Annotated in this window: 48 protein-coding genes, 8 tRNA genes and 1 other RNA gene (1 of these 57 running past the window's edge); 22 read left to right on the top strand and 35 right to left on the bottom strand. The window is 68.7% G+C overall.

All coding sequences use genetic code 11. From position 1 onward, the window contains the following. The 7 genes from IEY79_RS32075 to IEY79_RS37675 form a co-directional block, all read left to right on the top strand. Positions 1-409 carry the 3' end of a metallophosphoesterase family protein gene (locus IEY79_RS32075; RefSeq protein WP_189111164.1) on the top strand. Its footprint begins 1229 nt before the window's first position, so 409 of the gene's 1638 nt are visible here — the last part of the coding sequence; its start codon lies off the left edge, out of view; its stop codon occupies positions 407-409. Between the two features lie 80 nt (positions 410-489). Next, positions 490-562, top strand: a tRNA-Glu gene (locus IEY79_RS32070). A gap of 38 nt (positions 563-600) precedes the next feature. Continuing rightward, positions 601-675, top strand: a tRNA-Asp gene (locus IEY79_RS32065). A gap of 22 nt (positions 676-697) precedes the next feature. After that, positions 698-771, top strand: a tRNA-Phe gene (locus tag IEY79_RS32060). 115 nt (positions 772-886) lie between these two features. Further along, complete coding sequence (gene hrpA, locus IEY79_RS32055) at positions 887-4837, top strand: ATP-dependent RNA helicase HrpA (protein WP_189111163.1); 3951 nt, start codon at positions 887-889, stop codon at positions 4835-4837. 103 nt (positions 4838-4940) lie between these two features. Continuing rightward, positions 4941-5015 (top strand) — tRNA-Asp (locus tag IEY79_RS32050). A 226-nt stretch (positions 5016-5241) separates the two neighbouring features. Beyond that, the gene (locus IEY79_RS37675; protein WP_229701303.1) at positions 5242-5460 is read left to right on the top strand and encodes a DUF6274 family protein; all 219 of its coding nucleotides are present in this window, start codon (positions 5242-5244) and stop codon (positions 5458-5460) included. 392 nt (positions 5461-5852) lie between these two features. Here the strand turns inward: IEY79_RS37675 and bldC are convergent, their stop codons facing one another. Next, positions 5853-6059, bottom strand: coding sequence for a developmental transcriptional regulator BldC (gene bldC / locus IEY79_RS32045; protein ID WP_003949541.1), 207 nt, complete (start codon positions 6057-6059; stop codon positions 5853-5855). Between the two features lie 547 nt (positions 6060-6606). Then, positions 6607-7455 carry a DUF8083 family protein gene (locus IEY79_RS32040; RefSeq protein ID WP_189111162.1) on the bottom strand — a complete coding sequence of 283 codons (849 nt, stop codon included), beginning with the start codon at positions 7453-7455 and terminating at the stop codon, positions 6607-6609. A gap of 151 nt (positions 7456-7606) precedes the next feature. Here IEY79_RS32040 and IEY79_RS32035 point away from each other — a divergent pair, with 151 nt between their 5' ends. Both IEY79_RS32035 and IEY79_RS32030 read left to right on the top strand, forming a co-directional pair. After that, entirely contained in the window at positions 7607-8707 is a 1101-nt protein-coding gene (locus tag IEY79_RS32035; protein WP_189111205.1) for a Leu/Phe/Val dehydrogenase, read from the top strand. Between the two features lie 300 nt (positions 8708-9007). Further along, positions 9008-9256 carry a DUF3073 domain-containing protein gene (locus tag IEY79_RS32030; RefSeq protein WP_189111161.1) on the top strand — a complete coding sequence of 83 codons (249 nt, stop codon included), beginning with the start codon at positions 9008-9010 and terminating at the stop codon, positions 9254-9256. A gap of 101 nt (positions 9257-9357) precedes the next feature. On the opposite strand, the gene purM is transcribed toward IEY79_RS32030, so the two are convergent. From purM to purS, 9 genes are all read right to left on the bottom strand, one after another. After that, positions 9358-10431 (bottom strand): phosphoribosylformylglycinamidine cyclo-ligase, encoded by a 1074-nt coding sequence (purM, locus tag IEY79_RS32025; protein ID WP_189111160.1) that lies wholly within the window; start codon positions 10429-10431, stop codon positions 9358-9360. 229 nt (positions 10432-10660) lie between these two features. After that, entirely contained in the window at positions 10661-12178 is a 1518-nt protein-coding gene (gene purF, locus IEY79_RS32020; protein WP_189111159.1) for an amidophosphoribosyltransferase, read from the bottom strand. 144 nt (positions 12179-12322) lie between these two features. Further along, positions 12323-13150, bottom strand: a complete 828-nt coding sequence (locus IEY79_RS32015; protein WP_229701302.1) for an META domain-containing protein — start codon at positions 13148-13150, stop codon at positions 12323-12325. Positions 13151-13237: 87 nt separating this feature from the next. Further along, positions 13238-14032, bottom strand: a complete 795-nt coding sequence (locus IEY79_RS32010) for a maleylpyruvate isomerase family mycothiol-dependent enzyme (RefSeq protein WP_189111157.1) — start codon at positions 14030-14032, stop codon at positions 13238-13240. Between the two features lie 10 nt (positions 14033-14042). Further along, positions 14043-14903, bottom strand: a complete 861-nt coding sequence (locus IEY79_RS32005; protein ID WP_189111156.1) for a M23 family metallopeptidase — start codon at positions 14901-14903, stop codon at positions 14043-14045. A gap of 31 nt (positions 14904-14934) precedes the next feature. Next, positions 14935-15468, bottom strand: coding sequence for an ArsR/SmtB family transcription factor (locus IEY79_RS32000; protein WP_189111155.1), 534 nt, complete (start codon positions 15466-15468; stop codon positions 14935-14937). Between the two features lie 154 nt (positions 15469-15622). After that, positions 15623-17881 carry a phosphoribosylformylglycinamidine synthase subunit PurL gene (gene purL / locus IEY79_RS31995; protein ID WP_189111154.1) on the bottom strand — a complete coding sequence of 753 codons (2259 nt, stop codon included), beginning with the start codon at positions 17879-17881 and terminating at the stop codon, positions 15623-15625. Next, entirely contained in the window at positions 17881-18561 is a 681-nt protein-coding gene (purQ, locus tag IEY79_RS31990; RefSeq protein ID WP_189111153.1) for a phosphoribosylformylglycinamidine synthase subunit PurQ, read from the bottom strand. The genes purL and purQ overlap by 1 nt, the downstream gene beginning before the upstream one ends. Beyond that, positions 18558-18803 carry a phosphoribosylformylglycinamidine synthase subunit PurS gene (purS, locus tag IEY79_RS31985; RefSeq protein ID WP_078076409.1) on the bottom strand — a complete coding sequence of 82 codons (246 nt, stop codon included), beginning with the start codon at positions 18801-18803 and terminating at the stop codon, positions 18558-18560. Before purS ends, purQ begins: the two co-directional genes overlap by 4 nt. Positions 18804-19191: 388 nt before the next feature. Between purS and IEY79_RS31980 the strand changes: the two genes are divergently transcribed. The 8 genes from IEY79_RS31980 (at position 19192) to IEY79_RS31945 (ending at position 24029) form a co-directional block, all read left to right on the top strand. Further along, positions 19192-19518: a histone-like nucleoid-structuring protein Lsr2 gene (locus tag IEY79_RS31980; RefSeq protein ID WP_189111152.1), complete on the top strand. Its 327-nt coding sequence runs from the start codon at positions 19192-19194 to the stop codon at positions 19516-19518. Between the two features lie 126 nt (positions 19519-19644). Beyond that, positions 19645-19716, top strand: a tRNA-Gly gene (locus IEY79_RS31975). 41 nt (positions 19717-19757) lie between these two features. Further along, positions 19758-19830, top strand: a tRNA-Gly gene (locus tag IEY79_RS31970). A gap of 132 nt (positions 19831-19962) precedes the next feature. Beyond that, entirely contained in the window at positions 19963-20961 is a 999-nt protein-coding gene (locus IEY79_RS31965) for an ABC transporter ATP-binding protein (RefSeq protein WP_229701301.1), read from the top strand. Continuing rightward, complete coding sequence (locus tag IEY79_RS31960) at positions 20958-21770, top strand: ABC transporter permease (RefSeq protein ID WP_189111150.1); 813 nt, start codon at positions 20958-20960, stop codon at positions 21768-21770. Before IEY79_RS31965 ends, IEY79_RS31960 begins: the two co-directional genes overlap by 4 nt. A gap of 89 nt (positions 21771-21859) precedes the next feature. After that, entirely contained in the window at positions 21860-23293 is a 1434-nt protein-coding gene (locus tag IEY79_RS31955; protein WP_189111149.1) for a sensor histidine kinase, read from the top strand. Continuing rightward, positions 23290-23934 (top strand): response regulator transcription factor, encoded by a 645-nt coding sequence (locus tag IEY79_RS31950; protein ID WP_189111148.1) that lies wholly within the window; start codon positions 23290-23292, stop codon positions 23932-23934. Before IEY79_RS31955 ends, IEY79_RS31950 begins: the two co-directional genes overlap by 4 nt. 22 nt (positions 23935-23956) lie before the next feature. Further along, a tRNA-Gly gene (locus tag IEY79_RS31945) sits at positions 23957-24029 on the top strand. 66 nt (positions 24030-24095) lie between these two features. Here IEY79_RS31945 and IEY79_RS31940 read toward each other — a convergent pair. The 6 genes from IEY79_RS31940 to ffs form a co-directional block, all read right to left on the bottom strand. Beyond that, a complete protein-coding gene (locus IEY79_RS31940) occupies positions 24096-24995 on the bottom strand; it encodes a phosphoribosylaminoimidazolesuccinocarboxamide synthase (protein WP_189111147.1) in 900 nt (299 codons plus the stop codon). A gap of 109 nt (positions 24996-25104) precedes the next feature. Continuing rightward, entirely contained in the window at positions 25105-26562 is a 1458-nt protein-coding gene (locus IEY79_RS31935) for a N,N-dimethylformamidase beta subunit family domain-containing protein (RefSeq protein ID WP_189111146.1), read from the bottom strand. A 230-nt stretch (positions 26563-26792) separates the two neighbouring features. Continuing rightward, the gene (locus tag IEY79_RS31930; RefSeq protein WP_189111145.1) at positions 26793-28583 is read right to left on the bottom strand and encodes a hypothetical protein; all 1791 of its coding nucleotides are present in this window, start codon (positions 28581-28583) and stop codon (positions 26793-26795) included. Positions 28584-28908: 325 nt separating this feature from the next. Then, positions 28909-30165 (bottom strand): phosphoribosylamine--glycine ligase, encoded by a 1257-nt coding sequence (gene purD, locus IEY79_RS31925; RefSeq protein WP_189111144.1) that lies wholly within the window; start codon positions 30163-30165, stop codon positions 28909-28911. A 97-nt stretch (positions 30166-30262) separates the two neighbouring features. Then, a complete protein-coding gene (locus IEY79_RS31920; protein ID WP_189111143.1) occupies positions 30263-32530 on the bottom strand; it encodes a DNA polymerase III subunit gamma and tau in 2268 nt (755 codons plus the stop codon). A 42-nt stretch (positions 32531-32572) separates the two neighbouring features. Further along, positions 32573-32671, bottom strand: an RNA gene (gene ffs, locus IEY79_RS31915) — signal recognition particle sRNA small type. Between the two features lie 73 nt (positions 32672-32744). Here ffs and IEY79_RS31910 point away from each other — a divergent pair. Then, positions 32745-32832 (top strand) — tRNA-Ser (locus IEY79_RS31910). A gap of 64 nt (positions 32833-32896) precedes the next feature. Here IEY79_RS31910 and IEY79_RS31905 read toward each other — a convergent pair. From IEY79_RS31905 to IEY79_RS31880, 6 genes are all read right to left on the bottom strand, one after another. Then, a complete protein-coding gene (locus tag IEY79_RS31905; RefSeq protein ID WP_189111142.1) occupies positions 32897-34180 on the bottom strand; it encodes a tyrosine-type recombinase/integrase in 1284 nt (427 codons plus the stop codon). Positions 34181-34266: 86 nt separating this feature from the next. Continuing rightward, complete coding sequence (locus IEY79_RS31900; RefSeq protein WP_189111141.1) at positions 34267-34479, bottom strand: excisionase family DNA-binding protein; 213 nt, start codon at positions 34477-34479, stop codon at positions 34267-34269. 175 nt (positions 34480-34654) lie between these two features. Continuing rightward, positions 34655-35908, bottom strand: a complete 1254-nt coding sequence (locus IEY79_RS31895) for a DUF3631 domain-containing protein (protein ID WP_189111140.1) — start codon at positions 35906-35908, stop codon at positions 34655-34657. Next, a complete protein-coding gene (locus IEY79_RS31890) occupies positions 35905-36261 on the bottom strand; it encodes a hypothetical protein (RefSeq protein WP_189111210.1) in 357 nt (118 codons plus the stop codon). The genes IEY79_RS31895 and IEY79_RS31890 overlap by 4 nt, the downstream gene beginning before the upstream one ends. After that, positions 36258-37160, bottom strand: coding sequence for a bifunctional DNA primase/polymerase (locus IEY79_RS31885; RefSeq protein WP_189111139.1), 903 nt, complete (start codon positions 37158-37160; stop codon positions 36258-36260). Before IEY79_RS31885 ends, IEY79_RS31890 begins: the two co-directional genes overlap by 4 nt. Beyond that, the gene (locus tag IEY79_RS31880) at positions 37157-37858 is read right to left on the bottom strand and encodes a DNA cytosine methyltransferase (protein ID WP_189111138.1); all 702 of its coding nucleotides are present in this window, start codon (positions 37856-37858) and stop codon (positions 37157-37159) included. Before IEY79_RS31880 ends, IEY79_RS31885 begins: the two co-directional genes overlap by 4 nt. Before the next feature lie 210 nt (positions 37859-38068). Between IEY79_RS31880 and IEY79_RS31875 the strand changes: the two genes are divergently transcribed. Then, on the top strand, positions 38069-39043 hold the full coding sequence (locus IEY79_RS31875; protein ID WP_229701300.1) for an HNH endonuclease: 975 nt from the start codon (positions 38069-38071) through the stop codon (positions 39041-39043). Between the two features lie 75 nt (positions 39044-39118). On the opposite strand, the gene IEY79_RS31870 is transcribed toward IEY79_RS31875, so the two are convergent. The 8 genes from IEY79_RS31870 to IEY79_RS31835 form a co-directional block, all read right to left on the bottom strand. Continuing rightward, complete coding sequence (locus tag IEY79_RS31870) at positions 39119-39427, bottom strand: hypothetical protein (RefSeq protein ID WP_189111137.1); 309 nt, start codon at positions 39425-39427, stop codon at positions 39119-39121. A gap of 212 nt (positions 39428-39639) precedes the next feature. Beyond that, positions 39640-41760, bottom strand: a complete 2121-nt coding sequence (locus IEY79_RS31865) for a hypothetical protein (RefSeq protein ID WP_229701299.1) — start codon at positions 41758-41760, stop codon at positions 39640-39642. Continuing rightward, positions 41760-43199 (bottom strand): hypothetical protein, encoded by a 1440-nt coding sequence (locus IEY79_RS31860; protein WP_308426705.1) that lies wholly within the window; start codon positions 43197-43199, stop codon positions 41760-41762. The genes IEY79_RS31865 and IEY79_RS31860 overlap by 1 nt, the downstream gene beginning before the upstream one ends. Positions 43200-43434: 235 nt before the next feature. After that, positions 43435-43821, bottom strand: coding sequence for an RRQRL motif-containing zinc-binding protein (locus IEY79_RS31855; RefSeq protein WP_189111135.1), 387 nt, complete (start codon positions 43819-43821; stop codon positions 43435-43437). After that, on the bottom strand, positions 43821-44699 hold the full coding sequence (locus tag IEY79_RS31850; protein ID WP_189111134.1) for a hypothetical protein: 879 nt from the start codon (positions 44697-44699) through the stop codon (positions 43821-43823). The genes IEY79_RS31855 and IEY79_RS31850 overlap by 1 nt, the downstream gene beginning before the upstream one ends. Continuing rightward, entirely contained in the window at positions 44696-45037 is a 342-nt protein-coding gene (locus tag IEY79_RS31845) for a hypothetical protein (protein WP_189111133.1), read from the bottom strand. The genes IEY79_RS31850 and IEY79_RS31845 overlap by 4 nt, the downstream gene beginning before the upstream one ends. Then, the gene (locus tag IEY79_RS31840) at positions 45034-45324 is read right to left on the bottom strand and encodes a hypothetical protein (RefSeq protein WP_189111132.1); all 291 of its coding nucleotides are present in this window, start codon (positions 45322-45324) and stop codon (positions 45034-45036) included. Before IEY79_RS31840 ends, IEY79_RS31845 begins: the two co-directional genes overlap by 4 nt. A gap of 587 nt (positions 45325-45911) precedes the next feature. Continuing rightward, entirely contained in the window at positions 45912-46628 is a 717-nt protein-coding gene (locus tag IEY79_RS31835; protein ID WP_189111131.1) for a GntR family transcriptional regulator, read from the bottom strand. A 56-nt stretch (positions 46629-46684) separates the two neighbouring features. Between IEY79_RS31835 and IEY79_RS31830 the strand changes: the two genes are divergently transcribed. From IEY79_RS31830 to IEY79_RS31820, 3 genes are all read left to right on the top strand, one after another. After that, positions 46685-47506 carry a class I SAM-dependent methyltransferase gene (locus tag IEY79_RS31830; RefSeq protein WP_189111130.1) on the top strand — a complete coding sequence of 274 codons (822 nt, stop codon included), beginning with the start codon at positions 46685-46687 and terminating at the stop codon, positions 47504-47506. Positions 47507-47857: 351 nt separating this feature from the next. Continuing rightward, positions 47858-49351 carry a DUF8370 family protein gene (locus tag IEY79_RS31825; RefSeq protein ID WP_189111129.1) on the top strand — a complete coding sequence of 498 codons (1494 nt, stop codon included), beginning with the start codon at positions 47858-47860 and terminating at the stop codon, positions 49349-49351. A 347-nt stretch (positions 49352-49698) separates the two neighbouring features. Beyond that, the gene (locus IEY79_RS31820) at positions 49699-51636 is read left to right on the top strand and encodes a DNA/RNA helicase domain-containing protein (protein WP_189111128.1); all 1938 of its coding nucleotides are present in this window, start codon (positions 49699-49701) and stop codon (positions 51634-51636) included. Positions 51637-52173: 537 nt separating this feature from the next. On the opposite strand, the gene IEY79_RS31815 is transcribed toward IEY79_RS31820, so the two are convergent. The 4 genes from IEY79_RS31815 to IEY79_RS31800 all read right to left on the bottom strand — a co-directional run bounded on the left by IEY79_RS31815 (position 52174) and on the right by IEY79_RS31800 (position 56650). Next, positions 52174-52503, bottom strand: a complete 330-nt coding sequence (locus tag IEY79_RS31815) for a hypothetical protein (protein ID WP_189111127.1) — start codon at positions 52501-52503, stop codon at positions 52174-52176. 254 nt (positions 52504-52757) lie between these two features. Next, positions 52758-53612, bottom strand: a complete 855-nt coding sequence (locus IEY79_RS31810; RefSeq protein WP_229701298.1) for a DUF6551 family protein — start codon at positions 53610-53612, stop codon at positions 52758-52760. A 451-nt stretch (positions 53613-54063) separates the two neighbouring features. Next, positions 54064-56118 carry a hypothetical protein gene (locus IEY79_RS31805; protein WP_189111126.1) on the bottom strand — a complete coding sequence of 685 codons (2055 nt, stop codon included), beginning with the start codon at positions 56116-56118 and terminating at the stop codon, positions 54064-54066. 112 nt (positions 56119-56230) lie between these two features. Continuing rightward, entirely contained in the window at positions 56231-56650 is a 420-nt protein-coding gene (locus tag IEY79_RS31800; RefSeq protein ID WP_229701306.1) for a WhiB family transcriptional regulator, read from the bottom strand. Between the last annotated feature and the right edge of the window lie 1021 nt (positions 56651-57671).

Here is a 57671-nt window from a genome sequence, read left to right as displayed (position 1 = left end):
GGCCAGGGAGACCGACGGCACGGTGCCGCTCGTGCTGGCCGGCCATGTGCACCGCCGCGACACCGAGATCATGCCGCTCGGTACGCGGCTGAAGATCGAGGGCTCGGCGGGCGGCGGCGGACTGCGCGCGGTCCAGAACGACCAGCCGGAGAAGGTCCGGGCCTCGCTGCTCTATCTGGACAGCACGACGAAGCGGCTCCAGGCGTGGGACGAGATCACGCTGGGCGGACTGGGGCTGACGACGGCGGAGGTCAGCCGCCATCTGCCGAAGGAGGCCGGCGTACCGGGGACGGACCCGTCACCGTCGCCGTCCGCGTCACCGTCGGGAACACCGTCCGGATCGGCTTCCGCAGGGCCCTCCGGCGCCCGCTCCCCCGCCACCCCGACGGGCCCGCCCCCCGCCCGGTAAACCGTTTTGGCGATAGCTCCCCGCATCCCATATGCTTCTCACGTCCCCGACGCGCTACCAAGCGCCCAGGCGGGCCCTTAGCCCTCATCGTCTAGTGGCCCAGGACGCCGCCCTTTCAAGGCGGTAGCACGGGTTCGAATCCCGTTGGGGGCACGCAACACCGTGTGCGAGACTCGTCTCGCACATTGCTTGGTCCTGTGGAGCAGTTTGGAGTGCTCGCCACCCTGTCAAGGTGGAGGCCGCGGGTTCAAATCCCGTCAGGACCGCTGTGGCTCGCGAGAGCCGCGTGGCTGGGTAGCTCAGTTGGTACGAGCGATCGCCTGAAAAGCGATAGGTCGCCGGTTCGATCCCGGCCCCAGCCACTCCTCTTCTTCAGTGCAGATGCCCCTGCCGAGAGCTTCGGTAGGGGCTTCCGTGTACCCGCCCCGCGAAATGGGTTCGCCACTCGCCCGGCCCGGGTGAGATCCTGGGTTCGGTATGTCTACTTCCCTCGCCGACCTTCAGTCCCTGCTGGCCGAGGTGTCGCTGCGCGACTCGCAGCGCCTCGGCCGCCGTCTCGAAGGCGTCCGGCGCATTCGTAAGCCCGAAGCCCGGCAGGCCGTCCTCGACGAGATCGCGGCCGAGGCCGGCAGGTCCGCCGAGCGCGTGCGCGCCCGCGCGGCCCGGATGCCGGCGATCACGTACCCCGAGCAACTGCCCGTCAGCCAGAAGAAGGACGTGATCCTTGAGGCGATACGCGACCACCAGGTCGTGATCGTCGCCGGTGAGACCGGGTCGGGCAAGACCACCCAGATCCCCAAGATGTGCATGGAGCTCGGCCGGGGCGTCCGGGGCATGATCGGTCACACCCAGCCCCGCCGGATCGCCGCCCGCACCGTCGCCGAGCGCGTCGCCGACGAGCTGGGGACCCCGCTCGGCGAGGCCGTGGGATGGAAGGTCCGCTTCACCGACCAGGTGAACCAGGACTCGACGTTCGTCAAGATCATGACGGACGGCATCCTGCTCGCCGAGATCCAGTCGGACCGCGACCTGCGCGCGTACGACACGATCATCATCGACGAGGCCCACGAGCGCAGTCTCAACATCGACTTCCTGCTCGGCTATCTCGCCCAGCTCCTCCCCAGGCGCCCGGATCTCAAGCTGGTCATCACCTCGGCGACGATCGACCCCGAGCGGTTCTCCCGCCACTTCGGCGACGCGCCGATCGTGGAGGTCTCGGGCCGTACGTTCCCGGTCGAGGTCCGCTACCGGCCGCTCCTGGAAGAGAACGGCGAAGAGGGCGACCGCGACCAGATCACCGCGATCTGCGACGCCGTCGACGAGCTCCAGTCGGAGGGCCCCGGCGACGTCCTGGTCTTCCTCTCCGGCGAGCGGGAGATCCGCGACACCGCCGACGCGCTCGACAAGCGGAGGCTCCGGCACACCGAGGTGCTGCCCCTGTACGCGCGCCTCTCGCACGCCGAGCAGCACCGCGTCTTCCAGAGACCCGGGGGCGGCGCGACCCGCAGGATCGTCCTGGCGACGAACGTGGCGGAGACCTCGCTGACCGTGCCGGGCATCAAGTACGTGATCGACCCCGGCACCGCCCGTATCTCCCGCTACTCCCACCGCACCAAGGTCCAGCGCCTGCCGATCGAGCGGATCTCGCAGGCCAGTGCCAACCAGCGCAAGGGCCGCTGCGGCCGTACGTCCGACGGCATCTGCATCCGGCTCTTCTCCGAGGACGACTTCGACTCACGGCCCGAGTTCACGGACGCCGAGATCCTCCGTACGAATCTGGCGTCGGTCATCCTGCAGATGACGTCGGCCGGCCTGGGCGAGATCGAGAAGTTCCCCTTCATCGACCCGCCGGACCACCGCAACATCCGCGACGGTGTCCAACTCCTCCAAGAGCTGGGCGCCTTCGACGCCTCGCAGAGGGATCCGCGCAAGCAGCTCACCCAGCTCGGCCGCAAGCTCTCGCAGCTGCCCGTCGACCCCCGCCTCGCGCGCATGGTCATCGAGGCCGAGCGCAACGGCTGCGTACGCGAGGTCATGGTGATCGCCGCCGCGCTCTCCATCCAGGACCCGCGCGAGCGCCCGTCGGAGAAGCAGACCCAGGCCGACCAGCAGCACGCCCGCTTCCGGGACGAGACCTCCGACTTCCTGGCCTTCCTGAATCTGTGGCGCTACATCCGCGAGCAGCAGAAGGCCCGCGGCTCCTCGGCCTTCCGCCGGATGTGCAAGGCCGAGTATCTGAACTTCCTGCGGATCCGCGAGTGGCAGGACATCTACTCCCAACTGCGCACGGTCGCGAAGCAGATGGGCATCAAGTTCGACGAGGGCGACGACAGCGCCCCCGCGCCGGACCAGTCGGTGCACATCTCGCTGCTGGCCGGGCTGCTGTCGCACATCGGGCTCAAGGACGTGAAGGACGGCGCGAAGAACGAGTACGTGGGCGCGCGCAACGCGAAGTTCGCGGTCTTCCCCGGCTCGGCCCTCTTCAAGAAGCCGCCGCGCGTCATCATGTCCGCGGAGCTGGTGGAGACGTCACGGCTGTGGGCGCGAGTCAACGCGAAGATCGATCCCGACTGGATCGAGCCGCTGGCCCAGCATCTGATCAAACGCACGTACAGCGAGCCGCACTGGGAGAAGGACCAGGCGGCCGTGATGGCGTACGAGAAGGTGACGCTGTACGGCGTACCGATCGTCGAGCGGCGCAAGGTGAACTTCGGCCGGATCGACGCCGATGCCTCGCGCGACCTGTTCATCCGCAACGCGCTCGTCGAGGGCGACTGGCGGACGCACCATCAGTTTTTCCATGACAATCGCAAACTTCTGGGCGAGGTCGAGGAGTTGGAGCACCGCGCCCGGCGCCGCGACATCCTCGTGGACGACGAGACGCTCTTCGACTTCTACGACGAGCGGGTGCCCGACCATGTGGTCTCCGGCGCGCACTTCGACTCGTGGTGGAAGCACAAGCGCAAGGAGGAGCCCGAACTCCTCGACTTCGAGCGCTCGATGCTCATCAACGAGGCGGCGGGCGCCGTCACCAAGGACGACTATCCGGACTCTTGGCGGCAGGGCAGGCTCAAGTTCCGGGTGACGTACCAGTTCGAGCCGGGGGCCGACGCGGACGGTGTGACCGTCCACGTACCGCTCCAGGTGCTCAACCAGATCACCTCCGAGGGCTTCGACTGGCAGATCCCGGGGCTGCGCGAGGAGGTGGTGGTGGAGCTGATCCGCTCCCTGCCGAAGCCGATCCGCCGCCACTACGTCCCGGCGCCGAACTACGCGAAGAAGTTCCTGGAGCGGGCGGTGCCTCTTCAGGAAGCGCTTCCCGTGACGCTGGCGCGTGAGCTCCAGCGGATGGTCGGTGTGCCCGTCACGGCCGACGATTTCGATCCGGGCCGGGTGCCGGACCACCTCAAGATCACCTTCCGGATCGTCGACGAGCGGCGCCGCAAGATCGCCGAGGACAAGGACCTGGAGGCGCTGCGGATCGCCCTCAAGCCGAAGGCCCGCAAGGCGATCTCCCAGGCCGCCGCGGCGGTGGCGGGGCCCACGGGCGAGTCCGTCGAACGCTCGGGCCTCACCGACTGGACGATCGGCACGCTGTCGCGCACCTTCGAGACCCGGCGGGCGGGGCAGCCGGTCAAGGCGTATCCGGCACTGGTCGACCAGGGCGCGACCGTGGCCGTACGGCTCTACGACACCGAGGCCGAGCAGCAACAGGCCATGTGGCAGGGGACGCGCCGGCTGATCATGCTCAACATCCCGGTCAGCCCGGCCAAGTTCGCGTCCGACACGCTCACCAACAAGCAGAAGCTGGCCCTGTCCCGTAACCCGCACGGCTCGATCCAGGCACTCTTCGAGGACTGCGCCACCGCCGCGGCGGACCGGCTGATCGCCGAGCACGGAGGGCCCGCGTGGGACGAGGAGTCGTACCGGAAGCTGTACGACAGGGTCCGGGCCGACCTGGTCGACCTGACCGTACGCACGATCGGCCAGGCCGAGCAGATCCTGGCGGCCTGGCAGGCCTGTGAGCGGCGGCTGAAGACCACGAACAGCCTGGTCCTGATCAACAACGTCCAGGACGTGAAGGACCAGCTGGCGGAGCTGATGCCGGCGGGCTTCGTGACGCGTACGGGGCTGCGCAGACTGCCCGACCTGATGCGCTACCTGGTCGCGGCGGACCGCAGGCTCCAGCAGATGCCGACGAACGTCCAGCGCGACACCACGCGTATGGAGAAGGTCCACGAGATGCGGGACGAGTACGCCTGGCTGCTCGAACAGCTCCCGCGGGGACGGCCGGTGCCCCAGCAGGTCCTGGACATCCGCTGGATGATCGAGGAGCTGCGGGTGAGCTACTTCGCCCACGCCCTGGGCACGGCGCAGCCGGTGTCGGACAAGCGGATCGTGAAGGCGATCGACGCGGCGGTGCCGTAGCCGCCGGGGGCCGGCTGATCCGGTTCGACCGCACCCTCCGAGCTGCTGTACAGTCTCATTTCGCAGCCGCCGGTAGGAACAGCGCACCGGAGCTGCGAATTCTGGTCCTGTGGAGCAGTTTGGAGTGCTCGCCACCCTGTCAAGGTGGAGGCCGCGGGTTCAAATCCCGTCAGGACCGCGTTGCGGTACATATGGAGCCCGCACCCTTCTGGGTGCGGGCTCCACTGCTGCGTCCGGCCGCAGACGCGGCGGGCCCGAGGCCGCGCCCCGCAGCGGACCGCGTTGTACGACACGGAGCCCGCACCCTCCTCGGACGCGGGCTCCGCTGCCGCGTCGTGGGTTGACGCGTCCCCCTGGCGCCGGTAAGTCATCTGCAGGGGCCCTTTATCCGGGGGGTGGCGCGCATGGGGACATCGGCGGCCAGACACGAGACTCGCGCGCTCCTGCGTGCCCATCTGGCGGCCGCTACGGGCTATCGGCATGTCATGCGCCACTGCGCGGTCTGTCATCGCCTCCAGCGGCTCGCCATGGAGCCCGCCGCAGCCGCTCTCGCGGACGGCGAGGCCACAACCAACAGCTCCGCTCCGAACCGCACACCAGAAGCGGACAGCGACCCTCATTAGGTGCTATGAGCGGAGTTGGCAAGGGGCTTGTACTGTGACGGGTGTCACCGCTCATGTTTGCGGAACGGCTCCACTTACCCCCCACCTACAAACCGCGAATTTGATATGTGCAATTGCATGCTCCCGCAAGCGCTTCCCCTCAGCCCCTCCCCAGCCCCAACTCCCGCCCCCACCAAGCAAAAAGATCGCGCTGGACTCGGCGGAGTCCAGCGCGATCAAAGCGACTTGCCCCGTGATGCGGGGGCGTGGGCCCTGTTGGGGCAGGTGCCCGTCGTGTGGAGCGTTGCGAAGCTATGTGGATCAATGTGGAGCTATGGAGCGGGACGACCGGATTGGGGACCCGGGTGTCCGGTTGGGGTTGGTTGGTTGTCAGCTGTGCCCTGGCGAGACGTTCAGGCCTCGCTGCGCTGCTGCGGAATACCCGCGAGCAGTGCGCGGACCTCTGCCTCGCGGTACCGGCGATGCCCACCGAGCGTGCGGATGGACGTGAGCTTGCCGGCCTTTGCCCAGCGTGTGACCGTCTTCGGGTCCACACGGAACATCGTGGCAACCTCAGCCGGGGTCAGCAGCGGCTCGGCATCAGGGGTGCGAGCGGTCATGAGCGGCCTCCTCGGGAGAACCGAACCATCTCGGTTCTTTCCTCTAAATTCTGCACCTTGACCCACGTTGCCCGAAATGGCGGACGCGGGCCGAGTCGGTTATAGGACGAACGGCTTGTCCTCGGCACTACAACTACACCATCTGTCCAGCCTCGTCGGCCAAACCGATGGAATTGCCCTCTCAGGTGTTCATCAACGACGGAAGCCGATGGACCATGCCATAGCGGACAGTTACGTCGCAGTGACGATCAGTCACAGGAGCAATCAGGCGTCACGAGACCCCCGATAGAGCGCAATGCAGAGCAATCCGCCCTTACTTGGACGGAAGGAGCCCCCTCCGGACTCCTTGTCCTATTTTGACACGAGGGTGGGTGATGGGCGCAAGAGCCCAGTAAGTGCGCTCCGTCACGCTTGAGCGTAAAGAATCCGTATCGGGGCCTAAGTCCCATGGGGCCGGGACGCATGGCACCACGCCCGCCGGCCGACCGGCACCGCCCGTCGGCGCCCCCCGCCGTACGCGCTCCCGCCGGGCCCCCCGGATCCGCCCTCAGTTGGCGAACTGACGGTCCCTGACCGCCCGCCAGCGCTCCGCCAGCCGTTCGTACGCCTCGCCCGCCGCCTCGCCGTCCCCGGCCCGCAGCGCCGCGATCCCGGCCGCCACGTCCGCCGCCGACCGGTCGTCGGCGAGCTGCGGCCCGGTCAGGGCGTGCACCAGCCCGCCGTAGTCGAGCTCGACCAGCGAGCGGGGGTGGAACTCCTCCAGCCACCGTCCGACATCTATGAGGCCCTCGATGAGCGGCCCCTCGTCGACCGACTCCCGCAGGGCCTTCAGCGCGCGGGCCAGCCTCCGCCGCGCCTGCACCATCGGGGTCCGGTAGCGCAGGGCGGGCGCCGTGGGGCCCGACTCCTCGTACGCCCGGTACTCGCGCTCGTCGTCGGCGAAGAGCGTGAACCAGCGCACCGGCACCTGCCAGACCGCCGTCCTGATCCACGGCCGGGCGTCCGGATTGCGCCCGCGCCACTGCTCGAAGTCGGCGGCGGCCTGCTCACGCACCACCGACGGCAGCACCGCGTCCAGCAGCGGCTTCGGCAGGGACTCGCTCAGCGACTCCAGGGCCAGCCAGCCGCGCAGCCGGGTGCGCCACGGGCAGACGCACACCACGCCGTCCACCTCCGTCACGAACGCGTCGGCGCTCTCGTGCACCGGCACCGGGACGGGCGGCGTGGGCAGCAAGTCCGCCAGGGAGCGCCGGAGTTCGTCCTGCGCGGTCGGCGTGCGCTCCCGGGCGGCGTAACGCGCCCAGTGGCTTCTCTCCGGCTCCGGAAAGGCCGCCAGAGGCTCGTACACGCGCAGGTAGGAGGCGTAGGGGACGAGGAGTGAAGACACCGCTGGCATGGGGCGAATCGTCCCATGCCCCTACCCCCCGAGAGGGTGATCCTGGGCACTGCGTCGGATCTACGTCGCGGTAGGACTTACCCTCATGCCCAAACAGTCCCTCCCCACCCCCAGGAGGGCTCTCACCGCTTCGTACTTGGGAGTCACCACCGTGACCGATGTGACCGGAGCCCCTGTCGCAACCGTCGACGCACTGCACACCCTGTTCCACTCCGAGCAGGGTGGCCACGAACAGGTCGTGCTCTGTCAGGACCGCGCCAGCGGGCTCAAGGCAGTCATCGCTCTGCACTCCACCGCCCTGGGCCCCGCCCTGGGCGGCACTCGTTTCTACCCGTACGCCTCCGAGCAGGACGCCGTCGCCGACGCGCTGAACCTGTCGCGCGGGATGTCGTACAAGAACGCCATGGCCGGTCTCGACCACGGCGGCGGCAAGGCCGTGATCATCGGCGACCCCGAGCTGATCAAGACGGACGAGCTGCTGCTGGCGTACGGACGGTTCGTGGCCTCGCTCGGCGGCCGTTACGTCACCGCGTGCGACGTCGGTACGTATGTCGCCGACATGGACGTCGTGGCCCGCGAGTGCCGCTGGACGACCGGCCGCTCGCCCGAGAACGGCGGCGCCGGCGACTCCTCCGTACTGACGGCGTTCGGTGTCTTCCAGGGGATGCGCGCGAGCGCCCAGCATCTGTGGGGCGACCCGTCGCTGCGCGGCCGGAAGGTGGGCATCGCGGGCGTCGGCAAGGTCGGGCACCACCTGGTCGAGCATCTGCTCCAGGACGGCGCCTCCGTCGTGATCACGGACGTGCGGGACGAGTCGGTGCTCCGGATCACCGACCGGCACCCGGAGGTCACCGTCGCCGCCGACACCGACGCGCTGATCCGCGTGGAGGGTCTGGACGTCTACGCGCCGTGCGCGCTCGGCGGCGCGCTGAACGACGACTCCGTGCCCGTACTGACCGCGCAGGTGGTGTGCGGGGCGGCCAACAACCAGCTCTCACACCCCGGTGTCGAGAAGGATCTCGCCGACCGCGGCATCCTCTACGCGCCGGACTACGTGGTGAACGCCGGAGGCGTGATCCAGGTCGCCGACGAGTTGCACGGATTCGACTTCGAGCGGTGCAAGGCGAAGGCCGCGAAGATCTTCGACACCACGCTTTCAATATTCGCACGTGCGAAGGACGACGGGATTCCGCCGGCCGCCGCGGCCGACCGGATCGCCGAGCAGCGGATCTCGGAGGCCCGCCTCCGCTGACGTCCGCGGGGGGCGATCGGCCGGCGCCGGGCCGTCGCGCGGCTCCGGGGGAGACGAGACTCACCCCGGTCGGCGGGTCGCCCCTCAAGAAGAGGTTAAAATCGCAGCTGACCAGCGAGGACATCCGTTCTCGCCGGTCCCGCGCCGAGGCGCGTCATGCGGGCGGCGTACCGTATGGCCGCGGAAGCAGGTACCGTTGAAGTCCTAAGGACGGGTCTCTCTGCGGAGAGCTCGTTCTGAAACATGAACGCGTGTCAAGACTCTGGGGCCGTGGAGCCCCGTCACCGAGGGGGTCGAGCCATGGGGCGCGGCCGGGCCAAGGCCAAGCAGACAAAGGTCGCCCGCCAGCTGAAGTACAACAGCGGCGGGACAGACCTGTCGCGTCTGGCCAATGAGCTGGGCGCATCGCCTTCGAGTCAACCGCCGAACGCTGAGCCGTTCGAGGATGACGACGAGGAAGATGACCCGTACGCACAGTACGCGGAGCTGTACAACGACGACGAAGAGGACGAGGAGTCCGGTCCGTCGTCACAGCGACGCGGCGCTTGACGTACGTACACCTCAAAAAGAAATCACCCATGTGACCCGGTCCGGGCTCCCCGGACCGGGTTTCACCATGAGACCGGCGTCCCGTCGGCGCGCTCATCGGACTAGGCATAGTCCCCGGTCAGCGCCGCGCCCGTGGCCGCGCCGGTGCTCTGCCGGTCCACGATGCCGCCGGCCACCCAGGCGCCCACGCCCCGGTCCGCGAGCGTGGTGAGGGCCGTGTCCACGGACTCCTCGGGGACGACCGCGATCATGCCGACACCCATGTTGAGCGTCTTCTCCAGCTCCGTGCGCTCCACCTGACCCGCCGAGCCGATCAGGTCGAAGACCGGGCCGGGCGTCCAGGTCGAACGGTCCACCGTCGCGTGCAGATGGTCCGGGACGACGCGCGCCAGGTTGTTCGCGAGGCCGCCGCCGGTGATGTGGCTGAAAGCGTGCACCTCGGTGGTCCTGGTCAGGGCCAGGCAGTCCAGCGAGTAGATCCTGGTGGGCTCCAGCAGCTCGGCGCCGAGCGTGCGGCCGAACTCCTCGACCTCGCGCTCCAGCGACCAGCCGAGCCGGTCGAACACGACGTGCCGGACGAGTGAGTACCCGTTGGAGTGAAGCCCGGAGGACTCCATGGCGATCACGACGTCACCCGTACGGATACGATCCGCGCCCAGCAGCCGGTCCGCCTCGACCACGCCCGTACCGGCGCCGGCGACATCGAAGTCGTCCTCGCCGAGGAGTCCGGGGTGCTCGGCCGTCTCGCCGCCGACGAGCGCGCAGCCGGCCAGCACACAGCCCTCGGCGATGCCCTTGACGATGGCGGCGACCCGCTCGGGGAAGACCTTGCCGACGCAGATGTAGTCGGTCATGAACAGCGGTTCGGCGCCGCAGACCACCAGGTCGTCGACGACCATGCCCACGAGGTCGTGGCCGATCGTGTCGTAGACGCCCATCTTGCGCGCCAGGTCGACCTTCGTACCGACGCCGTCGGTGGCCGAGGCGAGCAGCGGGCGCTCGTAGCGCTTGAGCGCGGAGGCGTCGAAGAGTCCGGCGAAGCCGCCGAGGCCGCCGACGGTCTCGGGGCGCTGGGTCTTCTTCACCCACTCCTTCATCAGCTGGACGGCGCGGTCGCCGGCCTCGATGTCGACGCCCGCGGCGGCGTAGGAGGCACCGGAGGATTCAGCTGGCATGGCGGGGAGCTTTCGTGTCATTGCTGCGGAGATTCGGTTCGGGTCCGTGGGTTCGGGACGTGGCTGCGGGCCGCCGGGACCGGAAGGAGGATCGCGGCGGGCCGTAGGCGCACGTTCACGGGCGCTCACGGCCGGTGGCAGATCGTGTCTTCAAAGTAGTGCCGTCCGCCCGGAGGGCGGGGCCGTAGCGGCGGGCGTCGCGGGCCGGGCGGGACTTCGAAGACACGGCCTAGGGCCGCCTGAGGGCGTCGGCGGCATCGGCGCCGCCCGCCAGCTCGGTCTCCAGCAGCTGCTTGCCGAGGAGTTCGGGGTCGGGCAGGTCCATCGGGTACTCGCCGTCGAAGCAGGCGCGGCAGAGGTTCGGCTTGGCGATGGTGGTCGCCTCGATCATGCCGTCGATGGAGATGTACGAGAGGGAGTCGGCGCCCAGTGACGTGCCGATCTCCTCGATGGACATGCCGTTGGCGATCAGCTCCGCACGGGTGGCGAAGTCGATGCCGAAGAAGCACGGCCACTTGACCGGCGGGGACGAGATCCGGATGTGGACCTCGGCGGCGCCCGCCTCGCGGAGCATCTTGACGAGGGCCCGCTGGGTGTTGCCGCGGACGATCGAGTCGTCCACGACCACCAGGCGCTTGCCCCTGATGACCTCTTTAAGAGGATTGAGCTTGAGGCGGATGCCCAGCTGGCGGATGGTCTGTGAGGGCTGGATGAAGGTCCGGCCCACGTACGCGTTCTTCACCAGTCCCGAGCCGTACGGGATGCCGCTCGCTTCCGCGTAGCCGATCGCGGCGGGGGTGCCGGACTCCGGCGTCGCTATGACGAGGTCGGCGTCGGCCGGTGCCTCCTTGGCGAGTTTGCGCCCCATCTCCACCCGGGAGAGGTAGACGTTCCGGCCGGCGATGTCGGTGTCCGGGCGGGCCAGATACACGTACTCGAAGACACAGCCCTTGGGCTTCGCTTCAGCGAATCGGGAGCTGCGGAGGCCGTTCTCGTCGATGGCGATCAGCTCGCCGGGCTCGATCTCCCGGACGTAGGCGGCGCCGCAGATGTCGAGTGCGGCGCTCTCGGAGGCCACCACCCAGCCGCGTTCGAGCCGGCCGAGGACGAGCGGGCGGATGCCCTGGGGGTCACGGGCCGCGTAGAGGGTGTGCTCGTCCATGAAGACGAGCGAGAAGGCACCCTTCGCGCTACGCAGGACCTGCGGTGCGGCCTGTTCGACGGTGAGGGGCTTGCCGTCGTCGTCCGTCTGTCCGGCGAGGAGCGCCGTGATCAGGTCGGTGTCGTTGGTGGCCGCGACGCGGGTCGTGCGGCCGTTCTCCTTGGGCAGGTCGGCGACCAGTCCGGCGAGCTCCGCCGTATTGACCAGATTGCCGTTGTGCCCGAGAGCGATCGAACCGTGCGCGGTGGCCCGGAACGTCGGCTGCGCGTTCTCCCACACCGAGGCTCCGGTGGTGGAGTAGCGGGCGTGACCCACGGCGATATGTCCCAGAAGGGAGCCGAGGGAAGTTTCGTCGAAGACCTGTGAGACAAGGCCCATGTCCTTGAAGACAAGGATCTGGGAGCCGTTGCTCACTGCGATGCCCGCGGATTCCTGTCCGCGGTGTTGCAGTGCATACAGTCCGAAGTAGGTGAGCTTGGCGACCTCTTCCCCGGGGGCCCAGACTCCGAAGACGCCGCAAGCGTCCTGAGGGCCCTTCTCGCCGGGGAGCAGGTCGTGGCTGAGTCGTCCATCACCACGAGGCACGCCACCGAGTGTAGGCGAGATCGACCGCTGGTCCGAATGCGGTACGGAAGTGGGCCGGGAGACGGACCCCGCGGCGGGCCGGCGGCGTGTCGCCGCCGGCCCGGCCGGAGAGGTCCCCGTTCACCAGCGAGAACCGTGCCGGTACTACTTCACGGGGGTGCCGGCGGCGGCGCTGAATCCTTCGCCGTCGGCCGTCTTGAGGGTCAGCTCACGGTGGTGCACCTCATACGTCACCTTTCCGTCGAGCACCTTCATCAGCTCCCGCTCGACGGACATTCCCGGCTCCGGGCACATCTTCCTGGTGGCCTTGAGGGGCCCGAAGGTGATCGTGGATTCCGTGATCTTGGCGGAGGCCGAGAACCCGTTGCAGCCGAGGTTGCCGCTCACGGTCCCGTCCTTGGTGAAGGTGAGCGTCGCCTTCGGCGTCTCGCCCTTCTTGTCCTTGGGCAGCGAGCGGGCCGTCCCGTCGGAGACGAGGCCGTCGACGGCCCAGCCGGTGCCGACCAGCGGGGCCGGCTTCTCGGCGGACAGGGCGATGGAGTCGCCCCCGGCGGTGGTGAGGGTCAGTTTCCTGTCCTCGACCTTGGCCTTGATCTTGCCGTCGAAGGCGTCGCTGAGGGCGTTCTCGAAGTCCCCGAGCACCCCCGTGCAGCCCTTCAGCGTCCTCGGCAGCCTCTCACCGACAGTGATCGTGTCACCGTCGACGGTGACCATGGCTCCGACGCCGTTGCAGCCGGTCTCCGCGCTGGCCTCGCCCTTGGAGTCGATCTTCAGGCTGGCCCCGGCGGGCACCGCGATCTTCTTGCCGTCGACGCTGAGGCTCTCGACGTTCCAGCGCACATCGGTCAGGGGCAGATCGGTCCGCACCGCGCTGCCGGCCTTGGCAGCCCCGTCGGACTCTCTGGCGGACTCGGCGCCGCAGCCGGCGAGGGCGAGAAGGGCCAGGGTCGTGAGGGCTGTGACGGTGGTCACTGACTGTGTCTGCATACCGATGGGACGGGACAGGCCCGGGTCCGGTTCCGTGCGATTGCCCCGTGGACCCGGCCCGGCCGGGTCCGGTCAGCTCATGACCGGCAGCAGACCGCCGAGATCCGCCCGTTCCCCGCTGGCGCTGACCTGCGCCGCTGCCAGCGCCTCGGCCCATGCCGCACGCCCCGTCGCGAGCCGCAGCCAGGTCACGGGGTCCGTCTCGACGACGTTCGGCGGGGTCCCGCGGGTGTGCCGGGGGCCCTCCACGCACTGCACGACGGCGTACGGCGGGATCCGCACCTCCGTCGACGCCCCCGGCGCCTTCGCCGCGAGCGCGTCGGCGAGCAGCCGTGTGCAGGCGGCGAGCGCCTGCCGGTCGAGGGGGATGCCGAGCCCGACGGCACGGTTCAGGTCGTCGGAGTGGACGACGAGCTCGACGGTGCGGGTGACCAGGAAGTCGCCCAGCCTCATGGCGCCGACCCGGATGGCGATGAGCCTCTCGGGCGGAGCGTCCTTCAGGAGGTCGGTGATCCGGGCGGCCGTGCGTTCGAACAGCTCGGCGGGCTCGGCGGAGGCCGCGTACGCCTTGACGTCGTCCGAGATCGGGACGGCCACCGCGGCCGTCGCGAACGCCCACTCGGGCAGCCCCAGCTCCACGGCGGGCGGCGCGGGCTGTTCCAGCGCGCGGCTGACGCTCTCGACGCCCATGCACAGATGTGCGGTCAGCTCGCGTACGGTCCAGTCGCCGAGGCCGGCGGGGAGGGCGAGCTGGTCGGGGGTGAGGGCGGCGACCGCCTCGCGCACGTGCGCGAACTGGGTGAGGACCGCGGTACGGGTCTTCTCGGAGTCGTAACCGCGCTGCTTGCGCTTCTTGGCCGGGGGCATAGCCGGGAGGCTAATCGAGCCGGTCGGCGGGGGCCGCTTCTTTTCGCGGGGTGATCGATTCGGCCGGCGCCGTGAACGACGCGCCGTTGGCCGGGACCCCGATGCCGCGCCAGGTGAAGGGGATGCCGCGGGCCGTGTCCAGGTCGGGGCCGTCCATCAGCTGAAAGTGGAGGTGCGGCTCGGTGGAGTTGCCGGTGTTGCCGCAGTCGGCGATCCGCCGGCCCGCGCGCACCGTGTCCCCCACGGCGACGGTCACCGAGCCCTGTTTGAGGTGCCCGTACGCGGCGTACGTGCCCTCGCCCAGATCCAGGATCACATGGTTGCCGAAGATCCACGAAGGTCCCGTGGCCTCACGCACCGAGCCTTCGACCAGCATCATCCAGGCGAGCGCCGGGAACGAGGTGCGGGTCAGATGGTCGCGGCGCCGGTCCAGCACCCGTACGACCGTCGCGTCGGCCACGGCCAGCACGGGGGCGCCGAAGGCCGGGTAGTGGCCGTTCCCGCGCGCGAGCGGCCACAGCTTCGCGAATGGCGGGCGCGTGTCGGGCTCCGGCGCGACGAGGATGTCGACGGCGTACGTCTGGCCGTAGCCGTGAAGACCGTGGCTGGGCACCTTGTCCGCCGGACTGTTGTGCGCGGTCCAGCGGCCGGTAACCGGCGGCTCCGTCTCGACGGGCGCGCGGGCCGTCCGCTTGAGCGCGCTGGAGGTCAGCCGCCCCAGGACCACGAACGTCACGATCGGGAGCAGGGGCAGACCGAGGCTCACCCAGACCGGCGGACGGAGGTCGGCGAAGATCATGCACAGGACGAGTACGACGACGGCCAGGACGCAGCAGCGGGCCACGGCCATGGCCAGTTTCCGGACGGACATGGTGCGGGTCACCTCGGTTCTCCGGTGGATCTCAGTTCCTGGCGGCGGACAGCATCACGAGCAGCGGTACGACGCGGGCGCCCGGCACCTCGTAACGGCCGCGCCCCGTCGTCTGGAGCCAGCCCGCACCGGTCAGCTGGCGCAGGTGGTGGTAGATCTGCCCGGTGGTGCCTATGTCGTCGAGCGCGGCCAGTTCGGCCGCCGTGCGCAGGCCGCCGAGGATCTCGCGCAGCAGCCGCAGCCGTACGGCGTGCCCGAGCGCGGCGAAGCAGTCGGCGGTCACCGGCCAGTCCGCGTCGAGCAGTCCGTCGGTCAGCTCGGTGAACTGCCACCGGTAGTGCTCCTCGGTCGGCAGCCGTACCGAGCCGGTGTACGTCACACCGCCGCCGGGCGCGCCCAGCTCCGTGAGCTGCTCCTCCAGCTGCTGGAGCGGCCGGAAGGTGTCGTCCACCGTCGGCGGCCCCGGCCGCTCCCCTCTCGGCGGCCGGGACGGCGCCTCCGGCTCCGTACGCTCCAGCGCCGCGAGCCGGCGTTCCAGCTCGGCGACGCGTTCCTCCAGCTCCATGGAGAGAAGTTACGTAATTACGTAACCGAGCGCAAGCCCTTCGGCGCACCGGCACGACGAAGCCCCCGCCCGGTTCGGTGCGAACCGGGCGGGGGCCGGGTGTGATCCAGGGCCTGGGTCAGCGCGTGAGCCAGGCCCGAGTCAGGGTCGCGAGTCAGGCCAGCAGGGCCTCGATCGTCCCCTCGTGCGCGGTCCGCAGCTCGCCCAGCGGAATGCTGAACTCGCCCTGGACCTCGACCTCTTCGCCGTCCACGACACCGATCCGCGTCGCGGGAAGCCCACGCGCGCCGCACATGTCGGTGAAGCGCGTCTCCTCGCTGCGCGGCACGGCGACGACGGCGCGCCCGGCCGACTCGCTGAACAGGACCGTGAAGGCGTCAAGTCCGTCCGGCACGACCAGCCGTGCGCCCTTGCCGCCCCGCAGGCACGACTCGGTCACGGCCTGGATCAGACCGCCGTCGCTCAGGTCGTGCGCCGCGTCGATCATGCCGTCGCGTGACGCCGAGATCAGGATCTCGCCGAGCAGCTTCTCCCGGTCCAGGTCCACCTTCGGAGGCAGTCCGCCCAGATGGTCGTGGATCACCTGCGACCACGCCGACCCGCCGAACTCCTCGCGGGTCTCGCCCAGCAGATAGAGGAGCTGGCCCTCTTCCTTGAAGGCGATCGGCGTACGGCGCGTGACGTCGTCGATCACACCGAGCACGGCCACGACCGGGGTCGGGTGGATCGCCGTCTCGCCGGTCTGGTTGTAGAGCGAGACGTTGCCGCCGGTGACCGGGGTGCCCAACTGGAGGCAGCCGTCGGCGAGTCCGCGGGTGGCCTCGGCGAACTGCCACATGACCGCCGGATCCTCGGGCGAACCGAAGTTGAGGCAGTCCGAGATGGCGAGCGGCTTGGCGCCGGACGCGGCGACGTTGCGGTACGCCTCCGCCAGCGCCAGCTGCGCGCCCGCGTACGGGTCGAGCTTGGCGAACCGGCCGTTGCCGTCCGTCGCCATGGCCACACCCAGATTCGACTCCTCGTCGATCCGGACCATGCCCGCGTCCTCGGGCTGCGCGAGGACGGTGTTGCCCTGTACGAAACGGTCGTACTGGTCGGTGATCCACGCCTTCGACGCCTGGTTCGGCGACGAGACGAGCCGCAGCACCTGCTCACGCAGCTCGGCCGAATTCGCGGGCCGGGCGAGCTTGTTGGCGTCGTCGGCCTGGAGGGCGTCCTGCCAGTCGGGACGGGCGTACGGCCGGTGGTAGACCGGGCCGTCGTGCGCCACCGAGCGAGGCGGCACGTCCACGATCTGCTCGCCGTGCCAGAAGATCTCCAGCCGGGTGCCCTCGGTGACCTCACCGATGACGGTGGCGATGACGTCCCACTTCTCGCAGATCTCCATGAAGCGGTCGACCTTGTCGGGCTCGACGACCGCGCACATGCGCTCCTGCGACTCGCTCATGAGGATCTCCTCGGGCGAGAGGGACGAGTCACGCAGCGGAACGGTGTCCAGCTCGACCCGCATACCGCCGGATCCGGCCGACGCCAGCTCGCTCGTCGCGCAGGAGAGCCCCGCGCCGCCGAGGTCCTGGATACCGGCGACCAGCTTCTCCGCGAAGATCTCCAGGGTGCACTCGATGAGGAGTTTCTCCTGGAAGGGGTCGCCCACCTGGACCGCCGGGCGCTTGGCCGGTCCGGTCGACTCGAACGTCTCGGAGGCCAGCACCGAGACGCCGCCGATGCCGTCGCCGCCGGTACGGGCGCCGTACAGGATCACCTTGTTGCCGGTGCCCGACGCCTGCGCGAGGTGGATGTCCTCGTGCCTCATGACGCCGATGCAGCCCGCGTTGACCAGCGGATTTCCCTGGTAGCAGGGGTCGAAGACGACCTCGCCGCCGATGTTCGGCAGCCCCAGGCAGTTGCCGTAGCCGCCGATGCCGGCGACGACTCCGGGCAGCACCCGCCGGGTGTCGGGGTGGTCGGCCGCACCGAAGCGCAGCGGGTCCACGACGGCGACCGGGCGGGCGCCCATGGCCAGGATGTCGCGGACGATGCCGCCCACGCCGGTGGCCGCGCCCTGGTAGGGCTCGATGTACGAGGGGTGGTTGTGCGACTCGACCTTGAAGGTGACCGCGTACCCCTGGCCGACGTCCACGACGCCCGCGTTCTCGCCGATGCCCACCAGCATCGCGTCGCTGGCCGGGGCCTTGTCGCCGAACTGCTTGAGGTGGACCTTGCTGCTCTTGTACGAGCAGTGCTCGGACCACATCACCGAGTACATGGCCAGCTCGGCGCCGGTCGGCCGGCGCTGGAGGATCTCGCGGATCCGGCTGTACTCGTCCTCCTTGAGGCCGAGTTCCTTCCAGGGCTGGTCGACGTCGGGCGTCCCCGTCGCGTTCTTGACGGTGTCCAGGTTCTTGATCGTCATCAGGCGCTTACCAGCTTCTTCAGGATCGAGGTGAAGAACCCGAGCCCGTCGGTACGGCCCGTACCGATCAGCGGTTCCACGGCGTGCTCGGGGTGCGGCATCAGCCCGACGACGTTGCCCGCCGCGTTCGTGATGCCCGCGATGTCGCGGAGCGAGCCGTTCGGATTGCCGTCCAGATAACGGAAGGCGACCCGGCCCTCGGCCTCCAGCTCGTCCAGGACCGGCTCGGCGGCGACGTACCGGCCGTCGATGTTCTTCAGCGGTACGGAGATCTCCTCGCCCGCCGTGTAGTCGGCGGTCCAGGCGCTCTCCGCGTTCTCCACCCGCAGCTTCTGGTCGCGGCAGATGAAGTGCAGATGGTTGTTGCGCAGCATCGCGCCCGGCAGCAGATGCGTTTCGGTCAGGATCTGGAAGCCGTTGCAGATCCCCAGGACCGGCATGCCGCCCTTGGCCTGCTCGATGATCGTCTCCATCACCGGCGAGAAACGGGAAATGGCGCCGGCCCGCAGATAGTCGCCGTAGCTGAATCCACCGGCCAGGACAACCGCGTCGACCTGCTTGATGTCCTTGTCGCGGTGCCAGAGTGAGACGGGCTCCGCTCCGGCGATCCTGACGGCGCGAAGACTGTCGCGGTCGTCGAGTGTGCCGGGGAAAGTGACGACTCCGATACGAGTGGTCACGACTCCACCTTTACGACGAAGTCCTCGATGACGGTGTTGGCGAGGAACGTCTCGGCCATCTCATGGATGCGGGCGAGGGCGGCCTCGTCGACCGGGCCCTCCACCTCCAGCTCGAAACGCTTTCCCTGGCGGACGTCCGCGATCCCGTCGAAACCCAGCCGGGGCAGTGCGCGCTGCACTGCTTGTCCTTGCGGGTCGAGGATCTCCGGCTTGAGCATGACGTCGACTACGACGCGTGCCACTGGCACTCCCGGTGGTGTGGTGCGGCTGTGTGCGGCTGTGGTTCTGTCCGGGGAATCCCCCGACCCCCCGAGTCCCATCAGCCTACCCGTACACAAAATCTACGCGGGTAGATATCTACACAGTGCCGGACTCTCCACCGATCTCCGTCGATATCGCACCGAGAGACCACAGGGAAAAATCCAGGAAAAAACTCGCCCTCGCCATTGCCGTCGGACACGCTGATGCAATTGGCTGGGCTTCACAATGCGAGCCGGTTCGCTGTACAAAGGAATATAGCGACAGGTCGCATTGCCCCTAAACAGCCGGAAGGCCGGTATCACCGCACGTCAGCCAGCTTTCAGAAGCATGGGCCGACGGAGCGGGTGCCGCACGAAAGGACCGATATCCGTGGCGCAGCGCGTAGTGGTCACGCTCTCCGACGACATCGACGGCGGAGAAGCGGCGGAAACGGTCTCGTTCGGCCTCGACGGGAAGTCGTACGAGATCGACCTCAATCCCGCCAATGCAAAGAAACTGCGCAAGGCCCTGGCTCCCTACCTTGAGGCGGCCCGCCGGCAGACCCATGCCGGCAAGAACCGTAAGTCGTACCGGCACACGGCCCTGGCGCCCGACCCGGCGGCCGTACGCGCGTGGGCGCTCTCGCACCGGATGGAGGTGCCGGCCCGCGGCCGTATCCCCAAGCGGGTCTACGAGGCGTTCCGCGAGGCGAGTTGAGACACCGGCCGCGGACGCGGCCGGACGGGCACGCCGGGGAACGGAGTTGCACTGCACCCCCAGCGATCGGCTAGAGTCTGGAGCACGCCGAAGGGCAAGGCCGAAAAGCCGAACCCGACGCAGCGTGCGGGTGTAGTTCAGTAGTAGAACGCCCCCTTTCCAAGGGGGAGGCGCAGTGTGCGATTCCTGTCACCCGCTCTGCATCACATCGAAGCTTGTCGGTCGGTGGACGATGCACTGCGGACGTAGCTCAGTTGGTAGAGCGCAACCTTGCCAAGGTTGAGGTCGCCAGTTCGAACCTGGTCGTCCGCTCCGAATCGAAGGCCCCGGTCACCTGTGACCGGGGCCTTCGTCGTCCCCGAGCTCCCCTCGATGACATTTGTCATGAGCACTGATGACAGCGCGCACTGCTCCCGGACCCGATCCGCCGGAAACCTTGAGGGCATGACACGAACTCGGGGAAACCACAGCGCGAGCCCAGCGAATTGGGACGGGAACGTCATCGAGGTGGAGGAGCTCCGGCGCACGTATGCCGGAGGATTCCTGGCCGTGGACGGGATCTCCTTCTCCGTCGGGGAGGGCGAGCTGTTCGCGCTCCTCGGCACGAACGGCGCGGGCAAGACCTCCACCGTGGAGATGCTGGAGGGCCTCACCCGCCCCAGCGGCGGCACGGTACGCGTCTTCGGACGGGACCCGTACACGGACAGGGCGCAGGTACGGCCACGGACCGGGGTGATGCTCCAGGAGGGCGGCTTCCCGAGCGATCTGACGGTCAAGGAGACCGTACGGATGTGGGGCGGCTGCACGAGCGGCGCACGGCCCGCCGGCGAGGCGCTGGAGCTCGTGGGGATGAGCAGGCGCGCCGACGTGCGGGTCAAGCAGCTCTCCGGCGGCGAGAAGCGGCGCCTGGACCTGGCGCTCGCGCTGCTCGGGCGGCCCGAGGTGCTGTTCCTCGACGAGCCCACGACCGGTCTGGACGCCGAGGGGCGGCGGGACACCTGGGAGCTGGTGCGGGAGCTGCGTGACGGCGGCACCACCGTCCTGCTGACCACGCACTACCTGGAGGAGGCCGAGGGCCTCGCGGACCGGCTGGCGATCATGCACGGGGGCCGGATCGTGGTCTCGGGCACACCGGCGGAGGTGACGGCGACCAGGCCGGCCCGGATCCGGTTCAGGCTGCCCGTCGGGGTGGAGCCGGGGCATCTGCCGCTCACGTTGAAGGCAGCCGCGGAGGGCCGGCAGATCAGCATCCGTACCCAGGAACTCCAGCGGGACCTGCGTGAACTGCTCAGCTGGGCCGACGAGTTCGGCGTACAGCTGGAGGCGCTCGACGCCCGCTCGGCCTCGCTCGAAGAGGCGTTCCTGGACATCGCGGCACAGCGCACGGGGGCAGCGGCCGCCGGTGCGGGCACGGGCAAGACGGGAAAGGCGGTAGCAGCATGAGCACGGCAGTCGCACAGAACCGGGAGACGGCCGCCGAGGGCGGGACGACGACCAGGGCGGGTCGGCTGGGAGCACTCGCGCGGGCCGAGGTGACCATGCTCGTACGCAACAGGACGATGCTCTTCATGGCCCTGTTCATGCCGGTCTTCCTGATCCTCTCGACCAAGGCCTCGCTGAAGAACGTCGATCTGGGCGGAACCGGGCTGAGCATCACGGAGGTCGCGCTGACCGGCGGCATCGGCATGGTGCTGCTCATGGTCGTCTACATGAACCTCACCTCCTCCTACACCGCCCGGCGCGAGGAACTGGTGCTCAAGCGGCTCCGTACGGGCGAGGTGTCCGACCCGGAGATCCTGGCCGGGACCGCGCTGCCCGCCGCCCTGCTGGCGCTCGTGCAGTGTGTCCTGCTGGTCGTCGTCGGGGTCGCGGTCCTGGACGTGAGCACTCCGCAGCGGCCCGAGCTGCTGGCCCTGGGCGCGCTGGCCGGTCTCGGGCTGATGGCGGCGCTGGCCGCCGCCTCGGCGTCGTTCACCCGTACCGTGGAGAGCGCGCAGATCACCACGCTGCCGATGCTGCTGATCTCGGCGATGGGCTCGGGACTGTTCGTGCCGCTGGAGGCGTTGCCCGACAAGGTCGCCTCGGTCTGCGAGCTGCTGCCGATGACCGGGATCGTGACCCTGGTGCGGTCCGGCTGGCTGGGCGGTGCCTCTGGCGGCGACCTGCTCACGGCGGGACTGAATACCCTGGCCTGGACGGTGCTGGCGGTGTTCGCCGTCAAGCAGTGGTTCCGCTGGGAGCCGCGGCGCTGAGCACCACGAGGCCGGGGTACGCGGCGGCCGGGGTACGGACACGGACACGGGCGGGAGCCCGGGAGAAGCGACCTGGAGAGGGTGGGGACATGGCGAGGGTGAGGACGACGACGGGCTCGTGGACCGGGAAGAGCAAGCCCGCCAAGGTCGAGATCTACACCCGCTGGTCCTTCCACTCCTTCGCGGCGATCGAGGTCGGGCTCGTCGGACTGCCGGCGCTCTCGCGTACCGGATCCCCGGCGGGGGGCTGGTTCCTCCTGCTGGTGTCGGCCCACGCGATCGTGGCCGCCGCCACCAGTTCGTACGCCCTGTCCTGGGCGCTCGGCAGGCGGGCGCGGCCGATCCGGCTCATGGCCGCGACCGCGGTGCTCACCGCTGCCGGCTCGGTGGCCGCGATGAGCCAGTTCCCCAGGGACCCGAACGTCGGTGAGGCAGAGTCCGCCGCCTATCTGCTGGTCACCTTCGCAGGCTTCGGCATCGGAGCGCTGGTCATCGGCCTCCGCCGGGTGCGGAGCATGCTGCTGACCGTGCTGGCCGCCATGGTGGTGGTGGGGCTGGCGGGCCTGGGTTACCGACTGCCGATCGGCGCTCTCCTCGGCGGTTGGCTCGGAGTGCTGACGGCGGGACTGGCCCTCACCTTCACCTGCGGCTTCTCGGTCTGGCTGGTCAAGTCCGTGTGGGACCTGGACAGCGCCCGGGAACTCCAGACCCGGCTCGCCGTCGCCGAGGAGCGGCTGCGCTTCGGCCGTGACATGCACGACGTCATGGGCCGCAATCTGGCGGTGATCGCGCTCAAGAGCGAACTCGCCGTACAACTGGTGCGGCGCGGTGGCACGGAGCAGGCCGCCGAGCAGATGGCCGAGGTGCAGCGGATCGCGCGGGAGTCGCAGCGCGAGGTGCGGGATGTCGTACGGGGGTACCGGGAAGTGGATCTGCACACCGAACTGGAAGGCGCGCGGGGGGTGTTGGAGGCCGCGGGTATCGGTTTCCAGCTGGACCTGGAGGGGGCGGGGGCCCCTGCCGGGGCGACCGTCGAGGGAGCCGGTGGGCTGCCCGGGCTGACGCCCGAGGCGCGGTCGGCCCTCGGGTGGGTGGTGCGGGAGGCCGCGACGAACGTGCTGCGGCACGGGGACGCCCGGGACTGCACGGTACGGCTGGCGGTACGGGAAGGGCGTGACGCGGTGCTGGTCGTGGAGAACGACGGGCTGCCCGAACAGGGGGTCCTGGCCCGGGTGGGCTCGGGAGGCACCCCGACGACGGCGGGGGCCGGGCTCGCCGGGCTGCGCGAGCGGCTGGCCACGCTGGGCGGCACGCTCGACGCGGGTCCGGTCGCCGGCGGCCGCTTCCGGCTCACCGCGCGCGTGCCGCTGCCGGCGCCGGAGGCCGCGGAGTCCGCCGAGTCCGCTGAGGCCGCTGAGGCCGCTGAGGCCGCCGCCGGGTCTGCCGGGTCCACTCCTTCCGTACACACGGCCACGGCCCGGCCGGTGTCTTCCGAGCCCCTCTCCGACGAGGTGACCGCGTGAGCACCGGACAGGAACCGGACGCGGCGTCGGGCCCTCCCGTACGTGTCCTGCTCGCCGACGACGAGCATCTGATCCGCGGCGCGTTCGCCGCGCTCCTCGGCCTGGAGGACGATCTGACCGTCGTCGCCGAGGCCGCCTCCGGGCCCGAGGCGCTGGCGATGGCGCTGGCGCACCGCCCGGACGTCGCCGTACTGGATCTCCAGATGCCGGGCGCCGACGGTGTGAAGGTCGCCACATCGCTCCGTACCGAACTGCCCAGCTGCCGCACGATGATCGTCACCAGCCACGGCCGGCCCGGTCATCTCAAGCGGGCCCTGGCCGCGGGGGTGCGCGGCTTCGTACCGAAGACCGTCAGCGCCCTCCAGCTCGCCGAGATCATCCGCACCGTGCACGCCGGAAACCGCCACGTGGACCCGGAGTTGGCCGCCGACGCGATCTCCGCCGGGGACTCGCCGCTGACCGCGCGCGAGGCGGAGGTGCTGGAGTTGGCCGCCGACGGGGCGCCGATCGCCGACATCGCGGCGTGGGCCTCGCTGTCGCAGGGCACCGTACGCAACTACCTGTCGTCGGCCGCGTCCAAACTGGGGGCTTCGAGCCGGCATACGGCGGTGCGTCTCGCCCGCGAGCGAGGTTGGGTATAGTAGGTGGCGCGCCACGGCGCATGCGGACGTAGCTCAGTTGGTAGAGCGCAACCTTGCCAAGGTTGAGGTCGCCAGTTCGAACCTGGTCGTCCGCTCAGCACAAGAACCCCCGGCCGGATCATCGGCCGGGGGTTCTTCGTCGTCCCGCTGTCCGGCGCCGGTTACCAGCGCGTGCCGGTGAGGAGTTCGTACGCGTCCAGGTACTTGGCGCGCGTCGCGTCCACGACCTCGCCCGGCAGCTCCGGCGGCGGCTGCTCGCTCGCGCGGTCCCAGCCGGACGCGGACGAGGTCAGCCAGTCGCGTACGTACTGCTTGTCGTACGACGGCTGCGCGTGCCCCGGCTCCCAGCTCGCCGCCGGCCAGAAGCGCGAGGAGTCCGGGGTCAGCACCTCGTCGGCGAGCACCAGCCGGTCCTCGGCGTCGAAGCCGAACTCGAACTTCGTGTCGGCGAGGATGATGCCCCGGTCACGGGCGATGTCCCGGGCGCGGCCGTAGACGTCGAGCGTCGTACGGCGCAGCAGCGCGGCGGTCTCGGCGCCGACCTGGCGGGCGACCTCCTCGTACGACACGTTCTCGTCGTGGTCGCCGACCGCGGCCTTCGTGGCGGGCGTGAAGATCGGCGCCGGCAGTTCGGAGCCGTCGACCAGGCCCTCGGGGAGGGCGAGTCCGCAGACGGTGCGGGTCTGCTCGTACTCGGCGAGGCCGGAGCCGGTGAGATAGCCGCGCGCGACGCACTCGACCGGCGTCATCCGCAGTGACCGGCAGATGAGTGTGCGGCCGGCCCATTCGGCGGGGGCGCCGTCCGGGAGGTCGGTGGAGATGACGTGGTTGGGCGCGAGATCGGTGAGCCGGTCGAACCACCAGAGCGAGAGCTGGGTCAACACCCGGCCCTTGTCGGGGATTTCGGTGGGCAGGACCCAGTCGTACGCGGAAATGCGGTCGCTGGCGACCATCACGAGGTCGCCCGCCTCGTTCCGGTACAGGTCGCGCACCTTGCCGGTGTGCAGATGCACCAGACCCGGGACCTGAAGCGGCTCGGGCTTCTCTACGAATCCGGACACGGTTCCTCGTTCCTCGCCGTGGGAGTTTCCGATTCCGATTCTCCCGTATGTGCGGAGTCGGACGTGCGCGGGGGCGAGGGGGGCTCGGGCCGCCGGCCGCGGTTCGTACTCAGTCGCGCTTGCAGATGCGGTCGAGGAGATTCGCCGTCGCCCGCTGGACGCGCGCGTCGACATGGCCGGGGCGGTCCAGCGCGGGCGACCACGCGAAGGTGCCCGAGGCGAAGACGAGGGCGCCGGAGGGGGCCCGGTAGAGCGAAGTCTCCTGGTGGCGAAGGGAGTTCTCACTGTCCCGGTACGGCGAGTGGGCCAGCAGCATCCGCTCGTCGTGCTCGGGCAGCGCCGTACGCGGGAAGTAGCGGTCGGCCTCGCCCGCGACCAGACCGGGGATCTCGTCGCCCTCGGAGGCGCCGGTGGCGTCCCAGAACCAGTGCTCCGCGTTCCGTACGACCATCGGGTGCGGCTCGGGGACCCGGCCCACGTACTGGATTCCGAGCAGCTGCTGCTCCGGTCTGTCCACCTCGCGCCAGAGGGCGGGGCGGCCCGGGCCGTGGCGCTTGCGGCAGGTGAGGAGGCGGCCGGGGACGCCGGAGGGGGACGGGCCCAGCTCGATCTGCCAGTACATGGTGTTGGCGGAGAGGAAGACCAGGGACGTGCCGTGCTCGCGCGCCCGCTCGACGGTGCGGCGCATGGGGAGCGACCAGTACTCGTCGTGGCCGGGGAAGACCAGCCCCCGGTAGCGCGTCGGATCGATCAGACCGGCGTGCAGATCGCGGGCGTCCGCGTAGGCGATGTCGTAGCCGTACCGCTCGGCCCAGCGGATGAAGTCGTAGGCGTGGCCGACATGGATGGGCAGGCCGGCGCCCGCGTACGGGCGGTCGAAGGAGACGGTGATCGCCGCGTCCTCCTCGCCGAGGAGCCTGCCCTGCTCGTCCCAGGCGTGGTAGAGGCTGGCGCCGAGGCGGCCGTCCTCCGGGTAGAGGTTGTACGCCTGCCAGGTGATGTCGGGGAGCAGGAGGAGCAGGTCGGCGGGGTGGCTGTCGCGGACCGTGAACGGGACGTGGGAGCGGTGGCCGTCGGTCGTGGTGAGGACGGCGACGTACGCCCCGAGCGACCAGTACGACGGGATCTGGAGGCGCCAGGAGAGCCACCAGTGGTGGCACGAGACCGTGCGCTCGGCGGCGAGCGGGGCCGGCTGGACGATGCCGGAGAGACGGGGGCTCGTGGTGATCTTGCGGGCGCCCTCGCCGCCGTAGTGCCCGATCCGGTAGACGTCCACGGAGAACGGCTGGGGCGGATCGACGGTGATGTGGAAGTCGATCGACTCGCCGGGCGCGGCGGCGCCGGTGGAGGAGAACCCCTTGATCTGGCGGTGGACGTCGTCGGCGGTGTGGGGGCCGCCCAGGTCGCGCCCGAGCGCCGGGTCCGCGTACCAGGGGACGACCTGGCCGGTGTCGTCGAAGTAGGTCTCGCTGCCGCGCAGCCAGGGCACCGGTCCCTGACCGAAGGGGTCGGAGACGGCGTGGGCGAGCGCGCCGGACTCCCACCGTCGGATGTGATCGGCGCACATTGGCGCGCCCCTCCCTGGATGCCCCGTGCAGGTGTTGATGGTTGATCGACTGCCGCTGTGCGGACCGCTGTTGGGTGGGCCGAGTCGGAGTCGGCCTCCAGCACATCACATAACGCACGCGCTCCGTCACCGTTCGTCGTGAATTCAACTGACCGAAGTGGGCGGAAGCGGTGGGAAGCACCCGGAACCTTCGGCTCCAGGATTGTTACGCCGGTCGGTGGTGACCGGCTTCACACCAGACGGACCGGCTTCTCCGGCCGTACGCCCGTCGCGGCCAGCCACTGCCGCAGCGGATCCCCGTCGCCGTCCTCCACCAGGCTCAGCACTCCGCCCGCCAGGTCCGTGCGGCGCTCGCCGTCCATCAGGAGAGCCGGGCCGTCGAGCCAGTCGAGCCCCGGGGCCGCGCCCGCGGTGTCGACGGCGGAGCAGCAGACCATCGCGGTGACATGGTCGGCGAGCAGCTCACGGCCCGTACGCGGCGGCATGAGCGGGAACAGCGGCAGCGGGTCCGATCCACGGAGCGCCAGGGCGTCGCCCGCTTCGGCTGCCGGGAGCGGGCTCGGGGCGGGCGGCACGGCCTCGGCCTCCTCACGGGCCACCTCGGCGCTGATCGCGGCGGCGAGGGTGTCCCCCGCCTCCTCGCCCTGTCCGGCGAGATGGTCCATGACCCGGTCCAGCGTGGGTCCGGGCACGGCGGCGTCGGCGGTGGGATCGCCGGGCCGCGCGGGGCGCCGTACACCCATACCGTCCAGGACCCTGTGCAGCCTGGCCGCTTCCGTACGCCACTTACGGTCGACGACCTCCTCCGGATACTGCTGCCAGTCGACCGGGGACCAGTCCGGGCCGGGGGCGGCCGGGCCGCCGTGGAAGAGGCGCGCGGCCAGCAGGGACGCCGCCTCGTCGACCGCGCCGGGCTCTTCGAGCAGATCGCAGGCGGGGCGCTCGCCGAGCCGGGAGGCGAAGCCCTCGGCCAGCCGGTCGCGCCGCGAGAGCTCGGTCAGCGCCGATACGACTCCGGCGTCGAGCCGGGACGGCCAGCGGCCCATCCGCCAGGCGGGCAGCGCGACGCGGGTCAGCAGCCGGTCCCAGCCCGCGTAGGCGAGGCCGACCTGCTCCTGGGCGACGATCCGCAGGCCGTAATCCACACTCTGGGCACGCTCGGACGCGGCGGACGCGACACCGCGCTCCATCAGGGCGGCGTGCTCCGCGCAGGCGCGCAGCATGAGGCGGGCGATCCGGCCGACGACGGCGAACGCGACCCGGTGTATCAGGCCCAGGTCCGTGCGGCTCGCGAGGGCAACGGTGGCGTCCAGGCCCCGTACGAAGCGGCGGGCGGCGGCTATGTCCGGCTGCGACGCCGGTCCCGTACCGGCGACGACGGGGGCCAGCACGGCGCGCAGCTCGGCGACGCGCATCCACCAGAGGAAGGGTGAGCCGATCACGAGGACGGGCGCGGCGGGTACGGCACGGCGGCCGGCTCCGTGGGTGCCGTGGGTGCCTGCCGGGGTGCCGTGGGTGCCTCCTGAGGTGCCTGCGGTGCCGGGGTCGTGCGGGGAGCCGGGGCCGCTTCCGGGCGATTTGGTCGCCGCGTCGGCGGGGGCGTGCGCGGGGTGCGTACGGTCTTCCAGCCAGCTGTCGCAGTCCGGCGTCAGCGCTATGGACGAGGGCGCGGGCACGTCGAGCCGCTCGGCCAGCTCCCGCACCAGGCGGTAGAGGTCGGGGGCGGACCGCTCGGCGATCTCCACGGTGGGGCTGAGGGCTGGTCTGGCCCTGGCGACAACGGCCGCGACAGCCGCCGCGCACAGCAGCACGACAATGGCGACACCGCTCACGATCCAGCGCGCGGCGTCCCAACTCCCGCCGGTGAGGCGGTCGGTGGCACCGCCCGCGAGCAGGACGACCGCCGCGGCGGCGGGCAGCAGGGCGACGGCCGCCGCTCTGCCGCGCACGCGCAGCACAGCGAGAGCCCGGACCCTGGCGCCCTGAGCGCCGATCTCCTCAACACCACCTGAACCGGACACGTCCGGATCTCACCCCCTCTGCCAGCACTGCGGCGGATTTGCTCACTCCCCCACTGTGGCACCCGCCACTGACATCGCAATGCCGGTGGGCCAAGTGCCCGAACGCTTGCGCCGCACCATAGTTGGGGCCCCGGCGGGGGTCATTCGGATGGGTTAACCGTCACTCGATGGAATGGCTTTGGTCAAAGGTGCTGACGTTGCCAGTGTTTTTTGATGTGACGTCCGGGACGTGGCGGAGATGCCGTGGACGCGGCATGGCCCGGTCCCCGTCCGAGCAGGCCGGACGGGGACCGGGCTTGGTTCGGGCCCTCGCTGGAAGGCCGGTTCAGGCTTCGGCGGCCTTGCGGGCGATGTCCGTACGGTGCTGTGAACCGTCCAGCCGGATCCGGTCGACGGCCGCGTACGCCCGCTTCCGTGCCTGCGCGAGATCCTTGCCGGTCGCTGTGACGGACAGCACACGGCCGCCCGCGCTGAGGACCGTACCGCCGTCGTCGGCCAGCCGGGTCCCGGCGTGCAGGACGTACGCGTCGGGCGCGTCCTGCGCGGCGACGTCGGCGAGGCCCTCGATCGGGTCGCCGGTACGCGGCGTACCGGGGTAGTTGTGCGAGGCCACGACGACCGTGACCGCCGCGTCGTCGCGCCAGACCAGGGTCGGCTGGTCGGCGAGCCTGCCCTCGGCGGCGGCCAGCAGGACACCGGCGAGCGGGGTCCTCAGCCGGGCCAGGACCACCTGTGTCTCGGGGTCGCCGAAACGGGCGTTGAACTCGATGACCCGCACACCGCGGCCGGTGATCGCCAGGCCCGCGTACAGCAGCCCGGAGAAGGGCGTGCCGCGGCGGCGCAGCTCGTCGACGGTCGGCTGGAGGACGGTCTCCAGGACCTCGTCGACCAGCTTGGGGTCGGCCCACGGGAGCGGTGAGTACGCGCCCATGCCACCGGTGTTGGGGCCTTCGTCGCCGTCCAGCGCGCGCTTGAAGTCCTGCGCGGGGCGCAGCGGGAGCACCGTACGGCCGTCGGTGATGGCGAAGAGGGAGACCTCGGGGCCGTCGAGGAACTCCTCGATGACGACGCGGCCGCAGGCGAGCGCGTGCTCGCGGGCGGTGGCGAGGTCGTCGGTCACGACGACACCCTTGCCGGCGGCGAGACCGTCGTCCTTGACGACGAAGGGTGCGCCGAAGGCGTCGAGGGCCTTGTCGATCTCCTCGGGGGTGGTGCAGACGTAGCTTCGGCCGGTGGGGACGCTCGCCGCGGCCATCACGGCCTTGGCGAAGGCCTTGGAGCCCTCCAGCTGCGCGGCCTCGGCGGACGGGCCGAAGCAGGCGATGCCCGCGTCCCGTACGGCGTCGGCGACCCCGGCCACGAGCGGCGCCTCGGGTCCGACGACGACGAGCCGGGCCTCCAGCTCACCGGCGAGGCGGGCGACGGCCGCACCGTCCATGACGTCGACCGCGTGCAGCTCGGCGACTTCGGCGATGCCGGCGTTGCCGGGTGCGCAGTGCAGAGCGGTGACGTCGGGATCGAGGGACAGAGAGCGGCACAGGGCGTGTTCGCGGGCACCGCCGCCGATGACAAGGACCTTCACGGGGGGCAGCCTAGCGGGGACGGGACGCGGTCCTGGTCGCGGTCCACTCCCGTGGTCCCGCTCCCCTCCCGGCCTGCGCGCCGACCGTCCTGCCGCCCTAGTCGTTCGGGTACTCCTCGACGACCGTGGCACCGAGCTCGCGGACGATCAGGTCGTGGCCGGAGAGCGCGGAGTCGACGAGGTCGGCGTCGTCCTCTTCAGGAGTGTCGTCCTCGGGGGCGACGTGGTGGGGAGGCGGCGCGGCGGGAGAGTCCGACGGGCGGCGCTGCTCGGGCGGCGTACGGCCGGGGGCGGCGGTGGCGGGCGCGGCGGGGGTGTAGGCGCCGGACATCGCTGAGCCGGGGCCGGGGCCGTTGGAGGACTGGGCGGGCGGTTCGGGCCGCTGGGAGGGAGCGGGGGCGGGAGGTCTGGAACCGCCGCCCCCGTCCCCGCCGCCGTAGCCGCCGGGGGCACCGCCACCGCCGCCACCGCTCCCGTAGCCACCTCCGCCGCCGTAACCTCCGCCTCCGCCGGGGCTGTTGCCGCCGCCGGGTGCGGGGGGCTGCGGGGTGCCGCCCGAGGGATCGATGATCGCCTCGATCTTCCACTGCACGTGGAACTGCTCGGACAGGGCCTGCTTGAGCACTTCCTCGCTGCCGCTGCTGGCGAAGTTGTCACGGGCGCCCGCGTTGAGGAAGCCGAGCTGGAGGGTCGTCCCGTCGAAGCCCGCCACCTGCGCGTTCTGACTGAGCAGGATCCAGGTGAAGCGACGGCGGTTCTTCACGGCCTCCAGGATGTCCGGCCACATGTTCCGCACCTGGCCGGCGCCCTGGGTCATGACGGGACCGCCGGTGTGGGCGGGCGGGCCGGCGGGCTCCGGCGCGGGTGCGGCGGGGGCCGCCTCGGCCGCCGGGCCGCGGCCGGGGGCCGAGGCGGTGGGCCAGCCGCCGGGCTTGCGGGGCGCCTCCGAAGCGGGGGCCGCCGCACCCGGCCAGGCGCCGGGGCGGTTGCCGTTCGGGGGCCCGGGGTCGGGCGCGGGGGGCTGGGCGGGCGTGGCCGCGGGGGGCGGCGGGGCGGGCGCGGGCGCAGGGGTCGGGGCCGGGTCCGGCGTACCGCCTTGTACGGCGGCGCGCGCCGCGGCCGGCCCGTTGCCCGCCGCGTGCGCCTCGGGCCCGGGGACGTACCCCATGGCGGGCGCGGGCCCCCCGGTCGAGAACGCCGCCGCGGACACCCCCCGCTCCAGCCGGTCGAGCCGCGTCTGTACGGACCGCTCGTCGTCGAAGGCCGCGGGCAGCAGTACACGCGCACAGATCAGTTCGAGCTGGAGCCTGGGCGAGGTGGCGCCCCGCATCTCGGTCAGCCCGGTGTTGACCAGGTCGGCGGCCCGGCTCAGCTCCGCCGCCCCGAAGACCGACGCCTGGTCCTGCATCCGCTGGACGACGTCGTCGGGGGCGTCGATGAGCCCCTTCGTACCGGCATCCGGAACGGCGGCCAGGATGACCAGGTCCCGCAGCCGCTCCAACAGGTCGGCGACGAACCGCCTGGGGTCGTTGCCGCCCTCGATCACCCGGTCCACGACCTCGAAGGCGGCGGCCCCGTCGCCCGCCGCGAAGGCGTCGATCACGGAGTCGAGCAGCGAACTGTCCGTATATCCGAGCAGGGACGTCGCCATGGCGTACGTCACACCGTCCTCGGCGGCGCCCGCGAGGAGCTGGTCCATCACCGACATCGAGTCCCGCACGGACCCGGCACCGGCGCGCACGACGAGCGGCAGCACGCCCTCGGCGACCGGGATCCGCTCCTTTGCGCACACCTCGCCGAGATAGTCCCTCAGCGTCCCAGGCGGCACGAGCCGGAACGGATAGTGATGCGTACGCGACCGGATCGTGCCGATGACCTTCTCGGGCTCGGTGGTCGCGAAGATGAACTTGAGATGCTCCGGCGGCTCCTCGACCACCTTCAGCAGGGCGTTGAAGCCCGCCGGGGTGACCATGTGCGCCTCGTCGATGATGTAGATCTTGTAACGACTGCCGGCCGGCCCGAAGAACGCCTTCTCCCGGAGATCACGCGCGTCGTCCACACCACCGTGCGAAGCGGCGTCGATCTCGATCACATCGATCGACCCGGGCCCGGTCCTGGCCAGGTCCTGGCACGACTGGCAGACCCCGCAGGGGGTCGGTGTGGGTCCCTGTTCGCAGTTCAGACAGCGCGCGAGGATGCGTGCGCTGGTCGTCTTCCCACAGCCCCGCGGCCCGCTGAACAGGTACGCGTGATTGACCCGGTTGTTGCGCAGGGCCTGCTGCAGCGGGTCAGTGACATGCTCCTGCCCGATGACCTCGGCGAAGGACTCGGGGCGGTAACGGCGGTACAGCGCTAGGGACGACACACCTACGACGATATCGGCCCGCTACGACATCCCACCCCCGCCAACGCGAACGCCCCCCACGCACCCGCCAGAGCCAACCTACCCTTGCTGCCTTCCGGCCCTGGGGGAGTTCAGTCAGATAGCGCCACGTGAGGGGCTGCGCCCAACAGTACCCGATGCCCGCCCCCGGGAACGAGTTCGCGAGCACCGCTCCACGTCTTGTATGGTTCGTCGCGGAGGATTCGCCTAGTGGCCTAGGGCGCACGCTTGGAAAGCGTGTTGGGGGCAACCCCTCACGAGTTCGAATCTCGTATCCTCCGCCATTGCTCTCACCGGGCAATAGTTGAAGGCCCGCCCTCGCTAGCGAGGGCGGGCCTTCGACGTATCTCAGGGCTCGTTGTCCTGGTTTTTGTCCACAGCGGGTGTTTCCGAGGGTCCCCAGATCGCTTCGGCGATCTTCCGGGCCACGTCCTTGAGCATGGCGTCCGGCACGTGGAGGTACCGCGCCCGCATGCTTGCGGACGTGCCCGGCTCCCACCCCATGATCTGGTCGATGACGCGGTCCGGGACACCGAGCAGCATCAGCACGGTTGCGGCCGTGTGACGTGCGTCGTGAAGGCGAGCGTCCCGAACTCCCGCATCCTCCACCAGCCGCTTCCAGTCGTGGTAGTCCGTGTTCGGGCTCAGAGGGCCCCCGAGCGGCTTGGTGAACACGTATTCCGAGTCGGTCCACAGGTTGCCGGCCGTCTTGCGCTCGCGCTCCTGCGTCTCAGCGTGCGCACGGAGCATGGCGACCAGCGGCCCCGGCAGAGGCACGGCGCGTCGGCCGGCGCGAGACTTGGTGTTCTTGGTCTCGCGCCGGACCTGCACCTTGTCCGGGCAGTACCCCGCCTTCCGGCCGCACGGTGAGGCGTCCGGGCACCCGTGCTCGTACCGGGGGCGCAGACGGTTCCGCCGCAGCTTCAGGTACTCGTTGCCCAAGTCGACGTCGGACCAGCGCAGTCCGAGCGTCTCGCCCTGCCGCAGTCCGAGCGCCAACGCGAGCATCCACCGGGCGCTGTTTCGCCGCTTGTTGGCTGCGAGCAGGAGGCGCTGGACCTCTTCCACGGAGTAGGGCTCGACCTCGGATTCGTCCTCTTCCATCCGTGGCGGCTTCGCCAGCGAGGCGGCGTTCTTCGCCGCGTAGCCGCGCCGTTGGGCCTCCCCCAGAGCCGTACGCGCGGTGCGGTGAGCCTGGTGAGCCGTGCCAGCCTTGCGCGCTCCGTTCGCCTGCATACGGCGGTACAGGCTCTCCAGGTGCTCGGGCTGCAAGCGGTCAAGGCGGTGCTTGCCGATGCCGGGCACGAGATGAACGCGTACGGCGACCTCATAGCCGTCGTACGTGTTCTCGCTGACGGTCGGCTTAGCGATGTTCTCAACCCAGTGCCAGAGCCACTTCTCAACCGTCCACGGCTTGCCGGGCTGACTCGCCGAACCGGCGTCGCGCTGCCTCTCCAACCGCCGGACTTCGTCAACCAGTTCCTCGCGCGTCTTGCGCGTGATGTGTCGGCGGTACGGCTCTCCATTGTCCTTGTAGCCCATGGGAACGCGGGCGTGCCAACGGCCGTCCTTCCCCAAGTAGATCGCGGACTCGCCGTTGGCGCGGCGGGTGCCCTTCTTCTTCTCTGTCACAGGCAGGCTCCTGGTTTGTGCTGTCGGGATGGAGCCGGGGCGGCGAACTTGTCCCGTCCGGGAGGGCTCGCCGCCCCAGGGTGCGGTCAAGCGGCTCGTTTGGCCGCGCGTCGGCGGGCGAGGTATTCGGCGGGCGCGTCTGCGGGGACGCGACGGAGACGGCCTATGTCGATGGACTCCAGCTCTCCGGTTCGGATGAGCGCGAAGCATGTTGTCCGGCCAATGCGGAGGCGACGGGCGGCCTCTTCCACAGTGAGCAGGACAAGGGTCGGGTCGTTGTCGGTGGGCGCGGTGCTCATCGAGGCTTGCCTCCCTGCAGAGAATTAGGGTTCTCGGGTCCCGTTCTGGGAGATCCGCCACGGCCGCCACGCCGCCACATCGCAGGTCAGAGCCTTGCGTTTGTGGCGGATGGCCGTTCTGTGGCGGATAGGTGCCGCCACGGGTAGGGCGTGGCGGCACCTGGTGCCGGGCTTGTCAGCCGGCGACGGGGAACAGCGGTGTGGCGGTTTCCGCAGACATGTGGCGGGTGCTCGTGGCGGTATCCGCCACGGATTCACCCGCGTTGACCTGCGGTGTGGCGGACGTGGCGGACGTGGCGGCTTCTGCGGAGGGAGGGGAGCAGTACCGGTTCCATGCGTCCGTGAGGTCTTCCGCGTAGTAGCCCTTGGGGAAGCCGGACGGAGTGCGGATGCCGCGGGGCTTGATGGGCCTGTTGCCCACGGTCATGTACTGCCCGAGGAGCTTGGCCAGAGAGCGGGAGTTCAGCGGCTTGTCGTCCAGATCGGCCCACGGTCCGTCGTCCATGCCCAGCAGGCATTCGAGGATGACGGCGGTGGGCATCCGGTCGGCTCCGCAGAACACGGTGTCCCGCAGGTCTGTCAGCAGGCGGACACCAAGGGACGCTTCGTCGTTCTCGTTGGCCGCGCGAACGAGTTCGAGGCAGGCGACGCGGGCCCGCTTGGGCCAGTCACCTCCGGCCGCGTCCGCGACGGCGAGCAAGGGTTCCCACACGTCGGCGGGCCGGTCGGAGACTCCTTCGGGCATCTCGGGCCAGGCGTTGGAGACCTGTTCGCGGACGGTGTCGGCCCACTTGGCGAGCTGGTCACGCAGGGCGTTGCCCTGCCTCTCGTGGGTGCGACGGCGGTAGGGCTCCACCTTCTCGTTGGGGGCGCGCTTGCGCATGCGGATGATGACGGAGCGGGTGAGGATCGTGTCCGGGAGGCTGCCGAGTCCGGCCATGGCGACCGCGCAGAACGAGGAGAACCAGGCGGCGTTCTGGTTGGAGCCGTCCCCGACGCAGCGCAGGGACTTGCCCCCGCGGCGGTATCCGGAGTTGAGGAACCCGCGGACCTCTTCGTTCCCTCCGGCTTTGGGCCCGAATACGGTGTCGATCTCGTCAAAGAGGAGTGTCGGGGTGCCCTCGGGTGCTTCGACCAGCCGGAACAGCGCGTTCGCGGACGCGTTGACGGTGGTCGCGGCACGCGGGGTGAGGGTTTCGATGATCTCCAACGCTCGGGACTTCCCCGATCCCGGTTCCGGGGAGAGGAACGCGATGCGGGCGGTGCCGTCGAACGCGTCGATCAGGTGCGCGTGCGCGTCCCACAACGCGACCGCGACGTAGGCGGCTTCACGGGGGAAGACGTTGAACCGGCGGTGGAAACGCTCGACCTGATCGAGCAGCGCGGCCCCGTCGACGGGCGCGCTGGACTTCGGTGCGGGGACGCTCATGCGGCGGCCCTCCCTTCACTGGTGGTGGCGCGGAGCGGGCAGGCGTCGCGGTGCGCGGTGTGGTCTTCGGACAGGGCCAGCACCTTGGCGTGTCCGGAGGCGAACAGGTCACGGCCGCACGCGCACCACGAGGTGGCGGTGGGCGTTCCCCGGCGTGGTACCCGGATCGTCAGCCACCCCGTGACGTGCCGCCCGTCGCCGCTCTGCTGGTCAGGGAGAACAGCAGTGGGGACGCCTTCGGCGACGCCCTTCGGTACGCCCACGGCCGGGGGGACGGACCGCAGTTCGGCGGCCGGCGGCGGGTTGGTCGTGTCGGTGAGGCTCTTAAGGGGGGATCGGCGCGGGGCGGTCATGACGCCTTGCCCTGGTTGTGGGTGATCGACCAGTTCAGTGCGCTGGTGATGACCGGCGTGCACTCGCTCTCCCGCAGACCGGCCGCCAATCCTCCTCCCTTAAGAGCCTCTTGAACCTCGCCACGGTCCAGGTCGCCGGACGCGACGAACCTTCCCAGGGCACGGGCGGCCCGCAGGAGCGTGAAGTTGCGCACACCTTCCCCGGCGTTGGCGACGTTCGCCGTTTCGGCCCTGAGAGCCGCTGTGGCGTACGCAGAGCCCCTGTGAGGCGCCGGTACGGTCGTTAGTGCCCGCGAGACCTGACGGGACGTCAGAAGCGTGCACAGCCAATCCGGGAGGGGGGAGACCGGTGTGGAGTCGATCACGGTGTAGTTCCCGGCGGGGGTGGTGCTGCCGGGGGCGACGACGTAGCCACCCCACGCGCGGCTGTCGATCAACGGCCCGAGCTTCCCGGCGGTGTTGGTGAGCCGAACCCCGTGGGGTGCGGTGAAGTACAGGTGCTGTCCGCCGCTCGCGGTCCGGGTGCGGTAGGTGGCGGGCACGGTCTGCCCGGCGCGCTCGCAGAGCGCCGTGAAGGTCGTCACGCCGCAAGGCGTGCCCTCACCGCCCTTCGTGCTCTTGCCGTTGGTCTTGGGCATGTCGAGGTCGATGACGACCAGCCCGGACGGGCCTGTGGCGATGCCGATGTTCGCGGGGTGGAACTCCCAGCAGTTCCGGATGCGGCCGGGGCTGGTGGTGGCGCGCTGCTCCCACTTGAGATGACCGTTCGCGCAGTCACCGGAACCGGTGCAGGCACTCTCACCGTGCAGGGCGGGCCGCTTGTCGCCGGGACGGAGCGGGAACACGTGCCAGCCGCGTGAGGAGGCGTCCAGAGCGGCGGTCAGGAGTGACGCGCTCATGCGGCCACCTCCAAGGTGTTGGTTGTGGACGCGAGGAACGCGGTTCCGATCCAGTGGGCGTAGGCGGGCGGGATGGCCTCGCAGACGCCTTGGATGGTGGTGATCCAGGGGGTGCCCATGGCCGCGGCGGCGGCGCGCTGCCACGCGCGGGAGTGCTTGCCGCCGGTAATGGTCATGAACGGGCGTTCGGCGGTGGGGAGGTAGCCGTTGCGGGAACAGAGCGCGACGTGCGCCGGGTGGCCGGGTTCGACCAGCGGGAACGACGTCTCGAACAACCGGTGCCGGTACATGGGCAGGTCGAACATCGGGCCGCACAGCATGACCGGGGTGACCATCTGAGGTCGAGCGGCTTCGACGTTCTCGATCACGTATGGGCGGCCGACGTTGCGCATCGCCTCGCGGGTCGGGCCGATCAGGTCGGGATACGTCTTGTGGTTGTAGGCGTTGAGCGGGGTGTAGAGCTGGCAGGGCGGGGAGCCGTGGACGATGTCGAACTCGTGGCCGTGGGCGAGCAGGTACTCGATCGCGTCGCCCTGGTGGAACTCGAACGGGTACTCAGCGGCGCACTCCGGGTCGAGGTCGACGCCGGTCACGTCGAATCCGGCCTGGTGGTAGCCCATGGCCATACCGCCGCGGTGGCAGTACAGGTCCAGGACCCGTGGCCGGCGCCCTCGCCGGATCAGGATGGGGTGGGTCATGCTGGTTCCTCCAGTTCTCTGGATCTGGTGATGAGGGCGGCCCCGGATCATTGGCGTGAGAGGGGTCGCCCTCGTTGATGCCACGAGGCGCGCGTGGCGGTGATCACGTGAGGGTGGGGAGTGTCAGTGGTCGCCGATACGTTGATCAGGCGCCACCCCAGCGCAGAGTTCGGCGGGGCGTGGCGACGATCGACGGCGTGAGGAGAAACGGTGGCGGTCTGGTTGGTGCTCGCGAAGACCGAGAGCAAGCGTGTCGGCGAGGGATATGACGACGAACCGTCCACCCACTACAGCTGGGACGACGGGGTCCCGAACTTCGGCGCGTTGAAGGTCGGCGACGTGATCGCCCTGTGGGACTCGGAAACGCTGTTGGGGCTGTCCGTCATCGAGGCGATCGATGTCGGGGAGGGCGAGAAGAACAGCCCGTACTGCCCCTACTGCGGGAAGGCGGACGTCGCGACGCGTAAGACAATGACGCCGGTCTACAAGTGCTGGAAGTGCCGGAAGACATTCGACCAGCCGGGATGGAGGCACAAGAACGTCAAGACGTTCCGCAGTCGGCATGAGGCGGGCTGGATCGACGCCAGCGGCACGCTCACCGCGCCCGAACTTCGGGCCCTGTGCGTGAAGCCCAACTCACAGTTGAGCCTGCGCGAACTCCGCGCGGATGCCTTCCACCACGCGCTCACCCACACCGGCACCCCCTTCCCCCTGCGCGTCCTAGACCACACCCAAGACATGATCGCCGGCGGCCACAGCAAGAGGACGGTTCGCGCCCGTAAGGGCCAAGCCACCTTCCGAAAAGCACAGTTGGCCATCTTCGGGGAGATGTGCGCGTTCTCCGGCTCCGCGCCCGCGCAAGCGCTGGAAGCCGCGCACCTCTACAGCTACGCGGCCAACAGCAAGCACCACAAGTTCGGCGGGCTGCTCCTGCGCCGCGATCTGCACCGGTTGTTCGACCTTGGACTGATCGCGGTGAACCCGGTCACCCGAAAACTGGACGTGTCCAGCGATCTGGCCGCGTTCCCGCAGTACACCCAGTGGCATGATCAGCCGATCACGGTCCAGCTCACCGCGAGTCACCTGAAGTGGCTGACCATGCACTGGGACCTACACCGTGCCACCGCGCAACCGATCATCCCCACCCAATCGGGCGGCACGGAGCTGGCGTCGGCGCCCGTCTAACCCCGACTCATACCGCCCGAGGCAAACGCGACAACGAGGCGGGTCGCCCTCTCAGCAAGGCGGCCCATCTGATGATCACTTGCCCTTCGAGCGAGCGAGCTTGAGCGTGAGTCCACCGACACCGATCGGCCCTGCGGCACTCGCGACGGCGGCAGCCGTGTGAGCGGCGTACTCGATCAGCGCCAGGACGGCGGCGATCGTGCCGATGAGCCCGAGCGCGCACGCGCCCGTGATGACGATCGGGATCAGGTACGCGCGTGCCGGGCGTCCGGTCTGCGGGGTGGTGTGGACGATGACGATGGGCCGGCCGGTGGTCTGTGCCTGGCGGTAGAGGTCGGCGGGGATGTGTGGGGCGAGGGTGCCCGGCGGTTCGCGGTCGTTCATGACGTGCTCCTTCCGGGTACGGACGGACCCCGCCGGATCGTTTTCCGGCGGGGCCCGTTGGTGACGGTGTGTGGTTGTAGTGGCTAGTGGCTACTGCCTACTGGCTAGTGACAAAGGGCCTGTTGAACACCCCTGTGTGGCCAGTAGAGGGCCGTTCTACCGGCTAGTGGCAAGTTGGCGGTAGCCAGTAGGCGGTAGCGCTGTGTGGCCGTTCAGGTGTGGTCGGGGTGGACGTAGACGGAGTGCGGTCCGTTGTCCCGGTAGACCAGCTCACCGCGTTCGGCGGCGGCCTTGAGCCCGTCGCGCACGGCCTGCCGGCTCCTGCCGACGAGGTCCGCGACGGCCTTGGGCTTCATGCCCGCGGCGCCTGCGGCCTCGATCGCCTCGATGGCCTGTGCGAGCCAAGCCGGACCGCTGTCCGTACTGTCCTCGTCGCGCAGGGCCGACAGGTTCAGCCCCGAAGCGGCCGGCGGCCCTCCCCCGATCGGTGGTTCGGGGGTGTTGCCGAGGTGGGCGTCGACCTCTTCCATGAACGCCCGCACGGCCGCCTCTTCGTCCGGGGTGCTCCCGCTCGTGTCGTGCAGGGCCGACAGGTTCAGCCCGCCACCGGCACCGCTCGTGGCCGGTGGCGACGTGGGTCCGGTCGCTGCGGGGACGGGGTTGGGGTTGAGGTGGTCGCGCATCCACGCGGTGCGGGTGGTGTCCCAGCGGCGCGCGTAGGCGGGTCCGGCGGCGTGTGCCGAGGGGGTGTCGAGCACGGGGTGGCGGTCGGAGGTGGCGGCGACGATGTCGCGGATCTGGTTGGGCAGGATCCGCCAGTTCTTGAAGAGCGCCGCGGGTGACTCGGGGGTGCCCATGAACCCGGAGCCCTTGTACGGGGCTTGGTCCACCCTGAGTCCGCGGGATCCGGGGAAGACCTTGCCCAGGTCCATGCCCTCGACTTCCCCGCCGGTCAGGCAGACACGGGCCTTGGCCTCGCGCCGGATCATGAGGTTCCCGAGGACGGACCCGGTGGCACCGAGCGCGGTGAGAACGGTGCGCAGGCCCATGGCGCGGGCGATGCGGATGACTTCGAGGATCTTCGCGGCGAGCTTGCGCATGCGCGGGTCGTTGCTCGCCAGGATCTCCGCACCCTCGTCAATCACCAGCATGACCTGCGGAATCTGCGCTGACACCGGCAGCAGGTCGGTGTTGGCCTGTGAGAGGAGGTCCTGGTAGGCCATCTTGCGGTGCTTGGCCACCTTCACCGCGGCGTCCAGCATGAGGAGGGCTTCGTCGTAGGTTCCGGCGAGCCAGTCCACGCCGGGGCGCATTCCGCTGGTGGTCTGCCCGGTGGAGTCGAGTGCGGGGCGGACCCAGGGCAGGCCGGCGGAACCGGCGTTGAGGTCGATCACCCACGTCAGAATGTCCGTCGCGCGAGCGAACGACGCGAGGATGACGTGGACCATGTTCGTCTTGCCCGACCCCGTGGGACCGACCACCAGTGCGCACTGCTCGCGCAGGTAGGCGCAGATCTCTTCCGCGTTGGTCCGGTAGCCCCACGGCAGGCCCGTGTAGATGGACAGCGGCCCGTAGTCGGTGGGGTAGGTGAGTTCGGCGGACAGGACGTCGGCGGTGGTGACGTCGATCAGGACGCGGCCCTGGTGGATGCCGGGGCCTGCGGTGGCGGTGCAGCCGTGCGGGAGATTGGCGTCCGCGCTGAGCTTGGCGGACTCCTTCGCGATCCGGTCGTACGTCGTTCCCCCGGGCGGGAGTTCGGCGTCGATCGTGAACCCGGTGCCGGTCGGCCACATCTCGACTGCGAGGACGCGCAGGGTGATCCCACACACCCGCTGGATCCGGTCGACCCATTCCGCCGCGACCGCACGCCGATCCGCGGACAGTTCCGCAGCGACCTGGCGGGCCGCCGCGGCGAGCGCCTCTTCCTCGCGTGCCTCTTCGTAGAGGCTGGCGGTGCGGGCGGCGGTGCCCATGCCGATCCCGATCGTGGCCAGGGATCCGAGGGCGGTCCAGGTGAGGGGGCCGGTGGTCATGGCCCACGTGGTCCACCCGGCGCCGACGAGCCAGGATGCGGCGCGGGTGGCGATCGTGCGCCCGGCGTTGCGCACCCGGAGTCCGGCGATCGTGTGCCCGAGCGCCCCGGCGACACCGGCTGTGAGTGCCCAGCCGGGGGGCATGCCGGTGGCGGCGCCGGTGGTGGCGACGGCGAACGCGCCCGTGGTGGCGGACAGGGCGCCGGTCACCGGTCCGTGGCCGGCAGCCCAGTCCCACACCGGCCCCGTGCTGTCCTGCTGCTTCTTCGGGGTCTTCTTGCTGGTGGTGGTGTTGGTCATCAGACGTTCCAGCCCTTCTCGGCCTCGGGGCCGTTGCGGGGGTCCTCGTGGCGGGCGATGTCCGCCTCGTGCGCCTGCCGGAACAGCGGGCCGAGGTCCTCGGCCGCCGACACGGCGTTCATGAGCACCTGGAAGACGTCGTCGAAGCCGTGCGCGACGTCCTTCTCCAGCGGGAACTCACTGTCGGAGCGCTCCGCGAGGACCTGGAAGGTGTTGGCCACCGACCGCAGCGCCTCCGGGAGTCCCTCGACCATGGCCAGGATCTCCATGCTCCCGTCGGGGTCGTAGGAACGGGCGGCGTTCTCCATCTCGGCCGCGGCCTCTTCGAACCGGAAACCAGACACGTTCACAACCTCCACGTACGGGGCGGGAATGCCGGGGATGAGCTGTGCGGGACGCTGAACGCGGTCCCCGATCTCGTCGTCGTCACTCTCAGCCGCGGCATCGGCTACGGCTTCCTCACAGTCCTGAGCAGCGCGGATGGCGCGGTCACGTGCCTCGCGGTCCAGCCGCGCGGCACCCATCAGGCGCCGATAGAAGCGGCGGCCCGGATACATCAGCCACCGCCAGCCGAGCTTGCGGCCCAACGGGGTGGTGAGCATGCCGAGCACACCGAGCGGCGCGGACAGGGCCGCGGCGAGCAGGCGGCGGCCCTGCATTCGCAGCGCGGAACGCCACAACGCAGACCGAGCCCGACGCCTCGCGGCGGCGTGCCGCACCGACGCCCGCTTGCCGTCGACCTTGTTCTGAGCGCTCCGGTCACGCGCGGCACGGGCCTTGCCGACGGCGGCGTCGCGCATCCGCCCGACCTGCCCCATGCCCTTGGACACGGCACGGCCGATGCCGCCCTTGCCCCCGGAACGGGCGGTGCGGGCCGCGGACTTGGCCGCCCGGCGGGCATCCGCCACCTTCCGACGATCCTGAGTGCCCTGCGAACGGGCCGCGGAACGGGTCGGCGACTGCTGCTTACTCTCCTGCCGCAACGCCTTGACCTGCCCCAACCGGCCCGAGGGTGTGCGGCCGGAGCCGAGCGGAGAACGTCCCCCACGGCCACCACCGGCAGACCCGGCGGCGTGCTTGCCCTTGCCCGTGCGGGACTTGGAGCCGGTTGCAAGTCCGCCGGAACGGGAGGTGAGTCCGGATCCCTTCGGCCCGCTGCCGCGGCCACTGCCCGCGCCCGGACGTCCGGAGCGGCGGGATTGCGACGGGACACCACCGAGTCCACCGGTACCGGTCCGGCGCGGCGACGCACCTGATGCCGAACCCGCCCTGCTCTGCGACGGGTTGCGCTTGCGCGTGGTGCGGGACTGGCGAGCACTGCGGGTCGCGGCGACCGTGCCGAGCACTGCGGCGCCGGTCGCTGCGACCGCGGCGGCCATCGGGCCGCCGGTGAGTGCGGCGGTGGCGATCAGCCCGGCGGTGGAGTTGGCGCCGGTCATCGCGAGCGGCACCACCGGCCAACCACCCGCCGTGTGCCCCACCTGGTCAGCAGCAGGCGCCGGGGCGGGTGCGGGTGGGGGGGTGTTTTCACTGGTGGGAGGGGGTGCAGCCGCGGGGGCCGCTACCGCTTCCGTACTGGTATCCGTCATGCTGTGAGCGCTCCTTCAGGGGAGACTGGAGGCCCGACCGATTGCTGTGAGAGGTGGCCGGTCGGGCCTCGGTACGTACGTGGGTTCAGGCGGCGCGCTGTTCCTCGGGGTACGCGCAGGGCACGCACATGCCGAGCGTGGGCGGGATGCAGTACCCGGCATCCGTGCGGCAGTTGGGGCAGGTGCGACGGGCGAGCATCGCCTTGGCGAGCGCCGCGTGCCGGCCCGGTGTCATCGGGCGTACGGGCTTGGCGCGGTCGATCCGGTACAGGTAGGCGACCGACACACCCGATTTGCGGCGGCGGGAGCGGCGCATCACCTGCGCGGCGACAGGCTGACCGCCGGGGCGAAGTCCACGGGCCCGTAACTGCCGGCGGGTGGCGTATCCGTCCGGGGCGTACTTCCAGGGGAAGGTAGGTATGCCGTGGCGGGCGCCGTTGGGGTCGTAGCACTTGCCGAACGCGTACGACATCAGCGCTCACCGCCGACGCCCGCGAGGTGCCGTGCACCGGAGTCCGCGGTGTCCGCTGCGGACTCGTTGAGGCGCTTGTAGACCTTGTGGACGTAGGAGGTGGACCGGGTGGACTTCACCGCGGCCTGAGAGATCGTCTCCCCCATGGTCCAGCACGTGCGGATCACGTTCAGCGCCTCATCGGCGGGCAGTTTGTAGACGGCAGGCTCGTCCTCCGGGTCCGGGGTGGACACCGGGGGAACGAGGGGTGCATACACCCGGTCGCCACCGCAGATGACCAGCGCTTCCCGCTCCGCAGCTACCGGTGCGGGGGCCGCGACGGGCGTGGGGGTGGACGGGGTGGATACCGGCGCGGGGGCGGGGTGGACGGGGGTGGTGTCCACCGGTGTCTCCTGCGTGTCCACCAGGGCGCGCAGTTCCGTGATCCGGGCGAGGATCGCGCGTCGGTAGTGCGTGATCGCCTCAGCGAGAACGATCAAAAGGACCGGGGGGATGGAGTGGAGCAGCAGCCCGGCGGGATCGACGTCGCGCGGCACACCGAACGGGGTTCCGGCCGGCCACAGGGCCGCCCAGCAGTTCATCAGCCACGTACTCAGGCCGGCGAACCACCGTAGCGCGGTCGCCCACCCGGACGGGTAGACACCGTGCTCGGACAACTGCCCGTCCACGATCAGCACCGCACCCAGCGCGACCGCGACCATCGGATCGAGCAGCCAGGCGATCCACGGCGAGATGTGGTGGTCGATCGCGAACAGCGTCACGTTCGTCGCGGTGAACGCCAACGCCACCACCGCGACCGCGACCAACACCTTGGTCAACCCTGACTGAATGCCTTGCAGGGCAGCGATCTGCCGGTGCAGCGTCGGAGACGGCTTCATGCCGAACCCCCCGCCGCCACCAGCTCGGGCGGGGCCGGTACGCGCTGTTCGAGCTTCGCGAAGCCCGTCAGGTGAACAGCGGCGCCGGCGAACGTCGTCACGCCCTCAAGCCAGAACATCCGGGCTTCCCCGTGCCAGGCCACGGCGTCCGGGCTGATGCCAAGAGCGGTCCGCCATGCCTCGAACGCGGTGAGGTTGTTGTGGATCGAGAGTTCCAGGCGGTCCGGGTAGACCTGCGACACCTGCACATCGACCGCCGGCAGATCGGGGAACTCGACCGCCAGCGTGCGGAGCGCCCGCAGCGGGACATCCAGGTCAGTGAGTGCGAGAGCGTTCATGCTGCGGTCCTCTTCCCCGCACGGACCCGGCGGGCAGTGCGCGGCAGGGTGACGACGTTGAACAGGTCCGGCGCCAGCGTCTCGATCGTCTCCGCGGCAACCGTGCTCGCACGGTCCACCAGCGTGGGGTCGTCCGCGAGGATGTCGCGCGCCGCATCCTCACGGGCGGCCCGCTCCATCTCGCTCTCACCCTCGACACCCAGCCACAACTCCAGCGGCGTACCCAGGGCAAGCTCAACGAACTCATCAGCCGTAACGGCCGTATGACCAGCAACGATGACTCTCATGGGTCGAACTCCTCATCAGGTGGGAACGGCCCGAAGCGGCTCCGGTGTTCGAGCACCGGAGCCGCGCCGTTCGTGGGTGGAGCGCCCCGGCCGGGAGTCGAACCCGGCCTTGCGACCATCGGGGCGGTAGAACGTGGTGCGCGGCCCTTAGCCGCGCCGGCCACCTTGTGCGGGAGGTGACAGCCCGTCGTACGCGATATGGATCTGCGCCTCTGTCCCGCTCTCCCGAGGAATCGCCTTCTCGGTCTCATCGCGCGGCGTGCCCGCCTTCGGGGCAGATCCGTTCTTTTGAGTCGCCCCTCCCTCTGGAGGACTCGACTGGTCTCCACTCGCCCCGGCCGGTGCAGTGACGGCCGTCAGAACACGGTGGATCACGCTATGGAGTTGTCGGCATGACCTGATCGCCCGATCCCGAAAGTTCCGGATTGGGCGATGGCCACACCAAGAGACTGGACCGGTGGACCGGTCCAGTCAAGTGACAGATTCGAATCCAGGAGACCGTGGTGCGAGAAACTGCAGGTCAGGCGACGTTTTAAGTCACAAAAAAGCTGGACCGGAGGACCGGTCCAGCTCAATTGACAACCTGCCTACATCGCGTAGGTGTCCACCTGCTCGAAAAACGTGGAGGGGGTGACCCCTTCCTCGCAGACCAGCGGTCGCCCTTGCTGATCGTGGGCCGTGTGCAGGAGTACGGCGACCGGAGTAGCTACCGGCACTCCCAAGCGGTCCGCCTCCACGTCCGTAGCGAGCCGCACTGTAGTGACGTCCACTCCCTCGACCGGGAACCGTCCGGTCTGCCGACGGACATAGCGTGTCGTGCCTTCGGCGATGGGGGCGGTGTCGGTAAGGCGTGGTCCTGCCTCCGCGATTTCCGGTGGGAACCACGCCTCTACGCAGCTATTAGGGGTTCCGTCCGGGCGCTGGAGGATGCGGATGCGTCGCAGCGTCGGCAATCCGGGAGGGAGACCGAGCGCGGCAGCGACACGGGCGGGAGGCTCTGCCCAGTCGGGCGTACCGACGCGCAGGAACGGCATTCCCCCCAAAATGCGCGCTGACCCGGCACGGCGAGCGCCGGCAGGGCGCGCCACAGGTGCCTCCGTGACGACGAAGCCGGTGCCCTGCTTGGCGACGACCACACCGTCGTTGCGTAGCACATCCACGGCCTTGATAGCAGTCGCCCGTGACACGTCCCACTGCTCGGCCAGGTCCCGACCGGATGGGATCGTGGCCCCAGGGGCGAACTCACCAGCGGCGATACGGGCGCGCAGAGACTCGGCGATCTCCTCATACTTCAGTACAGCCATGGTTCTTCCTCTTCCGCACGCTGGACTGGTCCACCGGTACACACGATACTGCGACCATGTCGAATCTCGAATTGGCTCCCTCCGTGATGCGGTTCTACGGCGAGACAGTGAACGAGGACAGCCGCCTGCGTAGCTCGGCAGACGGACGCATGGAGCTGGTCAGGACCCAAGAACTCCTCCGACGCTTCTTGCCTCCCGCGCCAGCACGCGTTCTCGACGTGGGCGGGGCGACTGGGATTCATGCTGAATGGCTGGTGAAAGACGGCTACGACGTCACGCTGGTGGACCCGGTGCCTCGCCACGTCGAGAGCGCGTCGGCCGTGTGCACGGCGTCTGTAGGGGACGCACGCGACCTGCGCGAGCCAGACAACAGCTTCGACGTTGTGCAGCTCCTTGGGCCGCTCTATCACCTGCCAAACCCTGACGATCGGGGTAAAGCCCTGGCGGAAGCATTCCGCGTAGTGAAGCCGGGCGGTCTGGTCGCTGCTGCCGCCATCAACCGCTATGCGTCACTCTTTGAGCACGTTACGTACGCGCATCTACATACCCAGCAGATTCATGACTCCGTAGCCAAGATCCTTGAGACGGCTGTCTATGACGGGGTGCGAGGGTTCGCCCTGTCCTACTTCCATCGCGCCGAGGATCTTGTAGCGGAGTTGATGGCTTCCGGACTGACGGACGTGCAGGTCTTCGGTATTGAGGGACCCGCTTGGTCGCTCGTGAAGGCAGCGGAACAGCAGCCGGGCGAGGGCCCGACGGATGAGCTGATTGCCTCAGCCATGGAAGCGGCACGCATGGCAGAGCCGTACCCGGAACTCCTCGCAGCTAGCTCGCACCTACTGGCGCTAGGCAAGGCTCCCGCTGGTATCAACCACTGACAACAACGCTCGCCAATCCGCTCAGCCCTTTCCATCGCTTTCAGACATGAGACTTATCGATCGCAGGTTGGGGAGCGTCCAGCCGATGGGCGGGGTTCCATCTGCTCTGCCGTCGACCCAGGACAAGCCGAGTAGACACGGCACCGGGCGTCTGGGTGAAGCGCGCCGCTGCACGAACGACCTGAACGCCCGATGCCGCGCCCGCTCCATGTTCGTGTGGGTCGACGGCAGACGGGATGGGAGAAGGGGAGGTGGGGTCGAACCTGCCGGGTTGACCTCCACTAGCCCGCACCCTACCCAACAGACACACCGAGTGGCAGACTCATCACTCCTTGCTATGGGGGAGGGGTCATGCGCTTCAGTGAGATCTTTGATGTGCCCGTAACAGCCGAGGATGACTGGTTCGACACCTATCTACCTGCGGATACGAAGCTCTTCATCGACCCTTTCCTCATCTGGGAGGAAAAGGAAGGGATTTGGGCAGGATCCCACGACCATCTCATCGATTTCTTCGAAATGGTTTTCAATCTAGTCAAAGATTCCAGAGGGAACGATCAAAACATCTCCTGGAAACAGGCCCAGAAACTCCTCCTTTTCCCTGAGCCCTTCGAGTTTTGCTTGGGGGTGGCAGAAGGATCCCCGCACGGTTCCGGGTCGGGTCGAGGACTGCAAGAAGAAATGCTGGAGGGCGTGAAGGTAGCGACCGGCCTCGGCATCAATCGAATTGCCCACATGGAGATGTTGACCCTATTTCAGGGAGGAATGGGAGTAGACCGTCTGAGTGACATGGTGTGCAACATCCTGAAAAGTTACTTCATCAGATACACTCAGCAGGTTGCGCACCGACACAACATCCCCACCCGTCGCACAAAGGTAGCCAATGCCGCTTGGGATAGAGAGTTTTGCCGCTGGAAGCCGCAGGAATGCGACCTTCCGGTAAACCCCTATATCGACGCCCCTGTAATCCTTACGCCTGAACGATTTCTCCGTCAGATCCCCGTCGCTAGCCCAGACGGCTTTTGGACCTACGCATGGTCCTCGGAGTCCGCCGAACTGCGCGGCGACCTGACGTTCGACATCGCTCGCAATGTCTCCCGCAGAGACAAGGCGAAGCTTGCTCGCCAGAACCCTGACGTCGTCGCCCTGTATCTCAAGAAGCTGGAGGAGGAGAGCAAAGAGCCCTATTCCCTCGCAGACGACCCAAACCTCGTCGTGAAGTGGTACGAAATGGGCTCAACCCTCACGCCGAGCACAGCTTTGAGTTTCGCGCCGCAGACCCCTGAGCAGTTCGAGCAATTTCTTCAGACGGTCCTCGATTCCTTCAAACATGGAATCGAGGAACAAGACGCCTGGCAACTACTCTGGTACAAGAATCATGCGCGTGAAGAACGAGCAGCTCAAGCGCTTTTCCGGAGCTCCGTTATCCACTATTGCCGCGCAAACGAGATTGACCTCACGGGCGAATCCAATGCAGGCCGAGGGCCCGTGGATTTCAAGTTCTCGCAGGGCTGGAGCAGCAGGGCGCTGATCGAAATGAAGCTAGTTCGCAACTCCAAGTTTTGGGATGGCGTTCTTGCCCAGCAGCCGCAGTACCAGGTATCCGAGGAGGTTGCCAGAGGCTTCTTTGTAGCCATCGGGTACACGGACGCACACTGTCACCCTGACGTTGTCAAGAAGATCGAAAAGGCGGCTGCCCTGGTATCTGAAACATCGGGCAAAAAAATCACCGGCATCCTGATTGATGCCCGCCCCAAAGAGTCGGCATCGCGCCTCAATGATCCCGAACTCTCTGCGGAGCTGCGGGCCGCGGGCACCGAAGAGGCGGAAGGCGAGGGATCGTCCTAGGACGGCTCGCCTGCCGTTCCCTGTGGCGGGAGCAAAGCCAGGTCCCGCAGCTCGACGCGCGCCAGGATCGGAAGCATGCGCTCTTGAAAGCCGTCAGGTCACGCGGGCGGTATTGAAGTAACAGCCTTTGGCGGTTGAGGCTCGGCGGCACGGAAGCGAGTCGGTGAGCTCGGCTCGGTCGCATGTCCGGCCGCCGAGACCCTGACCGTACCAGGGCGCCTTCGGCTGAAGATCGCTTGTTGCCGTTCAGGGCTACCGGGATACTCGTACTCCTCTTGGACGCTAACGGAAGCGCTGACGAGTCCCTGGCCTCATTGGGACGAGCGGCATTGAGGATGAGTGGGTGCATGGCTGGCGGGGGCACGTGGACAGAGCTGGAGGCCTACTGGCCGGCCGAGGAGATGGTGCGAGACCGGGAGCGCCTCAGGGGCAAGATCGCCGAGGCCTACAAGGCTGCCCACCCGGCGCAGCAAGATCCCTCCGCCGCAGACATGACTTCGTGGAGTGAAAGTGTCTACGAGGTGGCGACAGCGCTCAAGGACCGTGGTCTGGGGCAGGTCTGGGTGTTCGTGGAATACCGGGTGCATCCCCAGATGAACCCGATCGATGTCGTTCTGGCCGGCCACCACCCTGAAGGAGGGCTGAGCTTCGCTGCCATCGAGCTGAAACAGTGGGGAAGCGTCGACCGGCCCGACCCCACCAAGAGTACAAAGGGCTTGTGTGTCGAATGCAGAAAATCCACCGCCGGGCAGTTGTGTGATCAGTGTTCGCTGGATCGGGTCTACGCGCCGTTCTATTCTTCTCATAAGAAGCACCCGGCTGTGCAGGTCCGGGACAATGTCGAGGCGCTCAAGCGGCACCACAGCATGTTCGATGATCGCTACGTTCACCTCGTGGGTGCCGCGTATCTCCACAATCTCAAGGACCAGCACTCGCAATGGATCAACCAGGTGATGCCATGCCCTGGTATCCGCACGTTCACGGCACGTCACCCCGCTAAGCTACGGGATTTCCTCCAGGCCAACTTCAGCCCGAAGGATGGTGCCGACGCCGCTGAGGCCATCCTTGAGCGTCGCAGGTCGACAACGCTTCTGACCTCGGAGACCGGAGCGGTCGTCAACGGTCATACGCACTTCAGTCTGGTGGAGAACCAACTCCGTGCGGTGAGCAGCATCATGGACTCGGTGCGAAAGCCATCTGTCGGTCTCAAGAAGGTCTACGTGGTCAGAGGTCGGGCGGGTACCGGAAAATCTCTCGTTGCCCTCACCTTGCTCGGTCAAGCACTCAGGGGTGGATACGAGGCACGCTTCGTGTCAGGTGGTGTAGCTTCCCGTGAGAACTTCAAGCGAAGCGCGAAGGGTCATGGGAATAAGTTCATGACACTGAACAAGGTCGCGGACAATCTAGGGCTCGACGAAGTCGACATCCTGTTGTGTGACGAAGCGCATCGGCTAAGCGAGCGCCCAATGAAAGGGTCGTTCTATATGCGGCCCGGGGAATCATCGGTGGAGGTGATCGTGTCACGGTCGAAGGTTCCCGTGTTCTTCATCGACGGTGACCAGCGCCTGTTCGATGAGGAGGTCTGGTCCGAAGAGCTGCTCATCGAAGAGATCATGAAGTTGCGGGCGGAAGTCGTGCCGATCGACTTCGACCGGCCCCTGCGCGCCGTCGGCAGCTCCACCTTCGACACCTGGGTAAAGCATCTACTGCTCGGCAACCCTCTGCCCTGGCGGGCTGGCGACGACACGGGCTCAGATCCCTTCAAGTTGTACTACACCGATAGCGCGCCGCAGATGGAAGAGTTTCTGCAGTCCAAGCTGGACTCGGGCGCCAGCGCCCGCATGACCGCCGGTATGTGCTGGGAGTGGAGTGACACCACCGGGACACAGCCGGACGTGGCCCCGGAGCCGGGCTGGGCACGACCTTGGAACGCAGAAGACTCATCCCAGAGCGCCGATGTGCCGAAGCGTCACTTCTGGGCGACAGATCCGGGCGGCTTTAACCAGATCGGCTGCGTGCACACAGCACAGGGGCTTGAGTACGAGTGGGGTGGCGTGATCATGGGGCCTGACCTCACATGGGCCGGGAACTCCTGGAGCCTGGACCGGGAACATGTGAAGAGCAAGGCCATCCGCATCAGCTCTGACGATGTCCTCACGCAGCGAATCCGCAACGCCTATGGAGTCCTGATGACCCGGTCGATCCGAGGCACCGTGTTGTACACGGTGGACCCGGCAACACGGCAGCTCTTCGCTGGCCTCGGCGTGCCCAAATTGTCAACCTGAGGCACTCCAGCGACAGTCAGCAGCCGAAGTGTCCAGCCCAAGAATTGTCCCGTAACTGCATCGGTGGGCCACGTGTCCCCGTCTCAGTTTCCGTCTGGCGAGCGGCCCCTTCTGGTGGACCAGGTAGGGGCCGCTCTATCGAGGTGAGGTCACTGCCTCCAGCGCTCGCGGTGCTGCCGCACGCAGTTCAGAAACCCAGCCCACGAACGACTGTGAACCGGGGCGAACAGGTCCGTGCAGAGTTGGAAAGCGTGCACGATCGCCAGCCAGGTCCGGTGACATCAATGACTGACATCAACGTGGGCGTACACGGGCAGACATCAGCGGATAGATCTCAGGCTCAGAGTGGCGGCTATTCCGTCCCATGCCGACCTTGGGATGACGGGGCGTGGGTGTGATGCACGCGCCTACGGATCAGAAGGCAGTCTGGTGGCCGTCAGAGCGTCCGTGCATGTGCGGGGAGGAGCCGGACTATTCGTGGCTCCTCCCCGCACATCAGCACGAGGGTTTGGCAGGTTGCCGTACCACTTGCCTCTGCTATCCGTTGGCGGTCGTAGCTCGCGGGGCTGGGTTGTGCTTCGGGGCTTCGGCCTCGCTGTTCGTGGAGCTGATCAAGGCGAGGACGATCACGACGACGCACACAAGAGCGAAGCCCAGGAACACGAATCGCTGCTTCTGCATCGTTGCCATGCGGCCTTTGGAGTCGCTGGCGATGATCTGGTACTTGGTGGTGCGGTGCTCGATGAACTTGCTGATGGCTTCTCTGGGAAGGTTCTTGACCACCCGTGCCAAGGTGAGCAACACGGCGGTGACTGCGACGGCGATGATGGCCTCCAGGGGCACACCATCGAGAGATTGGAAGAACACGGTTTGCTGACCCTTTTCGCTGCGGTCGGCGAGACGCGAGCGATGTCGATAGACCCCACTGGGTTGCGGTCGTACGACGTATACGAGAAACGGATGTACCAGCGGCCACGTCGATGGCGGGGCATGCCCGTGACCCGCACGGCGCTGTTCTGCGCAGGTTGACCAACTACGTCAACGCAGAGCAGTGCCCGCTCAGGCCAAGCCGGTGGATTATCGCCTTCCTGAAGCAGGGGAAGGCGCCGGCTCATCGACGATTACGCTTCGATCCGATTATCGGCCCTGCGGCCCTTGTTCCAGGCGGTCACGACGATGCGGTAGGCGGTCGAGACCCTGGAGCCGGTACCGCTGTTGTTGAAGCCGCCGCGGGAGGACTGACTCAGGATCTCGGAGCGCCACTTGGCCGCCGTGCCCATGGAAAGGATCTTCTTGGCGAGTTCCTTGTCGTCCACGAGGTCGCCCCACCGGCCGAGGAACATGCCGATGCCGCCGAGCAGCATCCCGTCCCACGTTTCGGTGGATCGGTCCCATGCGTCTTCGGCGACCGTGAGGGTGCGGTCGAAGACCGAGGCGCCGTAGCGGTCGACGATCTGGAGTACGCCGGAGACGGCGCCCACACCGTTCGTGGAGGTCGATCCGAGGGTTAGCCCGTGCTTCGACAGGATGCGGTCCGTGTCGACGAAAAGGGGGACGCCTCCCGTCAAGCCCACGTGGTACTCGTCGATGGGACGGGGCTTATGGGATTCCCGGTTCTTGATCAGGAAGAGGATCGCTTCCTGAGCCTGCGTCAGACCATGGTGGATCTCTGCCCTGATGGTCTCGATGCCGGCCAGCGCACAGGCTCGCCACCGGTGCTGTCCATCGACGATGTAGAGGTCACCGTCGGGGCGCTTGGAAAGGATGACCGAGCCGAGAGCCTCGCTGACCATGTTGGACGCGATGTTCTGCGCGCGCCTCTCGTTGAGAGTGCGCTGTGCCTGCGGGTCGATGTTGAGATCTTTGATCAAGACCTCAATCCCGTAGTCCACTTTATGCTCGGGAAGGTCGAAGGTGTACTTCGCCTTAGGCATAGCTGTGCCCTTCAGCGCCGCGTTAGGGGGAATTTTCGGCAAAGCCGGGATCTTGGGATACGGCGCGACAGCAACCCAATCACGCGAACTCCCCCTCCTGCAAGCCAGTTCTCGCACCAAGCAGCCGGCACCAGCCCTAAGGGGGGAGAGTGCGAGTCGCTCTGACCCTAGGGAGGCTTACACCGAACTTCCCCACACGCGGCGCCAGTTGAGACTCCCCAAAGGAGCTGTCTCGCCGGAGGCGCTGGCTTCGTGGGCCATATGTGGGCCAGCAGGGCAGGTGAGCGCCACCTGAGAGGTGTCCAAGCAGGTCAGAGGACAAGGGGTGCGTTATGAACGACGCTCTTGAAAGCCGTCGCCGCTCTGGTATTGATCAGACTTGCCCAACCGCCGGCGATGGCTACAAAGGGTGTGCGCCGACCGTGACGTGACCGCGTACCACCTCTCCGAGAGGGGGCACGCGGTCACGTACGAGTGTCTACTGGGTCTCCATCTATCCGTTGGAGCGCGGCATATGGCGCTCTGCGACTCGTGCCCAGTAACCGATCTGTGAGTGGGCGCTCATGAGGTGGCTGAGGAGTTCGTTCGGCTTCGCCCAGCCCTCCCTGTCGAGGAGCGGCCCACCATCAACTTCCTCCACGTTGGCGAGTTCGTCGACATCCAGGTTGATCTGCTCGATGTACCGGGCGATTTGGCTCTTCAGCCGGGTCGCCTTCATACGAGGTGTCTCATTGGGCGGGGTGACTGGCCGCGGCAGGGTGGCGCCCGCAGGGTAGACCTCGTACCGCAGCCACGCGTCCTCGATTGGCATGGGCTTACCGGCGGGGTCTTGCTCCCAACGTCCGTACTGGTCGCGAACGCCGCGCTGGAAGTCCCCGCTCTTACTGACACGGCGGGGGTGAGCTCCAGCCCGTCCATCGATGATCGCTTGGGCAAGCAGTCGCAAGCCCTGATCATCACTGAGCATTGATTCTAGGATCTGTTGGGGCCCCCGCTTGTCGGCTTCAGTGTTACCCATGGCCTCTCGTCCTAGCCCGCCCCAGGCCGCGAGGTGGTACTGAGCCACGGCCGCGAGCTCCAGCCGATTGACCCACAAGCCAGGGTCCGCGTGGGTGCTCGCGGAGTCATCGCGCAGTTCTTCTAGGGCCGCTTGGAGCAGTTCGGCGGGTGACCGGCTGGTGATCTTCCACTCGACAGTCGCGTATCGAGCAAGTCGGACACAGCGTAGGTAGGGAGCGCGCATCCGTTCAGCCCGTTTGCGCTCTGGGTCCTTCGGGTCCAGGGTGGTTGCGATGCTTCGGGTGGCCCGGAGGGCCAGCTCCGCGATCACGTCGGTTCGTCGGCCAGGACCGACCGTCTTTCTGGCGGTCACGTCTTGGATGCCTCGGTTGACGAGGTCGCGGTGATGTTCGCGGAGCAGGGCGGCGAGGACGAAGGCCGCCTGCTCGTCTCGTTCGACGGGGAGTCCTTCAGCCTCGGCTTCCTCCGGGGTGAGGAGGCCCGCGAGGTAGTCGTGGACGGAATCGTCGAGTACCTCGGCGCCGCGGAGTACGTCCAGGACGGCCTCGGCCATGGCTTCGAGCTTGCCCGTCTGGCTCCACGCCCGGGGAGGGTCGACGTGGAGCATGCCGACGAAGGCGTTGACGGCGCGCGCGTAGTCGTAGCCTTCCCTGGTCGGGGTGAAGCGGAGGAACACCCGGGCCGGCGTGATCAGCGTGTTGCGCTGCCGGATCAATCGCTTACGGCCGGCGGGACGCAACGCGTCGGGGTCGGCCCCGCTGATGGCGCCGATGAAGCGTCGGTAGTCGTCTCGGTTCGTGGGGAAGTGGTAATGGGTCTGTGGGTCAGTGAGCCCGAGGACGTGCTGGGCGTTGGTGATGCGACTGGAGCCGTCAGCGGTTCCCAAAAGAGGCATGGGGGGTTCGCCGTCGCGGTGCCGTAGCTCGAAGAAGACGACGTTCACCGGCATGGCGATGCCGCGCGCGGCGATGGACTCGCGCAGGTTGTTGTTCGCCAGGATGTACTCGCGGGCCCGCTCCGTCTCGTCCTGGACGTGGCTGACGTCCTCGCCCTCGATCCAGAGCATGGTGGTCTCGCCGGGCTCAGCACGGGGACCGGTCAAAGGTCCCGCGTACCCTGCGGCGCCCGCCGCCGGGTACACCCGCTTCTCCATCGTGCGGTTGTTGGTCGGCAGGGGCACCAGGCCCGGCACATAGAGGTCGAGGTCGATCGCCTCGATCACGCCTCCGGCGATGTTGACTCGCGTCGGACGCCGCAGCAGCGACCTCAGCTCGCTGGGGTTGACGGCGGCGTGGGCCAACGCGGTGGCGAACTCCGGAGGCAACCCGACCTCCACACCTGCTGTGGTGGCACGGTTCACCGCTGCCGTCTTCGGCAACGGCGGCAGATCGCCCTCGCCGAACCGCGACCAGATCGCCGAGTGGCCCTGTTCGAAGTCCTCGCCCGAGTCGAACTCATCCTCAACGAGGTCGGACTCCTCCACATCCTCGGTCTTCTCCTCGTACTCGGTGTCGTCCTGATCGGTCATGCTGTCCTCCGGTGGGTGAGGCGATGGATATGGCAGTGAGACCTGCCCTCGGGAAATGGGGTCCGCGCGGAGCCGCCGGCGGTACTGATGGAGCCGCCGGCGGCCGGCCGCGTCAGGCGGTGGGGGGCAGGTGCGAGTGCCGCTTCCCCACCTCGCGCAGGTCGCTGCGGATCGAGCTCTCGTCCCGCCCGAGCAGCCGCGCGATGGTCGCCGTCGGCAGGTTCAAGGCGTGCAGCTCGATCGCCCGGCGACGGCGCTTGGCGATCTCACCCGACTTCCGCCACTTCTTCCGCCGCTCCTCGGCGGTCTCCCCGGCCAGGAACATGTACTCGTCCCGGCTGTCCTGGGCGTAACGGCGGCAACTCTCCAGCAGCGGGCACGTACGGCACAGCGCCCGGGCCTGCGGAATGTCCCGCTCCGGCATGACCGGCTCCCCGTCGAAGGCCGCTGTCTGCTCCCTCTCGGAGGGGAACCGGTTCGGATCCCAGGTGACGCATGCTGCGTCACCTAGCGGCGGGCCGAAAGGTTCCATCGCCCGGAACAGAGCATCCGGCGGAAGTACGTCCTCGATCTCGTCGTGGGGCTCCACAGCGCTCCTCCTCAAACCACGTCTCGCGTGGTGTAGAGGACGAGGGGGTCACGCCCACGCTCTCGATCATCATTTGGCGTCGTTCGAGTCTCTAGACGTGCGAGACGATCAGTTCTGGGCTATTCCCAGTCCTGTCGCGTGCCTGCGCCGTTCGACGCTCGCACGGCCTGCGGAGTGACCCCCGAAGCAAAGCCACGGGAAGTCTCGCACCCGCCTCCCCCAATCCAGGAGAAATGGGCGAAGCGTTTTCGTCGGGATCCACCGGCGAGCACCATGTGGACCCGTCTTGCGGACAAGCGCTCAGGCTCAGAGGAAGAGGACTGTGACCTGCCGCCCCTGGGTCTGCAGGGAGAGGCTGTATTCACCACCGCGTCGGTTGCCGCCATCGTTGTCCCGGTCTTTGTCCACTGCACCGATGGCCGCCACCGTTCACTGCCATACGGGCACTCCTTCTGACCTGCCCCGTGAACCCCTACGAACGCCCCCGGACGACCGCGCGGACAGTTGGAAAGCGTGTTGGGGGCAACCCCTCACGAGTTCGAATCTCGTATCCTCCGCCATTGCTCTCACCGGGCAATAGTCGAAGGCCCGCCGTCGCTAGCGATGGCGGGCGTTCGACGTTGCGGAACGGCGTACGTTGCCGCGCGCGGAGCCATGCCTCGTCGGACGCTGGCCGGCCACGGCCGGGGCGGCGCGGAATGGATCTTCAGGGCGGAGCATGTCGCCGGTGTCGGCGTCGCGGCGCGGGAGCGTCCGGCGCGCCGAACTCGGCGACCCTGATGGCAACTCGATCGGTATCACACGGATACACAACGGACGCAGATCGCCGTTTCCATGCTCGGGACACAGAGATTCGTATCCCTCGCAAGGAGCCTCCGATCAAAAACAACTCCTCAGCTTGTTCTTTATCTACCAAGATCTTCCGGGCTTGCCGATGGCCCTGAGGGTCTCGGGGCGTTTGACG

The organism is Streptomyces camponoticapitis (assembly GCF_014646115.1).
Classification (GTDB): Bacteria; Actinomycetota; Actinomycetes; order Streptomycetales; family Streptomycetaceae; genus Streptomyces; species Streptomyces camponoticapitis.
This window is presented reverse-complemented; position numbering and strand designations above follow the sequence as displayed.

Bases quoted from the DNA above. Each gene is read 5' to 3' on its own strand.
- IEY79_RS32030 (WP_189111161.1), top strand. From the start codon at position 9,008: ATGGGGCGCGGCCGGGCCAAGGCCAAGCAGACAAAGGTCGCCCGCCAG.
- IEY79_RS31855 (WP_189111135.1), bottom strand. From the start codon at position 43,821: ATGTCGTACGCGTTCGGCAAGTGCTACGACCCCAACGGCGCCCGCCAC.
- IEY79_RS31835 (WP_189111131.1), bottom strand. From the start codon at position 46,628: ATGGCTGTACTGAAGTATGAGGAGATCGCCGAGTCTCTGCGCGCCCGT.
- purL (WP_189111154.1), bottom strand. From the start codon at position 17,881: ATGACGATCAAGAACCTGGACACCGTCAAGAACGCGACGGGGACGCCC.
- IEY79_RS31900 (WP_189111141.1), bottom strand. From the start codon at position 34,479: ATGAGCACCGCGCCCACCGACAACGACCCGACCCTTGTCCTGCTCACT.
- IEY79_RS31840 (WP_189111132.1), bottom strand. From the start codon at position 45,324: ATGAGAGTCATCGTTGCTGGTCATACGGCCGTTACGGCTGATGAGTTC.
- IEY79_RS31860 (WP_308426705.1), bottom strand. From the start codon at position 43,199: ATGACCGGCGCCAACTCCACCGCCGGGCTGATCGCCACCGCCGCACTC.
- IEY79_RS32010 (WP_189111157.1), bottom strand. From the start codon at position 14,032: ATGCCCCCGGCCAAGAAGCGCAAGCAGCGCGGTTACGACTCCGAGAAG.
- IEY79_RS31895 (WP_189111140.1), bottom strand. From the start codon at position 35,908: ATGAGCGTCCCCGCACCGAAGTCCAGCGCGCCCGTCGACGGGGCCGCG.
- IEY79_RS32000 (WP_189111155.1), bottom strand. From the start codon at position 15,468: ATGGAGCTGGAGGAACGCGTCGCCGAGCTGGAACGCCGGCTCGCGGCG.
- IEY79_RS31830 (WP_189111130.1), top strand. From the start codon at position 46,685: ATGTCGAATCTCGAATTGGCTCCCTCCGTGATGCGGTTCTACGGCGAG.
- IEY79_RS31880 (WP_189111138.1), bottom strand. From the start codon at position 37,858: ATGACCCACCCCATCCTGATCCGGCGAGGGCGCCGGCCACGGGTCCTG.
- IEY79_RS32005 (WP_189111156.1), bottom strand. From the start codon at position 14,903: ATGTCCGTCCGGAAACTGGCCATGGCCGTGGCCCGCTGCTGCGTCCTG.
- IEY79_RS31955 (WP_189111149.1), top strand. From the start codon at position 21,860: ATGGCGAGGGTGAGGACGACGACGGGCTCGTGGACCGGGAAGAGCAAG.
- IEY79_RS31885 (WP_189111139.1), bottom strand. From the start codon at position 37,160: ATGAGCGCGTCACTCCTGACCGCCGCTCTGGACGCCTCCTCACGCGGC.
- IEY79_RS31820 (WP_189111128.1), top strand. From the start codon at position 49,699: ATGGCTGGCGGGGGCACGTGGACAGAGCTGGAGGCCTACTGGCCGGCC.
- IEY79_RS31870 (WP_189111137.1), bottom strand. From the start codon at position 39,427: ATGAACGACCGCGAACCGCCGGGCACCCTCGCCCCACACATCCCCGCC.
- IEY79_RS31935 (WP_189111146.1), bottom strand. From the start codon at position 26,562: ATGTGCGCCGATCACATCCGACGGTGGGAGTCCGGCGCGCTCGCCCAC.
- IEY79_RS31890 (WP_189111210.1), bottom strand. From the start codon at position 36,261: ATGACCGCCCCGCGCCGATCCCCCCTTAAGAGCCTCACCGACACGACC.
- bldC (WP_003949541.1), bottom strand. From the start codon at position 6,059: ATGACCGCTCGCACCCCTGATGCCGAGCCGCTGCTGACCCCGGCTGAG.
- IEY79_RS32040 (WP_189111162.1), bottom strand. From the start codon at position 7,455: ATGCCAGCGGTGTCTTCACTCCTCGTCCCCTACGCCTCCTACCTGCGC.
- hrpA (WP_189111163.1), top strand. From the start codon at position 887: ATGTCTACTTCCCTCGCCGACCTTCAGTCCCTGCTGGCCGAGGTGTCG.
- IEY79_RS37675 (WP_229701303.1), top strand. From the start codon at position 5,242: ATGGGGACATCGGCGGCCAGACACGAGACTCGCGCGCTCCTGCGTGCC.
- purM (WP_189111160.1), bottom strand. From the start codon at position 10,431: ATGCCAGCTGAATCCTCCGGTGCCTCCTACGCCGCCGCGGGCGTCGAC.
- IEY79_RS31845 (WP_189111133.1), bottom strand. From the start codon at position 45,037: ATGAACGCTCTCGCACTCACTGACCTGGATGTCCCGCTGCGGGCGCTC.
- IEY79_RS31800 (WP_229701306.1), bottom strand. From the start codon at position 56,650: ATGGAACCTTTCGGCCCGCCGCTAGGTGACGCAGCATGCGTCACCTGG.
- IEY79_RS31865 (WP_229701299.1), bottom strand. From the start codon at position 41,760: ATGACCAACACCACCACCAGCAAGAAGACCCCGAAGAAGCAGCAGGAC.
- IEY79_RS31850 (WP_189111134.1), bottom strand. From the start codon at position 44,699: ATGAAGCCGTCTCCGACGCTGCACCGGCAGATCGCTGCCCTGCAAGGC.
- IEY79_RS31960 (WP_189111150.1), top strand. From the start codon at position 20,958: ATGAGCACGGCAGTCGCACAGAACCGGGAGACGGCCGCCGAGGGCGGG.
- IEY79_RS31965 (WP_229701301.1), top strand. From the start codon at position 19,963: ATGACACGAACTCGGGGAAACCACAGCGCGAGCCCAGCGAATTGGGAC.
- IEY79_RS31825 (WP_189111129.1), top strand. From the start codon at position 47,858: ATGCGCTTCAGTGAGATCTTTGATGTGCCCGTAACAGCCGAGGATGAC.
- IEY79_RS31805 (WP_189111126.1), bottom strand. From the start codon at position 56,118: ATGACCGATCAGGACGACACCGAGTACGAGGAGAAGACCGAGGATGTG.